The sequence below is a fragment of the bacterium genome (assembly GCA_030648955.1).
GTDB lineage: Bacteria > Patescibacteriota > Minisyncoccia > Phycocordibacterales > JAUSHB01 > JAUSHB01.
Genome location: JAUSHB010000010.1, coordinates 1 through 57,671, shown reverse-complemented (window position 1 = coordinate 57,671; position 57,671 = coordinate 1). Strand labels below are relative to the sequence as shown.

Below are 57,671 nucleotides of genomic sequence, written 5' to 3'. Positions count from 1 at the left end.
CTTTATTCCACTACCTAAAATCGATATTGTGCGATATGATACAAGGAACATATGTTTGAACAGCTTTTTCAACTATTCGGGCAAGTTTTAAGTATCTACGAAGCAGCCTTTCGCTATCTTGTTTTTTGGGGTCCTTTCGTACTTCTCATTGTGTTGTGGCGCATTTGGCTCTATTATATTCGCGCGGTATATCTTTCAAAGATTGAGTGGGTCATCCTTGAGGTAAGACTTCCAAGAGAAATTACAAAACCACCCCTTGCGATGGAGCTTTTACTTAATGTATTTTTTCAAACAAGCAAGGGGACGTGGTATGACTGGTATTTCAAGGGTCGTGTGCGAGATTGGTTTTCTCTTGAAATGGTGTCACTCGGTGGCGCGGTGAAGTTTTTCATTCGTACCAATAAAGTGTACAAAAATCTTATTGAGTCGCAGATTTACGCACAATACCCTCAAGTAGAAATTTATGAAGTTCCCGACTATACTCGTTATGTAAAATATGTCGGCAAAGAATCTTCGTGGGAAATTTTCGGAACCGAGTTTGTTCTTTCAAAAGAAGATGCATATCCGATCAAAACGTATGTCGATTATGGTCTTGATAGAGAATCAACCAAGGAAGAATTCAAAACTGACCCCATGACAGCAACGCTTGAATTTTTGGGTACAATGGAGAAGGATGAACAATTTTGGATTCAGATATTAATTCGTGCTGCCGAAGATCGTCACCGGGACCCGGATAGTTTTATGGGGTGGGGAATGCGAAGTTGGAAAGATGAGGGCAAAGATTTGATAAGTAAAATTACCGAAAAATCACAACCGAAAGGAGAGGGTAAAACGGGGAGATTTCTTACCACGGCAGAACAAGATTTAATCAAAGCACTGAATCGCAGTATTTCCAAATTAGGATTTGATTGTGGAATTCGCGCGATGTATCTTGCAAAAAAAGACTCATTTAATGGTACGCACATCAAAGGACTTATGGGGATTTTACGACAATATACGACCAATGATCTCAATGGCTTTAAGCCTACACGAGTTACGTCATTTGATTTTCCATGGCAGGATTACAACAAGTATCGCGTAACAAAGAAAAAAATTGATTTATTTAAGGCATATAAAAGTCGGGGATATTTTTACAAGCCGTTTCAATGGAAACCGTTTATATTAAACACCGAAGAATTGGCTACCATCTACCATTTCCCCGGCGGTGTTCTTCAGACTCCGACTTTCGGACGTATTGAGTCGCGTAAAGCCGAACCCCCTCCAAACCTTCCTGTGTAAATAAATTGATTAATGATGTTTGCCATGAAGAACATTGCCTTGAGTAATCGAATAATAATATTTTTAAAAAAAAGTTGGTGTGATTTTCGTATCCGAGCAGTTCTCTTTGCGCTCTTGCTTTTCACGCTATTCATTTGGTACACACTGTGTCCGCCCGCAGATTTCCCCGTGCGGACTATTATATCCATACCAGTGGGGATACCTCTTGTCGATATATCACACACTCTTAAGGCGCAACATCTAATCCGGTCAGAACTTCTCTTTGAAATCTCAGTCACTCTTCGAGGGGGGGAACGGCGCGTACAAGCAGGTGATTATTTTTTTACAAGACCACTTTCATCGGAATCCGTTGCTCGAAGATTTACGCGCGGAGAATTTGGCTTGACTCCTATTCGCGTGACTATTCTTGAAGGTGCGATGGCGAGCGAAATCGCACATATTTTCAAGCAGAAAATTTTGAATTTCAATGAATCAATGTTTCTTGCACAAGCCCAAGAAAAAGAAGGATATCTATTCCCCGACACATATTTTTTACATCCTAATATTTCACCCGATGAAAGTATAAAGATCATGAGTGAGAATTTTAATAAAAAAATCGCCGGGATTAAAGATAAGATAAATGCTTTTGGAGAACCCCTTCACGATATAATCATCATGGCTTCTATTATAGAACGAGAAGCTATGACCCCGGAAGATCGTCGCTTTGTTTCTGGAATATTGTGGAATCGTATGAAAATCGGCATGCCCCTGCAAGTTGATGCGGCATTTTTGTATGTAAATGGTGAAACAACTGCAGGATTGTCTCTCGAAGATTTAAAAATCGACTCTCCCTATAATACATATCGTTACAAAGGCCTTCCTAAGGGGCCAATTGGAAATCCGGGACTGGATGCAATCATGGCTACGATAGAACCGCAAACGTCTTCGTATTTATACTATCTTTCAGACAAGCAAGGAATGATGCACTACAGTAAAACATTTGAGGAACATAAGAAAAATAAAGCGAAGTACCTTTGAGCTGCAGAGTGATATTACGGAAGGTTATTATGGGTACAAAAAACCACCGCCCAACAGCAGTGGTTTTATAAAGAAATTTGGAAATAAACTTTTATTTTTTTTCAGCTTTAATAAATCGCTGCGCCCTTCCTTCCCAGTCAATAATTGCCCAACTTCCCACGAAAATCAATAGTGCAACAATAATGGCAATGATCGAAAGTAGTAAGTTGAAAGAAGGGGTTATAAATAAAATAGTTTTGAATACTTGCAAATTTCTCTATCGAATACTACAGTATTTCTATGAATAAAAGCAAGGGTACGGTTTTTGTGGGACTTTCAGGGGGAGTTGATTCTTCTGTTTCCGCGGCGCTTCTTAAAAAGGAGGGATATGATGTCACCGGGGTTTTTATTAAGGTCTGGCAGCCGGACTTCTTGCCCTGTACATGGAAAGAAGATCGTTTTGATGCGATGCGCGTAGCGGCGCATCTTGATATTCCATTCATTACCCTTGATCTTGAAAAGGAATATAAAAAAGAGGTGGTTGATTATATGATCGCCGAATACAAAAAAGGAAGAACCCCCAATCCGGATGTGATGTGTAATCAGTACGTTAAATTTGGTGCGTTTTTTAAGAAAGCCATTGCTGCAGGTGCGGATTTTGTCGCAACGGGGCATTACGCGCGTGTCGCCCGTGGCGACCGTAGATTCTTGCAGACTAAACGCAGACCTACGCAGAAAAAATCTACGGTTGGATATACATTACTCGCCGGCGTTGATACAGAAAAAGACCAGTCATATTTTTTATGGACGCTCACACAAAAAGAACTTTCAAAAACATTATTTCCTGTCGGCGGATATGAAAAACCTGAAGTGCGAAAACTTGCGAAGAAATTTGGCTTGCCAACTGCCGAAAAAAAAGACAGTCAAGGGCTCTGCTTTATGGGGAAACTTGACATGAAAGATTTTCTAAAACATTTCATAAAGGAAAAAGTTGGTGACGTGCTTGATGTAAAAGGGGTAATTATAGGCGAACACAAGGGTGCTGTATTTTTTACATTGGGCGAGCGACATGGATTTACGATAACCCAAAAGGGGACTCATGATGTGCCGTATTATGTTGTAGAAAAAGATATTATTAAAAATACAATTACGGTATCGCACGGTCCGATTAGCGGAGTTGATGTATCGCATGAGCCATTTGAGATTGCAGGTGGAGGAGAACGTAAACGAGTCAACATTTCACACATAAATTGGATAAGGGGTGTTTCTCCAAAAAAAGGAGATCGGTATACAGCGCGTGTGCGGTACCGTCAACCACTCGAAACGTGCACTATTGTTCACGTTGATATAAAAAACGCTGAAATCATTTTCGCTAATTCCCAGATTGCTTCTCCTGGGCAATCACTGGTTCTTTATGATGGAGATGAGTGTCTTGGTGGAGGGGTTGTTGATTAGAAGAGACATGGTATGAGATAATCAGAGTATGAAAAATAAAACTATTATTTCAATAACCATATTGCTTGTTACGGGCTTAATAATTTTATGGGGAGGGGTCTGGTATTATAGTAGGGAGAGAATTAAATTAGCTTCAGACAATCGAATATTTACCACAGAAGATATTCTGCAAACCCAATCTACTTCTTCATTATTTATGGATAATGACCCAGCGATATCTAGCTGGAAGACATATTCTTCCACAAAATACAACATATCGTTTAAATATCCTGCAGAAAATAGTGTTCAAGTTAATAAAGATGATTCGATAACTATTTCTTTTCCGAACTGCGGTGAAAATGAATTTTCCTGTCATGAAATCTATATGGCTCCTTTCGATACTAAATTCTCAATTGCAGCGGCAAGTGAGAAATTACATTATGATCGGAATACAAATCGCTGGATTCATGACGGCAACCCTAGTTGTGAACGCACCCTCCCCTTAGGGATACAGAGCATACCTTCTTATTTTGTAGGAGATGGTAGAGCCAATCCAGGAAGACCCGAAGTATACGCAATTATTTTACAAGGGGGACTTCTCATTTTCTCTGGCACAAATGATTATCCAGAAACTAAATTTAGTGATATTCTTGAGACAGTAATGTTTGATAATCCAGAAATAATTAAACAAGCAACGTGTAATTAAAATTATGTCCCCACGATGGATTACAAAAGCATCAGGAGAACGCGAGGAATTTTCGGCAAACAAACTTCGCATGTCTCTTAAAAGTGCTGGTGCGCCATCAGCTCTTACGGAGGAAATCATCGCACACGTTGAAAGTGAGCTCGGTGATGATGTAAAAACTTCTGACATTTATCACCATGCATTTACGCTTCTACGACGCCACCGTCCGCCTGTTGCGGCACGGTATAGTTTGAGGCAAGCCATAATGCAACTCGGGCCATCAGGGTTTCCTTTTGAACGTTTTGTCGGTGAGATTTTGAAAGCGCAAGGGTATTCTGTAAAGGTAGGAGGTATTTTGCCCGGATATTGCGTTGAACACGAAGTTGATATTCTTGCCGAAAAAGGAGATAAGCATATTTTTGTAGAATGCAAATTTCACAACAGTCATGGGATTAAAAGTGATGTGAAGGTGGCGCTTTACGTAAAGGCTCGCTTTGATGATATCACCAAGGCTCACGAAGCGCGTGCGGAAAAAGAGGGAAGAAGTCCGCGAGTACATGAGGGGTGGCTTATGACAAATACAAAACTAACTTCGCAAGCAATTGACTATGGAACATGCGCCGGACTCACGCTTATTGGCTGGAATTATCCCCAAAAGGGGAATCTCCAGGATCTTATTTTAAATACTGGTGTTCATCCGCTCACCTGCCTGTCTACGCTTCCCAGTAATTCAAAAAATCACCTACTTCAAAACAATGTCGTGCTGTGTCGCGATGTGGAACGTAATCAGAATATTTTACGAGAACATGGAATGACTGAAAACGAAATTAAAAATGTTTTGGATGAAGCAGGAGAGTTGTGTTTACCTGTTCAGGATTAATGCTTCCTGTACAGATAAGATACTATAAAGGTAATGATTAAAAAAATCTACATATCGATATGTCATGCAATGCGGGGAATACGATTTGCATATCAATCCGATAAAAGTTTTCACATGGAAGTTTGGGGTTGTTTTCCATTTATCGCAATAGCATTTTTATTGTGGCCCCTCACAGAGACGGAATTCCTATTTCTTATTCTTGCCTACGCACTTATTCTCGTTACAGAACTTACCAATACTGCATTGGAAACTGCATTTAAAAAACTTCACCCTGAACATCATGAATTAATCGGAGCAAGTAAAGATATCGCTTCTGGTGCCGTTCTCGTTTCATTTATATTTGCTGGGATTGTTGTTGCCATCATTACCTTTGCTCATAGTTCACTGCTGGTATAAGTGTTTCCATGAAATACTCAAAAATTACAGGCGTTGCAGTTGTTCTCATATTTATTGCAGTCGCGCTTTGGTTTGGAATGAACAGGGGTTACGATATAAAAAACTATCCATCGTCGGGTGAAGCAGTCATTGTTTTTGGAGATAGTCTCGCGCGCGGTGTGGGATCCACAGAAGGGAATGATTTCGTGTCGCTTCTTTCAGAACGCATCAATACGCCAATTGAAAATTTTGGATATGCAGGCGATACGACTGCAATGGCATTAACGCGCATTGAGAGTGTACTTTCAAAAAATCCCAAGGTGGTCATGGTGCTTTTGGGAGGAAATGATTTTCTCAGGCGTGTTCCCAAAACAGAAACACTTAAGAATCTTGAACAAATAATTATCACCATACAAGATGCGGGTGCCGTGGTCATTCTCCTTGGTGTGCGTGGCGGACTGATTACTGATGGATATGAATCTGACTTGCAGTCGCTTGCGGAAAAAACAGGCAGTGCGTATGTCCCCAATGTGCTCAAGGGATTACTGGGGAATACTAACTATATGAGTGATTCTGTGCATCCAAATAATTCCGGGTATGCCATTATTGCAGATCGTATTTATCCTATATTGCAGAAGGTGCTTAAATAACTCGTGTGGCGATACTCACCACACCCCCCTTATTTGCACGTCCCCATCCTTTCTAGTACTATTAATTAAAGGAATGGAATTCTGTTACAACAAATTAAAAAATCAAAGTTTAAAATCACAAATGAAAATTCAAAAAGAAAAACAGCACAATCCTTCCTTGTCTTTAAATTTTAAACTGTAATTTTACATTTTGATATTTACATTTTGAATTATCATCATGGATCAACACATTCTCATTTCAAACATAGATCTCATTGCGCGTCTTCTTATTGCGATGGTTCTTGGGGTTTTGCTTGGTATTGAGCGCGCTGTTGCGGGAAAGACCGCCGGCGTGCGAACGTATGCACTCGTTTCCATCGGTGCGGCATTATTTGTAATTATTTCTTTGATCGTTTCCGGTTGGTATCTTGGGCAAGTGTCATTTGATCCACTTCGTATGGCATCACAAATCGTTGTAGGGATAGGTTTTCTTGGTGCAGGACTCATTGTCTTCAAAGAATCTCACCTAAGTGGTCTTACTACTGCCGCGGGGTTGTGGGTTGCTGCGGGAATCGGCATGGCGTCTGGTTTCGGTCTTTTTCTTCTTGCGCTTATCGCGACCCTCATCACTCTCTTTATTTTTACGGTAATGTGGTTTGTTGAAGAGCGGTATATTGAACAGGGAACGTTTAAGGGGCTGTATAGTGGATCGAATCAGGAAAACAAACACCACAACGAATAATTATTTTACACATACATGGACACCTTCTTTGAATATTTTATTTTATTGTTATCTCTTGCCGCTGGTATTTTACTTGGGCGATCTCTGGCACTTCACCGAAGAAAAAAGAAACACCAGGAACATCTTGCAATTGATAATGGAGATTCTAATATATAACTATTGTTTATATGCACGAACCATCAATAGAAGAACAATGGAGAAGAAAACTTCTTGATGAAGGATTTGAAAACATCTATCTTTGGCACGATGGTCCCAACGCTGAATATCGCGATCACTCACATGTATTTACTTCCGCACACATTGTATTAGAAGGAGAAATGAAAGTTATTTCTGAACACACGGGCCGAATTTTAAAACGTGGCGATCGCATAGACGTGATTGCGGGAACGGTCCATTCTGTCAAAATGGGAAGCGAAGGATGTCGATACATTGTTGCAGAAAAACATGGTAACTAACATCTTGCGCACCGGGTGTTTTTATAACTTTTACGGAGTTTTAAATTTAATATATACTATAACGCATGCGTAAACAGTATTTCTACCTTCTCATTTTCTTTGTCTTGTTCGGTGTTTCATCCGCCTCCGTATTGGAGATCTATCAACAGGGGGACATTTCACAAGGCCAACTCGCAAGCACTCTTGATACATCACTCGATGCTTCACCATTAAAGCTTTCCGAAGAAGAATTGGTGAGTATGGTAAAGCCAGCAGTCGTACGCATCGTTGTACACGTTGAAGGCGATGTTTCAATCGCACCGTTCAAAATCAATCTGAAAGATTTTACCGTGCGTTCAATTCCCGGGGAAAAACCACTTAAGATGCCCGTCAATCTTGATTTTGCGGGGAGCGGTTTTGTCGTTAATCCGGATGGATATATCCTCACGAATTCACATGTGGTTTCTGATGCCACAGCAAAGATTCAAGTTGTGGAGCCCATTATTAACCTTCTTCTTGCTGGGGAGCTATCTTCTCTCAGTGATGTCGAGGCTACAAAAATGAATAGTAGCAGAACAAAAGAAGAGGGGGTAGCCTTTGGGCGCCAGATCCTTGATTATGTAGTGGAACAGAGCACCTTTAATCTCACAAAAAAGATTGTTGTTCTTGATCCGACTTCAAAAGAAGTTACGCTTAAAAAACTTACTGAAACAGGATTTCCTGTCGAGATTATGAGTGTGAATGACAATTGGTATAAAGACGATAAGGATGTCGCCGTATTAAAAATATTAGAAAAAAATCTTCCGTCGCTTCGATTGGGAGGGGGGAATAAGTTATCAATAGGAAGTCCGGTATATGTATTTAGCTTTCCTTCAAATGCCGAGTTGAATGGCAACAATCTACTCGAATCAATGTTCACAAAAGGAGTAGTCAGTGCATTTAAAAATTCACAAAATACTGATTTTAAAATATTCCAAACCGACGCAAAAATTTCTACTGGTTCCAGCGGGGGACCCTTGTTTGACACTGATGGACAAGTAGCCGGGCTTGTCACCATGCAAACAAGCTCTCAAAGTCAATCAAATGGTCTGTCTGTTGTGTCAACGGAACAGGCGGGCGATAATTTTGCATTTGCCGTTCCTGCAGATATTGCAAAGGCAATTCTTTCCAATTCATTTATTATCAACGATGAGGGTAACTATGGCGGGCATCTAAAATCCGGATTGATTCTTCTTCACGACAATCACTGCAAATTGGCTATCGATGAATTTGAACTTGCAAAAAGTGTCAACGAGAAATTTGGCGTTGAAAAATACGTCGAACCGTATATTGAACAGTGCAATGCCCTTATTGCTTCGGGGGTTTCAATTGATTCAAAGTGGGATGAGTTTATGAATAAGATTCGTTCGATGGGGATGCTTGCATGGGCACTCGTAGCTTCAGGCATCTTTCTTCTCATCGGTCTTGGTATCGGCATCGCAATTCTTTTTAAGCATTTTAAAAAAGATCACCTAGACGTGGACCATCTTAAACACGTGATAGGGCATCAAAACACAACAAGCGAAGCAGTTTCCCCACAAAGTCCATTCGCCACTGCAGTAGAACAAGTAGGTACATTAAAAAATCTACGTGCTGAAAAAGAAACTACCGAAGAAGGAGGTATGCCCGACACTGCTTCTGGTATTAGTCAAGTAAGTAATGTAAACAACATTGAGAGTAAAACTCTCAATCATGGAGAACTAAAGCCACCAAACAAGTCGCTTCTCGATTACATTAAACAAGCACGAGAGGCGGGGCTTACATTTCAAGCAATCGAGAAGGCGCTTAAGGATGCCGGATGGAGCGATGATGAAATTTCCCGCGCGCTTGCGGTGCCACAATCCTAATAATATGGCTTACGATAGGGCGTATCGTTCTTTTGCTGGCAACTTTCTGCTATAGTAATGGGTATTATGGACTCAAAAGAGATTAGGGGAAAATTCCTCAAATTTTTTGAAAAACGAGGGCATGCAATCATCCCCTCGGCTTCTCTTGTGCCCGAGAACGACCCCTCGGTGCTTTTTACGACTGCGGGCATGCAACCGCTCGTACCGTATCTTCTTGGCGCGCCACACCCGGCAGGGAAACGTCTCGTAAATGCTCAAAAATGCGTTCGTACGCAGGATATAGATGAAGTAGGGGACAACACTCACGACACGTTTTTTGAAATGCTTGGCAATTGGTCGCTCGGGGGCTACTTTAAAGAGGATGCAATCAAGTGGAGCTATGAATTTCTTACGTCAAAAGAAGAGGGGCTCGGGCTTGATCCAAATCGGCTCTACGTGACTGTGTTTGAGGGAAATGATGATGCGCCGCGCGACAATGAATCAGCGGAAATTTGGAAAAAGATTTTTGAAGAGAAGGGCATCAAAGGCGAAAGAATCTATTTCTTGCCTGCAAGTAAAAATTGGTGGAGCGCGGGAGACAATGGCCCATGCGGTCCCGATACGGAGATGTTCTACGATGTAACAGGTAAAATTGATAAAGGAATGAGTAAAGAAGAATATTTGGTAGCTGATGAGCGGCAAGATGTGGTTGAAATTTGGAATGACGTGTTTATGGAATATGAAAAAAAGGATGGCAAAGTGATTGGAAAGCTTAAAAATAAAAATGTTGATACGGGCGCGGGACTTGAGCGGCTTACGATGGTGATGCAGGAGACGAATAATGTGTTTGATACGGATTTATTTGCTCCGCTTATGAAACAAATCCGATCTTCTGCGGGGGAATACGACGAACGTGCGGCACGTATCATCGCAGACCATATTCGAACAGCAGTCTTTATGATTGCTGATGGGGTAGTTCCGTCCAATACTGATCAAGGATATATTTTACGCCGCCTTCTTCGCCGCGCAGTGCGTTACGCAGACGTGCTTGGCATTTCACACAATATGCTTTCTCAATTTGTGCCGACTGTTGCTCAAAAATATAAAGGGGTATACAACAACATCACTCAAAAAGCAGAACATATTGCAACTGAGATTAGGGCTGAAGAGGATAAGTTTAGAAAGACGCTTGGATTAGGACTCATCCGTTTTGAAAAGGTGCGTAACCTTGGTGATGGTGAGGTTATTTCGAGTAATCAATTATCTGCAAAAAAGGCGTTCGATCTTTTCCAAACTTACGGTTTTCCTGTTGAAATGACTAAAGAGATTGTGCAAGAGAAGAAAATGAGTTTAGAAGATAGGTTCGAGGAAAAATATGCTGAAATATTAATAAAACACCAAGACCTCTCTCGCGCTGGTGCAGAACAAAAATTCAAAGGAGGACTCGCTGACACAGGCGAGAAAACCACCATGCTTCACACTTCCACACATTTGATGCTCGCAGGGTTGCGTAAATATTTGGGTAACCATGTGCATCAAGCAGGTTCCAATATCACCCAAGAACGCACGCGTTTTGATTTTACTCATCCGGAAAAAGTATCTCCAGAGATTCTCAAAAAAGTGGAAGACTATGTTAACGAAGCGATTATTAAGGAATGCACGGTGGTCATTGAACAGATGCCAAAAGATGAAGCACAAAAAGTGGGCGTTGAGGGAAGTTTTTGGGAAAAGTATCCGAATACGGTCAATGTGTATGTGGTTAAAGCGTCTGATGGCGTGGTCTATTCTCGCGAATTATGCGGGGGTCCTCACGTAGGAAACACACAAGAAATCGGTAAATTTAAAATAATAAAAGAAGAGGCGGTTGCGGCTGGAGTAAGGCGCATTAAGGCAGTTGTGGAATAATGTTTCCTATGGAAATTCACCACGGTTGTTATGGCTAGACGTTTCAGTGCTCTAACGATTCAATTTTCCACATAGCTTATTTTCTATTGTGCTATACTGAACATGTATGTTCTCTTTTTTAAAAAAATCCGACAAAAAGACTACCATTGCAGTCTTTGATATTGGTTCAGCGAGTATTGGTGGAGCGCTTATTTCCTTTGAGGCTGGTTCTACCCCAAAAATACTTTGGAGTGCTCGGGAAAGTATGGTATTTCAAAGTGATCTTAATTTCGGGAGATTTCTTTCTTCTATGCTCGAGACGCTTGAAAAGGTGTTGGTAAGGATGCAGAAGTCAGGAATGCAAAATCCACGAAGTTTTTTATGCGTTTTTTCATCTCCATGGTATGTATCTCAGACTCGTGTGATAAAGATGAAACAAGGTAAAGAATTTGCAGTAAGTAGACATGGTATTGATGATCTTGTTGAGAGTGAAATCGAAAGTTTTAAGGCACACAATATTGGCAAGTATAAACGTATGGGGGAGGAAGAAGTAGAAATTATGGAAACGCATACCATTCAAATGAAGTTGAATGGATATGTTACAGATAATCCGTACGGCATGCGTGCAAAAAATCTTGAGATATCACTCTACATCAGCATGGTCCCCAAAAGAGTATTGAGTTCAGTGAAATCTCGCGTATCTAAAATTTTTGGTTCACGAAATATTAAATTTAGTTCATTTTCACTTACCGCATTTAGCACGATACGCGATATTTTCTCACACAAGAGCGACTTCTTATTTATGGATATCAGTGGCGAAGTTGCGGACATATCATTGGTGAAAAGCAATGTTCTTCTCGAGACGGCGTCATTTCCCTTGGGGAAGAATTATTTACTACGACGACTATCAAGTGGATTAAATACGATACCGGAAGAAGTTGCCTCACTCTACACCATGTATCGTGAAGGGAAGACGAACGATAGTACTAAGGTAAAGATTCAAAAAATTCTTAATGAATCAAAGGGGGAATGGACCTATTCGCTCAAAGAGGGACTCCGAAGTCTTTCTGATGATATTTCACTTCCGAATACAGTTTTCTTCACTTCGGACGCTGATGTTGCTCCATGGTTTTTTGATTGTCTCACATCCCCAAGTCTAGGAGAATTTACCGGAACAGGATCACCATTTGAAGTCACGTTGCTCGATAATGCAACCATGGGAAAATTCTCCATTTTCAGTCCGCAGACCGAAAAAGACCCGTTCATTGTTGTTGAAGCATTGTTTGCTGATCGTATTGTCGAGCTCGGACATATATAATTTTTTTTATTTGATACAATACTAAGAAATTTATGGCAAGAAGAATTATTCAGGATGTCGTGTTTCCCTCCAAGAGGATGAAAGAAGGGTTCAAAAATGTTTCAGGTGAGATTCCTGGTGCATCGTCCAATAGTGCCCCAACACAATCACGTGATTTACACGATACTGTCGAGAAACCACCAATGATTTTACAAAGTGGTCAGCCAGAAAATTTTCTTCCTCGCTTGATAAAGAAGTCGTACCACACAGAATCGAACGTGTCTGATTTCGAGCATTCTCGCAGCGGTATGTCTTCACGGATAAGCAATTCAAATAATGTCAAAAAAAAATCTTCTCATTTTGTACTTTGGATTCTTGCCGTAGTGGTCATTGTTGGCACGCTTGGTGTTGCATTTTCCACTATTTTTTTTGGAGCAACAATTAAAATAATACCACTTAATAAATCTGTTTCCCTTGAGTTGGATATTGTTGCGCGAGAAAATACAACCGAAGAAGGGTTCGTTCCTTACCAAAAGATTCCTCTCCCCAATGAAGAAATGTCGGAAGATATTCCCGCAACACTTGAGAAAGAGATAACAAAAAAAGCTTCGGGAACAATAAAAATTTACAACGAATATAGTACAGCAAGTCAGCGATTGATTAAAAATACACGGTTTGAATCAAAGAGCGGAAAAATTTATCGTATTGATAACTCAATCGTAGTGCCCGGAATGTCTGTTGCGGGAGGTAAAACCACCCCGGGAAGCGTTGAAGCGAAAGTTTATGGAGACGCTCCGGGCGAAGAATACAACAGTGGTCCATCAGATTTTACCATTCCTGGTTTTAAGGGTGATCCCCGTTATACAAAATTTTATGCTCGATCCCAGACTCCTTTGATGGGAGGGTTTTCTGGCAAGGTAAAAGTCCCTTCGGAAGAGGATCAAAATAAAGCAGTTGCTCGCTTAAAAGAATCATTGCGAGGTGAACTCATTAAAAAAGCGCGAGCACAGATTCCGGAGGGTTTTATCCTCTACGATAGCACCATATTCATAATATTTAATGACCTTGAGGCAATAAATCCTCAAAATCCGACTCATATCACGGTAAAAGGCTCACTGTACGGTGTTATGTTCAATAGAAGCATTCTTAGTGGGTTTATCGTCAAAAAAATAGATGACTCATATGACGGAAGTCCTTTGCTAATTCGTAATATTGAGGAACTTGATGTGGAGCCCAAACACGAGATTCTTGATCCAGGAAATCTAAAAGACATTTCTCTGGTGATATCGGGTCAAGCTTCTATTGTGTGGGATGTTGACCAAGAAAAACTTAAGGGGGAACTTACGGGTGTTTCTAAAAAAGATGGATTTAAGAATGTTATTAGTCAATATGCTTCAATTTGGAAAGCAGAAGCAGTTATACAGCCATTTTGGATGACAAATTTTCCTAAAAATCCTAAGAACATTACCATCGTTGAAGCACTTGAATAAAAGTAGATTTCTATCGCGATATCCCAGGGTGATATAAAGTATATATATTTTAACATTTATACTGGAAAGGCGAGACATACAACTACCTACTATTTAAATAGGGGAGGTATTGTTAATAGTTTTAATATTACCCCGCCAGGATATTATTAAAACGGGAGGGGGATAGTGCTTTAGATAACCACATCTGGCGCAGATTGATTAGTTGATAATCTGTACCGAACTCGCTTTATTTCCTTGACGCTTTTGTTTATATTTGATAATATCTTTACATCAAAAAATGGTTGATATAAAAGACGATAAGGACCTTCACGTTAACGGGGTTGTCACCGAGGCATTACCGGATACAATGTTTCGTGTTGAGCTTCCTGATAAAAGTGTTATACTCGCGTACCTTTCAGGGAAAATGCGGTTTAATCGCATTCGGGTTCTTATTGGCGATAAAGTTATGATTAAGCTTGACCCCTATGGTGGGAAAGGAAGGGTTGTCAAAAGATTATAAATAATATATAATCGCACTCTGGTCTTCCTGTGCAAAAATACTCGCATTTTTACGTCTCCGGGCATTGTAGTGCAGGCAGTCGGAATTTTAGCCATTGTTTTGGTTTTGAGAATTATTACTGATGGTTTGTATGGCAAACCATTGGTTTCATTTTTGTGTATATGTGCTACGAATCCCGCAGTACTCGTCTGTCCTATCTACTGGCAGGCAGGGGAAACAGTATTGGAGGAAGAGCATAATTTTATGAGTAAGTACTGTGTCGAAATATAATTAATAACAAAATAATATGGCACATCTGCTCCGTCAATTAAGAGCGATGCCGTTTTCATTATAGGATGAAGGTTAGATCATCGGTAAAAAAAATCTGCGTAAAATGCAAAATGGTCAGACGAAAACGACTTTTGTATGTTATTTGTGTTAACCCAAAACACAAGCAGAAGCAAGGATAACCAAGTAGAAAGTTATAAAGTCCATAAAGTTCATAAAGTCAGACAACAACAAAGAGATTCACTTTATAAACTTTTAACTTTATAAACTTTAAAAACTTCATTTTATGCGTATTTCAGGAATTACCATACCAGACAATAAAAGATTAGAGATAGGATTAAGCGCAATCTTTGGTATTGGACGTGCTCGTGCACAAAAAATACTTAATGAGGCGGGGGTAAGTTTTGATACAAAGGGGAAAGAGGTGTCTCCTGCAGATGAAAATAAGATCAGAAAGATTATTGAAACATTTAAGACTGAAGGAGATCTTAAGCGCGAGATCTCTATGAATATTAAGCGATTGAAGGACATTAAAAGTTATCGTGGTAGTCGTCATATGCGCGGATTGCCGGTACGCGGACAAAGAACAAAGACAAATTCTCGCACTGTTCGCGGAAACGTGAGAAAAACCATGGGTTCTGGTCGTCGCAAGGTTGAGAAGACATAGAAACAAGGTTCCAGCTTCACGAGCTTCAAAAGCTTCCGAAGCTTAAGAAGCTAGAAGCTAACGAAGCTATAAAATAAACATGGGAAAAAAACGAATTGTAAAAAAGGGAGGAGACAAAGAAGATGGGCAAATATCTCAATCGGCGGCGCGCGTACCCAAGAAACGTGTTACGGCAGGTGTTTTATATGTTCAATCAACATATAACAACACTAAACTCCTTGTGACCGACAAAGAAGGAAACTCGCTTATATTTTCATCATGCGGAGCGCTTGGATTTTCTGGAGCTAAAAAGGGGACACCGTTTGCAGCTGCAAAAGTTGGAGAACTAATTGGCGAGAAAGCAGTACTCATGGGAATCAAGGAAGTTGATGTGGTGGTGAAGGGTGTTGGTTCTGGTCGTGAATCATCGATTAGAGCGTTTGCTTCAAAAGGGATTGATATTACGGGGATTAGCGACAAAACACCTGTTCCACACAATGGACCAAGGCCAAAGAAACCCCGAAGAGTATAATTATTTTAACTGATATGAGAATAAGTTGTAAAACATGTAGAAGATTAGGAGAAAGTATTTGTGGGCGTGGCGATAAATGCGCCTCGGTAAAAAAGCCGTACCCTCCTGGTATTCGGGATAGCGATCGCAAGCATCGTGGAAGTGTTTCCGAGTTTGGTACTCAGCTTCGTGAAAAGCAGAAGGTGCGCAATACGTATGGACTTCGTGAAAAACAATTTTCAAACTATGTGAAAGAAGCTTCTTCGAAATCAGGAACAAATCCCGTTGAGCGACTCTATGAGAATCTTGAGTCACGTCTTGATAATGTCGCATACCGCTTGGGGTTTGCTACTGCTCGATCGACTGCTCGCCAAATGGTGTCACATGGGCACATTACCGTGAATGGAAAAAGAATGAATGTTCCATCGTATCGTGTCAAAACGGGAGACGTTCTTGCAATACGTGAGGGAAGCAAATCAAAAGTACTTTTTTCAGGATTAGCTGAGCGCCTCGAAAAGCATAAAACTCCATACTGGGCGACAATGGACCCGGTGCAACTTAAGGGGACTCTTGCTTCGAGCCCTAAACTTGCAGAAGGAGAGATGACGTTTAACCTAGCTTCAGTTATTGAATTTTACAGCAGATAAATTTTATTATTGGAATTTATTATTTATTAATTATTTCGAAATTTATGCCTGAATACAATGTCATTCTTCCCTCAAAACCTCGTGTAATCTCCGAAGATGCAATCTCCGGTGTTTACGAGATTGACGGTTTGTACCCGGGATATGGTCACACACTTGGTAATTCATTACGAAGGATCATTCTCTCGTCTCTTCCGGGAGCGGCGATTACGTCTGTAAAGATCAGTGGCGTGTCACATGAGTTTTCAACCATTCAAGGCGTGAAAGAAGATGTTATCACCATATTGCTTAATTTAAAAAAAGTACGGTTCAAGATGTTGACTGATGAACCGCAAACCGTAACATTGACGGTGAAGGGTGTAAAAAATGTTTCGGCGGCAGACATCAAAGTTCCCGGTCAAGTTGAAGTATTATCAAAAGATGCTCCGATCGCTACTATTACTGACAAGGGAACAACGCTTGATATAGAATTGAGAGTCGAGAAAGGTCTCGGGTATATTGCAAAAGATGTACATCAAAAAGAAAAAGTGGACATTGGAACTATTGCGGTAGATGCTATATTTACTCCAATTCGTCGCGTGAATTACGAAGTAGAAAACATGCGCGTAGGTGATAGGACAGACCACAACAGGCTCAAAATTTCCATTGAGACAGATGGAACACTTACTCCACGTGAAGCACTCGAGAAATCAATCGAGATAATGATCAATCAACTTAAGTCGATTGTTGGATTTAAGGAAGAAGAGTTTGTTTCAAGTGGAGTTGATATTAGCGAAGGAAACGCAATCAAAACCACCGACGAAGAAGAAGTTTCAAAAATGAAAGTCGAAAGTCTCGATCTCTCGACGCGTACTGCGAATGCTCTTGCAAGCGCAAACATCAGAACCGTAGGGGGACTTTCCAAGAAAAGTGAAGAAGATCTTCTTGAGCTCGAGGGACTTGGCGAAAAGGGAATTCAGGAAATCAGGCGGGCGCTTGGGAATCTTGGCCTAGTTCTTAGGGAAAAATAAAAATGCAAATATCAAAATGAAAAATCATGGTATTCGTCGCTGGCCTGCCTGTGCGATGCACGCAGACAGGCGAATACAAAAATTTTAAACTTTGATTTTTTAACTTTAATATTGGTTTAACCATGAAACACCACAACGCAATTAGAAAATTTGGAAGAACGGCCGACCAACGCCAAGCGCTGATTCGTTCTCTTGCTTGCTCTCTTATAATAAAAGAGAAGATTAGAACAACGGAAGCAAAAGCAAAAGAACTTAGACCATATATTGAAAAAATGGTAACACGTGGGCGCAAGGGAGATGTTTTTTCTCGCAGGCTATTGGTGTCTCGGTTGGGTAATGAAAGTGCCACTAAAAAGCTTGTAGAGAAAATAGCACCTCGATACAAAGAGCGTACGGGTGGTTATACACGAATTGTGAAGCTCACTCCGCGTCAAGGAGATGCAAGTAAAATGGCGATCATTGAATTTGTTTAGATACTATAATTATGACAACAACAAAAACACATACTATTGATGCGACAGGAAGAACGATTGGCAGGGTTGCGACCGAAGCGGCGGCCTCATTACGTGGTAAGAATTCTCCTTCATTTGAACGACATACCATCCCTACTTCAAAAGTAGAGATTATTAATGCATCAAAACTTTCCATTTCATTAAAGAAAACAAAGCAAAAAATATATCAATCATATTCCGGATATCCGGGCGGTCTTAAAGAGCAGACGCTTGAAAGCATGATCGCAAAAAAGGGATATGAAGAGGTTCTTATCAAGGCGATTACTCGAATGTTGGCGCGCAACAGTATCCGTCCGTTAATGATGAAGAATCTTAAAATTAGTCTGTAGTAATGTAAATATAATTTGAATAATTATTTATGGAAAACGATACAAAAACCACAAGCACCCCTGTTGAGTCGCTCGCAGTCAAAGGGGTAAAAACAAAAACCAAGCCAACCGCTAAAAAAGTTGCGACTACGTCAGCGCGTGCAATTTCTACACCACAGGAAGAAGATCACGCACTTGTGCGGGATGTTGAAAAACCAACCACAAAAACAACGGGGCGATATATTTCTGCTATTGGAAGAAGGAAAACATCTGTTGCTCGTGTGAGAATTACAGAAAGCTCAAAGAATACCTTTACTATCAACCACAAAGACCTCGCCACATATTTCCCAACCAAAGAACTTCAGATGATTGTCGCCGATGCAGGTCTCAAATCAAAAGTTTTAACAAAGTTTCATGTTGAAGGACGTCTCTACGGCGGAGGGATTCATTCCCAAGCGGAAGCGCTTCGCCATGGCATTTCTCGTGCGCTTGTAAAATATGATTTGGAACTTCGTAAGCGTTTGAAGAAACTTGGTTTTCTCAAGCGAGATCCAAGAATGAAAGAACGCCGAAAATTCGGTCTTAAAAAAGCCCGCAAAGCTCCGCAGTGGTCTAAACGCTAAGCGATGGCTAGTGTCGCCCGTGCCCCTAAGGCGCATTAGGGAGTAAATGTTAGTTTACAGAATTGCGGGAGAAAAGGGCTAGAAACTTGCCTGTTGACCCCCTGAACAACTCTGCTAGGGTGTAGATGTTATGAATATATCGAACCTAAAATCACAGTTTTTCTTTGCGCCCCATCTTGTACTTGCGGCGGTTTTTGTCGCAGGGGTATTCTTATTCGCTGATCGCGCAAGAGCTCAAGAGTTGCCATCGTTTGAACCATCGACACGATCAGGCGTCGTAGAAGGTACGAGCGCAAACTTTTCTATCACCGACAGCGCATATTTAAATATCAGTTTAGACAGCACAGAAGTAATCAAACTTAGAATGGAGTCGGTTCCCAACATGGTAACAATGACGATTGAGTCGCCCGCTCTTTTAATTGCAACCTCAACCCAGATCACCCTTTATGGTTTTACTACCTCAACCACTTACTATAAATATGAAGACAATTATCACAACCTGACTCAATTTACCACTGACGAAAACGGCGCATATTCATACACGCAAGACATTTCAACTCCCCACATTGTCTTTATCCAAACCCACAAAAGCACCAAGTTCATTCGTGATGATGCCACTGGCGGCGATTGCACTTTGATTGGCAACTGGGATTCCGCTATTAAAACCTGCACACTGAATGTGGATTTAACCGAGACCATTCAGATCGACAGCAATGGCATAACGCTTGACGGCAACAGCCACATGTTAACCGGGAGCAATACGGGAAACGGTGTCTATCTTTCCGGATTTTCTGGAAGGACTGGCGTTACTATCAAGAATTTAAATGTTAAGAAATTTTTGAATGGAATCTTACTCCGTGGATCCAACAACACTTTAACCAACAACACTACGACCTCAAATAGTTACGGAATCTTTCTTGGATATCTTAGTAACAACAACACTTTAACCAACAATACCGCGAGTTCAAATGGTTTTGGAATCTACCTCTACTTTTCCAGTAATAATATTCTGATGAACAATGTTGCGCAGGAAAACTCTTCCGACGACCTTCATGTTCAAGTATCGTCAGATAGCCATTGTGACAACAGTATTACCAACACTATTGGTTCCGGCGGGAGACCAATCAGATACTTCAACAGCGCGGTTACCTTAAGTAATGAAACTTTTTCTGAATTGATACTGTGCAACGCCGGCGGTTCAAATATAAACAATATCACAATTGACGGTTCGATAACGAAGAAAAACAACGGCTTATTTCTCATACAAACAAGCTCATCCACAATTGCGAACGTAAATTCCTCAAACAATAACTCTGGAATCTATCTCGACTCTTCCAGTAGCAATAACGTTCTGACAAACAATATCGCATCAAACAACAACTCCGGAATTCTCCTCTATGGTTCCTCAAACAATAACACACTGACAAACAACACTGTGTTAGGGAACAACTTTTATGGAATCTTATTTTCCTTATCCAGTAACAACATTCTGACAAACAACACTGCATCAAACAATAACGTTTACGGAATCTATCTATTCTCTTCCAACAACAACCAAGTTTACAACAACAATCTTATCGGCAACTTTACGCAGGCTCGTGTCAATGGTGGCAACGGTAATGTTTTTAATCTCACCCCATCAATCGGTGGCAACTACTGGAGTAACTTTGATACGACAGCAGAGGGTTGTAGTGATTCAAATAACGACAACTTCTGCGATTCGCCATATATTTTTTATGGCGGGCAGGATAATCTTCCGTGGACAACACAAGATGGGTGGAACAATATACCCCCTCCCTGCACCGCCGACTGTTATTCCAACGTTCTGTTTTTGCCGGGGATGATGGGATCAAGACTGTTTGAAAAAAGCAGCGATTGTGGAGTATTTAACAATGAAAAAGAACGCTGGGTTTCAATACTGGACTGCAATCACCAACGCCTCGTACTCAATGGAGCAGGGAAGAGCATTAACTCGTTATACACAAAAGAAGGCACCGCTGGTGTTATTGATGAAGTATATGCTTCCAATATTTACCAATCGTTTATAAACGACCTCAAGAAGTGGAAAGAAGCCGATCACATCATCAACGATTACTCTATGATCGCATACGATTGGCGGCTCTCACTCGAGGATATTCTTCAGAATGGCGCAACATCAACTGACGGGATTTCATACAGTACCCCGCAAGGGTTCACAAATAGTTACCTATACAAGCAGTTGAAAATACTCGCGGATTCGTCGAAGACCCAAAAGGTCACCATCGTTGCGCATTCAAACGGTGGACTCGTCACCAAGGCGCTCATTCAAAAACTGAAGGAGGCCAACGACCCCCTCTACGACAGAATCGACAATGTTATTTTTGTCGCCGTTCCCCAAGCAGGAACGCCTGACACTGTCGGCCAGCTTCTTCATGGCGGAAGTCTTGGTCCATTAGGTTTTCTCATGGATGCGGAGCGCGTTCGTGACCTTTTGCACAATATGCCAACGGGATACAATCTCCTTCCATCGCGTGCATACATCGGCTCCTCAACGCCGCTCATTGAGTTTGGAGGAAACGCAGTGAGTCCCGTAATCTCAGCACGTTATGGCGATACCATCGACACCTATGATGAGCTTGCAGATTATCTCACGGGCGGTGACGGACGGGCTGTACCTGCCTATGACGATCTTTCTTCTCCTGCGATTGGAAATTCAACCCTGCTTTCAAACGCCGAAACAATCCACGCGACGCTCGACCAATGGACTCCTGCCACATCGACTATGGTTTATGAAATCGCAGGGTGGGGGATATATACTCCCGCGGTGATTCGTTACGAAAAGAATAAAGTATGTATCCCCAGAGATCCCCCATCGACACCGCAAACAATCGGCGCACCACAACCAATTATTTGTGAGAGATATGTTGATGTCATTAAAATTCAAGATAAGGTAACGTTAAACGGCGACAAAACAGTGGTGGAAGAAAGCGCGCATCTCATGCCGACTTCTTCAATGACGCAAAAGTGGTGGGTGGATTTGGGAAAGTATAACAATTTAACATCAACAATTGACCGTGAGCACAAAAATATTCTTGAAGTTGATCCCCTTCGCTCCTTCATCCATTCGATTGTCATAAGCAGTTCGACCCCTGAACAATATATTACCAATGATTCTTCATTACTTGTCTCCACAAAACCATATATCAAGTATCAACTTCATTCACCCCTCAACCTCAACATCTATGACCAAGCAGGCAACCATACTGGTATCTCGACGACCACGGGATTGATTGAAGAAGGCATCAAGGGTAGTACTTACTACACTCTTGGTGATACCAAAATTATCATTGTTTCTGCCGATACTTTGCATACCGTAAAACTTGATGCCTACGCTTCAGGTTCGTTCACTCTTGACCTTGAAGAGCTTCGTGGCGACATTGTCATGGCTTCCACCACCTACGAAGCTATTCCCACTGCTACAACCACACAAGTGACTCTTACATGGACAGGAGTACTTTCAACTACGACTACACTCGCGATTGATTTCAACAACGATAACACAATCGATTCCACACTTAAACCAACTCTTGGCGGTACCACTATCTATGATGCAACCCCACCAGAAGCACGTTTTACTTTTGACCCCGCTGCCAACAAATTTTTTATCACGGGCATCGATAATCTCTCATCCACTACGGTAAACACCACCGCAACCAGCACCACGATTACCGACGAAGCAGGCAACACAACCAACATCCCTTTCCTTGAGTACGAAGAAGAACCCACGGAAATTAAGGTTGTTTTTAATACGATCATCTACAATGGCATTGCCACAGCAACACCAAAAACAACACTCGAATATGAATGGAAATTCAAAAATGATATACTAAAGTCACTCTCTCAAGAAATTCATCTTAAGGATATGCGCAAAATTGAAACGAAATATAAACAAGCAATCAACGAAACCAAGATTGTGGATGAGGTTGAAGAGGGAAAAAGTAAAAAAATAAAAATATCAAAGCCGGGAATTGCGGTGGTTACGGTGATGACAGACAAAGGACAGTTACTGGTCGGGTATTAGGAGTTTAAAAGTTAATGCATACAAATATGAAGTATTTAAAAATAGTTTTTACCTGTTTGATTGCCTTCGCTATTCTCGGTTTTATGGGGAGCGATGATCTTGGTGATTTATGGATTTATGCAATTACAATGCTAGTTCTTGCGATAATCCTCTCGTTTTCAAAAGAAGAAGTGTTTCGTCTGTGGTGGAAATTTTGTGTCGCATTTTTCGTTATTTCTTTAGGCGTCATCTATTTTGCGGTAACGGCGCCAGTAACTGATCCACTTACTGTCATAGGTAGACATGAATTTGATTCAAGTGAAGCACAAATTTTAATATACCTCTTTATTCTTCCTTCCTTTTTCCTTCTCTCCTTGGTTGTCATCGGCATAAAATCCTGGAAGTTGCGAAAAGAAAATCAAAAAATTTAACCATTCCCCATCATCACTTCCTTAGTAAAAATCGTGCGCACCTATCTTAAGTTGAAGCGGGGAAATAAATAATTTCCCATCCTCAAAAAACTGCTAAAATAGCCCCTTCAATTTTCCCATAATTTTGTATATACTTTACATAACGCACCACGTTTTTTTCTATGAATAAAAACAATAACAATCATCAAGACGAAACCCCTCTTGACAAGGGTGAAAATAATGAGTATGATGATGTCATCTTTGATAAGGAAATTGATGATGAGGTAGGAGAAACGCTTTCGCGTGATGCCATGAAAAAGTTACGGCAAAAACTCGAGGTGTGCGTCAAAGAAAAACAGGAATATCTTCTCGGATGGCAGCGCTCAAAAGCCGATTTCGTAAACGCAAGAAAATCTGACGAAGAAAGCAGAAATAATTTCATTAAGTTTGCGAACGAAGGTCTTATTGAAGAACTTTTGCCCGTCATTGAAAGTTTTGAAATGGCATTTGGGAACAAAGAAGCATGGGAGAAGGTGGATAAAAATTGGCGGACAGGCGTTGAGTATATTCACAGTAAGCTTATGGGCACGCTCATACAACACGGGCTAAAAGAACTAAATCCCGTTGGAGAAAAATTTGATCCTACGCACCATGCTTCGTTTGAAAATGTACCAACAGATAATCCGGAGGAAGATCATATAATTGTCGCGGTGGTTCAGAAGGGATATGCGCTCAATGGAAAAATAATTAAACCGCCCAATGTTAAGGTTGCAGTGTTTGAAGAAAAATTATAAATCATAAACTTAACATTAATTAATATCATTTTAAAATAAAATTATGGCAAAAATAATAGGTATAGATTTGGGAACTACAAACTCAGCAATGGCGGTTATGGAAGGCGGAGAGCCGAAGATTATTGAGAATGCCGAAGGGGTACGCACTACACCCTCGGTGATCGCTCAATCAAAAGCAGGGGAACGTCTCGTCGGTCTTTTAGCTAAGCGACAGGCAGTGACCAATCCAAAGAACACACTTTTTGGTATCAAGCGTTTGATTGGTCATCGTTTTGATGATGAGGGGGTAATTCGCGATAAAAAAAATGTTTCATTTACGATAGAACGCGCCGATAATGACGGGGTTAAGGTTGATATGGGTGGGAAATGGTACCGCCCCGAAGAGATTTCAGCGATGGTGCTTCAAAAACTGAAAGTCGACGCAGAAGCAAAACTTGGAGAAAAAATTACTGAAGCAGTGATTACCGTTCCCGCGTACTTTAATGACAGTCAGCGACAGGCAACCAAAGATGCCGGAAAGATAGCTGGTTTTGACGTAAAGCGCATTATCAATGAACCAACCGCGGCGGCGCTTGCATATGGTTTTAATAAAAAGAAAGATGAAAAAATCGTTGTCTATGACTTCGGTGGTGGTACGTTTGACGTTTCCGTGCTTGAAGTTGCCGATGATGTCATCGAAGTGAAGTCAACCGATGGCGATGTGCACATGGGCGGGGAAGACATTGATCAAAAAATCATTCGCTGGATTGCCGATGAATACAAAAAAGAAAGTGGCATTGATGTGACCAAAGATGTTTTAGCGCTTCAGAGGCTCAAGGAAGCGGCAGAAAAGTCGAAGCATGAACTCTCAACAACAACTGAAGCAGAAATCAATATTCCATTCATTACCTCCGACGCTTCTGGTCCAAAACACTTGCTTCTGAAGTTTTCCCGCGCAACTCTTGAAGAGCTTGCACGCGAATACATTGATCGTTCAATTGAGATCACGAAAAAAGCGATCGGCGCATCACCATTTAAAATAGGGGAAATTCAAGAAGTGATCTTAGTGGGAGGTCAGACGAGAATGCCTGCCATTATCGATGCGGTGAAAAAGCTTTTTGGAAAAGAGCCGAATCGCTCGATCAACCCTGACGAAGTTGTTGCTCTTGGTGCCGCGCTTCAGGCGGGAATTTTGCAGGGTGATGTGAAAGACGTTTTGCTTCTTGATGTTATTCCGCTTTCGCTTGGCATCGAAACACTCGGCGGAGTCGCGACAAAATTAATTGAACGCAATACCACAATTCCAGCATCAAAATCTCAAGTGTTTTCAACTGCCGCTGATAATCAGACATCGGTGGAGATTCATATCGTGCAAGGAGAGCGCGCTATGGCGGCAGATAACAAGAGTCTTGGTCGCTTCATTCTCGACGGAGTTCCGCCGTCACCTCGCGGTATGCCACAAGTCGAAGTGACCTTTGATATTGACGCAAACGGCATTCTCAATGTGAAAGCGCGCGAGAAAACTTCCGGCAAAGAACAATCAATTCGCATTGAGGCGCGTTCGGGACTTTCAGAACAAGATATTGAACGTATGCGTAAAGAGGCGGAAGCAAATGCAGAAACGGACCGTCAGAAAAAGGATTCTGTCGATGCGCGCAACATTGCCGAGCAGACCATCTATACTGCGGAAAAATCACTTCGCGACGCAGGCGACAAGGTGCCTGCTCCAGTAAAATCAGCTGTTGAAGCAAAGGTTACGGCACTCAAAGGCGTTAAGGACGGCAATGACTCAACAGTCATCAAGAAAGCGACTGAAGAACTTTCGCTTGAAATGCAAAAGATTGGTGAAGCGATGGCAAAAGCGCAAGCCAGTACTACATCCTCTGATAAAAAAGATGATAAAAAAGGTGGCGACCCCTCGACAAGTTCAGGGCAAGACGGAAATGTCCGCGACGCGGATTTCAAAGAGGGGGATAGCGGAGAAGCGCCCCAAAAATAGCGTTCATTTAAAAAAACAAGCACATGTTTGTTTTTTTAAACAACCGCTGTGATATAATATGGCAATAAACAACATTTTATGGCAAAAGACTATTACCAAATTTTAGGGATTCCCAAAAGCGCCTCAAAAGAAGAGATTAAAAAGGCGTTCAGGAAGCTTGCACATAAATTTCACCCCGACAAAGGAGGGGGCGATGAGTCAAAATTCAAAGAAGTAAATGAAGCGTATCAGATACTCTCGGATGACCGAAAGCGCGCGGAATATGATTCGTACGGGGAAACGTTTGCCGGGGGTGGACCACAGGGCGGACAAGGTTTTGGCGGCTTCGATTTTTCTGGATTTGGGGGACAGCAAGGATTTGAAGGTGTTGATCTTGATGAAATTTTCGGTGATTTTTTTGGTGGTGCAAAGGGGGGAAGAAGTAAGGTAAAGAGGGGGAGAGATATTTCCATTGACCTTCAGATTTCATTCACTGAATCGATCTTGGGTACCGAGCGAAGCGTTCTTCTCAATAAAGTTTCTGCGTGTCAGACGTGCAACGGGTCAGGCGGCAAGCCGGGATCTTCGATGAAGAAATGTTCTGCGTGTAATGGACAAGGAAAAGTTCATGAAACGCGTAAATCATTCTTCGGCGTATTTACGAGCGTTGTGGATTGTAGCGCTTGCCATGGACGAGGGCAGATTCCTGAAGAAAAATGTCCTACCTGCAAAGGTGTTGGTGTAGAAAAACGTGAAGAAAGTATCACCATAAAAATTCCAGCAGGAATTTCGGCTGGCGAAATGATTAGATTATCAGGGATGGGAGAAGCAGTTTCAGGGGGAGTGGCAGGTGATCTCTATGTCAAGATTCATGTCACATCGCATCCAGTATTCAAGCGCGAGGGCAACAACATTGTGATGGATCTTAGTATTAAACTTTCAGACGCACTTTTGGGTGGAGAGTATACAATCAACACCCTTGAAGGGAGTACGCTATCTCTCAAAATCCCTCCCGGAGTTTCATTCGGAGAAATTTTACGTGTCCGAGAAAGGGGAGTGCCCATTGACCACAAGCGTCGGGGTGACTTATTGGTCAAACTTAATATAAAAATGCCGGGCAAGCTCTCGAAGCGAGTTGAAGGCATCATAGAAAATCTTAAAAAAGAGGGAATATAATTAAGATTATGCCAATGGAAAGCAAGCAGATATTAGCAAATGTCCTCAGTCCCCTAGCGAGCTTTTCACTCGATACCATTGCCATTTTAGTAATCATCGTTTCACTATCCGCGTTTGCGTTTTATGCGGGGAAGCGGAGCGCTATTTCATTTTTAATCGCACTCATTGGCGCGCATTCGATGTATGTCGCTTTTTCTTTTCGGGAAAAAATTATCGCATCGCTTTTTCCCCATAGCGCATTTTTGGTCAATGTCATTTCGTTCTTCATATTTTTTTTAATAGTACATGTGATTTTAAGAAGCATAATCCACGGCGACTATCCATCGGGGACAATGAAGTTTTTCCAATCTATATCCCTCGGACTTGCCTCATCAGGGCTCATTCTTGCGTATTATTATCAGTTACTTCACGGGGAAGTACTTATATATAATTTTTCTCCCAGTATTGATAAGTTATTCATAGCGCCTATGGCGTTATTTTTTTGGATAGCAGGTTCTTTGGGGCTAGTGTTTTTTATTGAACGAAAATAATAACAATGAGGTATTTTTCACCATTCATATTACAGACACTCGTTTGGATTCCGACATGGCTAGTGCTTGGTTTTTTTGCACGCTTCAAAGTTTTTGGGAAGGAAAATCTTAAGGGGCTTTCCCACGGAGTAATTTTTGCGGCTAATCACGGAAGTGAGCTTGATCCCATTTTGGTGCCTGCGAGTCTTAATCCCTTCTCTCCCATAACGCCGATATTTTATGTTGCTCGCGAGCGGGAATTTTACGAAAAAGACGGTTTCAGTAAATATATTTATGGTGGATTTTGGTTTAAATTGTGGGGAGCGTATCCTGCACATACAGGAAAGAAAGATTACACACTCTCGCTTCAAGAACACATCAATATCCTTAATGCGGGCAAAAGCATTCTTATGTTTCCCGAAGGAGGGAAAACAGAGAACGGGGAAGTGGGAAATGGGAAAGGAGGTGTTGCATTTCTTTCTCATATAACAGGAGTGCCTATTGTTCCCGTCGCAATGAACGGTCATTTCAAAATGAGTCCTATTGATTTTGTGTTGCGCAGAAGGAAAATCAGTATTAAATATGGGAAACCACTGTATCCCAAAGATATTTTTCCTGATGTTGCAACAGTAACCATTGAGGACTATAAACACGCGGCACAATTAATAATGTTGCAAGTTGCAAAATTACACAATTCATCCGCTCGCGAACATGTACGTATCTCGAATTTTAACAAAGTACCTGTTGCACGATAATAGAGGATTCATGCTCCCCACCTTTTATTACTTTTGATTGGTGGCAAGTTCCTTGAAATGCTATAAATAGAGGGATATGCAGAAAAAAGCAACACTTAATCTTACAGAAGGCTGGAAAATACTTTTCCAGTATCTCGGGGAATATAAAAAAGAAATTACCTTTCTTTCTCTTTTGGGGGTATTTTCTGCGTTTGCAAATGCATCAGTGCCTTTTATTGTTGGAAAGTTTTTAGATTCCTTACTCAATCCATCACTTATGTTTAACTATCCTGTTGTTATGCCCCAGTGGACGGGATTTATTGCATTTTGGGTAATTGTACAACTGGTCGCAAATATTTCTGATTGGATCAACGATAAGGAACGTCGACGGATAGGAACATTTATCCATGCGGAATATCCCGCACGTGCAACCGCCCACCTTTTAAGACTCCCGCTCTCGTTTCATAAGGAATATAAAACGGGAATTATTTGGGATCGTTTTATGAGAGCAGGGAATGCGCTCTCGAATATTATTGAACAGGTAGTGATCAATCTCGCCCCGCAATTTCTTAGTGTCGCAGTCGGCGTTACTATTGCTTTTTTAATTCATCCACTTCTCGCTTCTGTTATTGTTGTTGGAATCATAGTCTATGTGATACTTCTTGCAATCATTGTTCCTCCGATTGTGAAATATCAACGAAAGGGGAACAAGGCGTGGAATGAAGCATATGGGGATGCATATGACGCATTTGCCAATACGCAAACGATCAAGCAATCAACAGGGGAAGAATATGAATCAGAAAAAGTAAGGAGAAAATTTATCAACAAAGCGGCAACATTTTGGTATAAGGTCGAGAAAATTTGGAGTGGCATTGGATTTTATCAGCGTATGGTGATTGCGGCGACACAGCTTACTATTTTTATTTTGTCGGTACATTTTATTCAAGCAGGGGAACTTACGATTGGAGGACTCATCGCGCTCAATGGATATGCGGCTATGGTCTTTGGTCCATTTGTAACACTGGGACACATTTGTAACACTGGGACACAATTGGCAGATCATCCAAAACGGCATTATTGCGATTGAACGTGCGGAAAAAATACTCGCGGTGCCTATAGAGCGATATCGGTTTGGAAAAAAGAAGAACTTATCTCCACTGCAGGGGAATATCGAGTTTTCGAATGTTGTATTTTCCTATAAACGCGGGGATTCTGTGCTCAAAAATGTGAATTTTTCTGTAACTGCGGGGGAAGTAGTTGCACTCGTTGGAGAATCCGGTGCGGGTAAAAGCACGCTCGTCGACCTTATTTCCGGTTATTATTTTCCTAAAAGTGGCAATGTGTTGGTTGATGGGCATAAAACCAGTGATCTTGATTTGGAATTTTTGCGAAAGTATATTGCCGTGGTGCCACAGGAAGTAGTGCTCTTCAATGACACAATAAAAATGAATATTCGTCATGGGAATCAAGGCGCATCTGATGAGGAGATTTATAGTGCCGCTAAAGAAGCATATGCGAGCGAGTTCATTGAAGGTTTTCGGAAGAAGTACGAACAGTTGGTAGGTGAGCGGGGGGTGAAGCTCTCTGTAGGACAAAAGCAGCGTATTGCGATCGCTCGCGCCATTTTACGCAATCCCAAAATTCTTATTCTCGATGAGCCGACAAGCGCGCTTGATCCCAAGACCGAAAGGAGTATTACTGAATCTCTTGAGCGGTTAATGAAAGGACGTACCACATTTATTATTGCTCACCGCTTAAGTACGGTACGCAAGGCAAACAGAATTTTAGTGTTGGCCGGTGGTAATATTATCGAGCAAGGCAGTCACGATGAACTTATGAAAATTCCTAATGGTTCCTATCGCCACATTTATGAGCTTCATATTGGGTTACGGTAGATTATTTTTTCTATTTCCACAAAGCCTTCAAAATACTAAGAATTTATTACCACTTGCCACTATTGACATATTTTATCTAGAATGTATTCTGCCTTACAGAGCTATTAACATTCGTTAGTGGCCATTTGAACCCCAGGAGGGTACTTAAATGCAGAACATTTCACAAACCAATCCACTCCCTGACCTTAGTCAGGTTCCTCTCTTCTCTGTAAGTGACGAGAAATGTCTTGCGGATGTTGCGGAAGTACTGAAGAAGCACAGGTGCCTTGACCGTTTCGGGGTGAACTTGCTCCACCAGCATTTTTCTGTTGGTGATGATGAAGTGATGCTTGAAACCAATAACCCAGACGACCGTACACTGCGTATGCGGCCAGTTAAGGTTGCGGAAATCGAAGCTACGCATGCCAGAATCACAAGCTGGCGGCTCGATACGGGGAAACCCCAAATGGCTTGTATTTGCATTCAAGCCCCTAATGGTCACGAACACCATTCTCGTGGCTAACTACATTCGATAGTCCCTTTTAACCGCCCCGAATTTATTTTCGGGGCGGTTTTCTCCTCCTCATTCACTCAAAGAAATTTTATATTTAAGAAGGGGGATTTCTTTGTTAGGCATAGGTATCTCCGCGATAAATTGACCACCGCTTGTTTGAATAATTTTTTGAGACGGAATATTATTCTTATCACAGGTAATAATTATCTCTTGCAACCCGAGCCCTTTTGCCTCAATAAGTCCTTGTCGAAGAATCTCAACACCATAACCTTTTCCACGCTCTAATGGACGTATTTCATAATAAATATGGCTCGCTGCTTCAGGAATTCGACCACTTGGTTTATGTCTAATCTGTATCATTCCGATGTATTTTTCTTTATCAATGAGCCAAAATTCACTTCGAGTCACTTCACCACTAACTAAATTTTTTCCTTGCGCAGCATCATTTTTGTGGTTTATAGAATCTAGTACATTTCTAATTTCTGATTCAATATGTTCTGGAGATTGAGACTCAGTAAGAAATTCACAAAGAGCTTCAGTATAGCTTTTTTGGTACGTTGTATTTGGTTTTACTAACTTGGGTGACATACATTTAATATTATATGTTTTTACGAACTCATGCTACTAACCATCTCGTTATAAAACGCTTCTGGTTCGGCGGGGGACGAGCGCATGGTTTTGAGTTTCTTTTTGTCGATGATAAGCGCGGTGTCTATACCGATACGTTTAAGAAAATGTATGTTGTGAGAGATTATCACCAATGCGCCCGCGAAATCTTTCAAAGCATCCGCGATAATATCAAGTGTTTCAATATCAAGGTTGTTGGTTGGTTCATCAAGCACCAGAAGATCGACTGATCCCGCCGTGACCATCGCAAACACAAGACGTGCCGCCTCGCCTCCACTCAAGACTCCCGCCTTCTTGCGCGCGTCTTCTTCTTTATAGAAAAGAAAACGACCAAGTTGTCTCCGCACTTCTTCATGAGTAAGTTTCGGATTATATTTTTCCACATTCTCGATAAGCGTAAGGTTGGGGGCGATGATTTGGTATTTCTGGTCCACATACACCACACCTGCGTCGGGGGAGCGTTTGACGTACCCTCCGAGTTCCACCACAGCATCTTCTCCTGCAATAGATTTTGCAAGCGTACTTTTTCCACTGCCATTTTTGCCGACTAACACAAGGCGGTCGCCATAAACAATGCGAAGGTCGATATTTTCGATAAGAGTTTTTTCTGCAACCCCAAGCACTCCGTCATTAATGGCAATTAACGTTTTTCGCGCGCCGGAAGTGTCGTGGTCGATCACAAACCGCAGCGGACGTTGTTTCTCCTTTTTTAATGTACTGGCTTTCTCATCTCGTTGCGCCATGATTTTTCTTAGTTTTTTTCCCTGCTTGCCCGCGGTACCGGATGCTTGGTTTGCGTAAAATCCTTTCAGTACCGGCGGCATGTTGTTTGCGAACACTTCTTTTCTTCCCACGCGCTTTGAGCGGTCTGCGCGTTTTTGTTCTGCTTCAATGGATTTTTTGACCTTCTTTAATTTTTTCTTGGTTGCCGTATAATCCCGTTCTCGCGCATCTTTCTTAAACTGCTTCTGGTCGGCATAATGTGTATAATTCCCTCCATACTCGGCGACAGCTCCTTCCTCAAGTTCCCAAATATGATTTACCACAAGATTAAGAAAGAATGGATCGTGAGAAACAATAATGAATGCCCCCGGGAATGTTGTGAGAAATTTCTTTAAAATATCAATACCTTCTGCATCGAGGTGGTTTGTTGGCTCATCAAGGAGCAAGAGATTGGGATTGTGTGCTTCGGCGATCGCGAGATTGAGTTTCATCAACTCACCTCCGCTGAGTGTTTGAAGTTTTTGGTCAGGCTTGATTTCGTTTTCTTTAAACCATTTGCGAAGCTTTGCATTAAGGGCGGACCAATTTACTCCTTGGCGAAAAACATATTCTTCTATTTTGTCGGTGCTTCCAAAAAGCGAGAAGTCTAACTGGGGGAGATAGTACGAGGAACCCTTGTTTTCTATCACGCCTCTTGTTGTTTCGATTTGTCCCGCAAGCAATTTTAAAAGCGTGCTTTTTCCACTGCCGTTTTTCCCAACCAATCCGATCCGATCGCCCTCTTTTATCGTCAGATTAAGCTCTTTAAAAAGAGTTTTATGTTGGAGCTCAAACGATGTATCTTTTGCCGAGAGTATTACTTTGGCCATTACAGAGTAAAATACCACACCTGTGGGAAACTTGATAGGCGGTATCCCGCGGAAGCATTGAAAAATCTGGGGATTTTTGGTATCTCCAGAGAACCACTTTTATTGACTTGCAATTACTATAATATAGTACTAAGATATAGTATATGACTACCATTACCATACCCATCAATAAAGACCTCGAGAATTTTATTGAGGAGGAGCTTGCACAGGGAACAAGTGAGAGCAAGGCGCATCTCGTGCGGTTTGCTCTCGAGCGTCTTCGCGAAGAACGGATACTTTTGCGGATACAGGAGGCGGAAAACGATATTAAAACAGGACGTGTCTATAAGGGCGATCTCAAAAAATTAGCGGGACGAAGTAAGTAATAATGGAATATCTTTATACCGCCAGATTCTTGCGTTCCTTTCGAAAATTATCTCCCGCGGTCCAAGATGATTGTTATCGCACTGTTGCGTTGTTTAAAAATAAAAAGAACGAGGGGGAAATAAAACTCCATAAATTGCACGGAAAATTAAAAAAATACCATGCTTTTTCTGTGAATTTTGCTTATCGAATTATTATAAAACTACACAAGAAAAAAGTATATTTTATGGATGTCGGTTCTCATACGTTGTATGCGTAAGTAATAATCTGCCCAGTGTGGACTACCACGGGGTTGAAAAACGAGTGGATTTTTGGTATTTTTAGGGTGTACATGCAACATATTTTGCTTGCAGTTTCTAGTATTGCGGATCTTTTTATCCGCTATCGTTCATGGAGATCAAAATCTCCCTCTAGTTTCGTAATTTGCAATTTTGCTTGACCGAATTAAAACGGTGATGTATTCTAACAACAGAGCTATTAACGGTCGTTAGTAGCATTTGATCTTGAAAATTTAAGGAGATTCATTATGGCGAAAACTCGTGATCGTTTCATGGACAAATTACAGCGTGCAGCAAAAGGCCTGAAGGATTCAGATTTCGTTGCTCCCCAGGGTACCGTTATCTGTTGGGGGATTAAAACCTGTGTTGGTGTCGCACAGCGGCATGATGTTATCGTGGTGCGTAATACAAACGATTCCCAAAAGATCACAGCACTTTTTTCTCCCAAGGAATGGGATCTTTTCATCAAGGGAGTAAAAAACGGCGATTTCAATCTAAAGTGAACCTTCTGATTAAGGGCTGTAATAATTACAGCCCTTAATTTTTGATATTTTTAAGTAAATAGAATTAATGAAAAATCAGGAATATTATTTGAAAACTACAAACAATAATCAACGACTGATTATTATCTTGCCCGGGTTGATGACGAATGCGTTGAGTGAAATTATTACCCCCTTAAGTAGAATTAAGTATAAATGCGACATTGTTTCGTTGACGCTTTATGATGGCAAAACGAAGTTGCATCAAGACATAAAGAGAATTATAGAAAGAGTTAATCATTTTCTTGCGCATTATGCACGCAGAAAACAATATAAGCACGTGTATATAATCGGCCATAGTTTTGGGTCGAGCATTCTCATGCTATCAAGACTCCCTAAAAGTATCGAAAAAATTGTCTTTTGGTCGCCATCGCCATGGATACCAAAAGACGGGCACAGGACACTCAAAAGCGCCGGAAAATATTTATATAAATTAAATAAATTTCATATCAGTAAAACCCTAGCGCGAGACCTCGCTAAATTGGATATCAGAAAAATGGTAAAAAATATACGAGGATATAAATTATTTATTTATTTTTCCAAAGGTGATGATAAGGCAGTATGGGTGGAATTATTCAAAAATGATATTTTGGCAAAAAACGTGAAAATCGTTAATACAAAATACCCCCATATGTACAACAAAAAACAATTAACTGCACTATATCAAAAAACCGAACAAGCGCTACTCGATATTGATTAGACGATTTAACGTGCTTAATTACCTATCCCCACGGAAGCATTGAAAAATCGGGGGATTTTTGGTATTTTGGGGGTATATAATTTTTCGCTATGAAAACTTTTGCTTTTATTGATGCGTCAAATCTCTTTTATGGTGGAGAAAAAAGTTTAGGGTGGAAGATAGATTACGAAAAACTACTAGAGTATCTACAAGAAAAATATGATGTCAAGAAAACACTCTACTTCGGAGGTGTTGAAGTTCATAATTTTAAATATAATTATCAAACAAATGAAACCGTTCCGCTAAAATCCCTCGAAAAACATCTTCTTGGATTATTGCAGAACAGCGGAAAAGAACTTAATGAGGCTGACATTCTTTTGATCGGTAGACACCTACAAAGAACAAGATTTTACCTGAGACTTGAACAGTTCGGGTATCAATTATTCCTTAAGCCAGTGAAGTTGTATGACCAGGAAGATGGAACAACAAAACGAAAAGCGAACTGTGATGTAGATATGGCATTTTATCTTATGAAGGAACGAGATAAATTTGATCGCATCGTCGTACTTTCTGGTGATGGTGATTTCTTGCCCGTGCTTAAGTATCTTAGAGAAATAAAAAAGGAGGTTATTGTTCTAGCGAGGGGGCCGAGAACTGCAAAAGAAATTCGTCAATTCGCCGGGAGTAATTTTAGGGATTTTGAATATCTTCGTGAACGATTAAAAAGGAGATAACAAGAACGGCACCCATATAGGATGCCGTTCACGTTTAGTGCTTTAAGTATATAGTATGCGGACTATTACTGTCAAGTAAAATTTCAGTATATGTAGCTACTCCAATATCCCCACAAAGTCATTGAAAAACCGGGGAATTTTTGGTATTTGGAACGTATAGAGATAATACATCTTGACAGTATCTGCTTACGAAGGTAGTATTATATTGTAATACAAATTATTACAAAATAATACACAATCATGCGTACCATCATTAATATTTCTGTTCCCGAAATAACCGCCAAAGAAATCCGAAAAGAGGTGAGGATAGGGGGGTTTTCTTCCACGAGTGAATTTTTTCGCCATCTTTTGCGTGAGCAAAAAGCACGAAATTTTACTGCGTCTCTAAAAAGAGACCGAGAGCAATTTGAACACGGAAAAGGGAAGAAGCTTTCTTCGCTTAAGGACCTGCGCTAAACAATGAAAATTCCACAAACTAAAAAAGATAACATCATTGATTCTATTAATGGCATTTCAATATCTGATCCATACCGTTGGCTTGAAGATGCAAAAAGTTCTGAAACAAAGGAATGGGTTGAATCTCAAAATTCCTATACTGATTCCTTCCTACGAAATGAAAATTTTGAAATATTCTCTAACGAACTCGTTAAGAATTTTAAGGTTGTTAATTTTTCAAATCCTATTCCTGTTAGGGGAAAGTATTTTTATAGCGAGCGCCAACCGGACGAGGACCAATCCGCACTTTATGTGAGAACTGGAATAAATGGCAACCCCGTTAAACTTGTAGATCCTAATGGGATGAGGGATGACAATACGATCAATATCGCTTTTTGGTCGGTATCTCGAACTGGTAAATATCTCGCATATGGTCTTTCGCAGGGAGGTGATGAGATGGCAATAATGTACATAAAGGGAGTGGATACTGGTATAAATCTATCAGAACAAATTCCTCGGTGCAGACATTCCCAAATAAGTTGGCTTCCTGATGACTCCGGTTTTTTCTATACGAAGAACCCCGAACCTGGTACTGTTCCTAAAAACGAGGAACATCTTCATACAAAAATCTATTTTCATAAAATTGGTGATAATCCAAATAACGATGAACTTATTTTCGGTAAAGATCGTCCAAAAGATGATATGCTCGGTATTACTATTTCAATGGATGGACGATATTTGGCAATTTCATCAGCGGTAACATGGACTGAAAACGATATTTATATTTACGATAGGGATACTAAGCAAACAAAACCTTTTGTAGTTGGTATGCCTGCGAAATTTTCACTCAAGTTTTTAGAAGATAAAGTAATTGTAGGTACTAATTATAATGCAAATAATTTTAGAATCCTTTCGGTTCCTATCATAAATCTATTTACTCCGACTGAAGACTGGGAAGAATTAATTCCAGAGCGGAAATATCTTTTGCAGTCAGAAACTACTACAAAAACTAAAATAATCGTAACTTATCTTGTTGATGCTTGTTCAAAGGTGGTAATGTTTGACCATAGTGGTAAAGAAATCGGCGAAATACCACTTCCTCCGTATTCGAGTCTCGCCGGAATTTCTAGGAACATTGAAGAAGATGAGTTTTTTTATGGCGTTGATTCGTTTACTTTTCCTAAAATAACATATCGATATTCTCCAATTGAAAATAAGTTTGAGGTATACCGAAAAACAGATAACCCAATAAACCCAAATGATTATGTTACCAAGCAGGAATGGTATCAGTCCAAAGACGGAACTAGAGTACCCCTTTTTATTTTTCACAAGAAAAATATATCTGTTGATGGAGTTAATCCTACTATCCTCTATGGGTACGGTGGTTTTGCAGACCTCAACACACCAGGGTTTATGAGAGGCTTCGTGTCATGGATGGAGCGTGGAGGCATTTATGTTATTGCGAATATTCGAGGTGGCGGTGAATTTGGTGAAAAATGGCACAAAGATGGCATGAAAGAAAATAAACAAAATTCTTTTGATGATTTTATTGCCGCCGCCGAATATCTTATTCAAGAAAAGTATACCGACCGAGATCATCTTGGTATTTTGGGAGGAAGTAACGGCGGTTTATTGGTTTCTGCGGTTGCCGTTCAGCGACCAGAATTATTTAAAGCAGTTTGTTCTCGAGTTCCATTAATTGATATGGTTAGATTTCCCTTGTTTGGTATTGCATCTCGTTGGGTCCATGAATACGGTAACCCCGAAGTAAAAGAAGATCTGCAAAGAATTTTAAAGTGGAGTCCATACCACAACGTGAAAGAGGGAGTTGAATATCCTTCCTTCCTTTTTACAACAGCAAGTAAGGATACTCGTGTCGATCCACTTCATGCACGAAAAATGACCGCCATGCTACAATCCGTTAATAAAAAGAACACAGTGCTGATTTTTACAGAAATGGAAACCGGGCATGGTCCAGGTAAGCCAATAAAGAAAATTGTTGAAAGTCAGACTCTTTTGCTTACGTTTTTTGCTCAAAATTTAGATCTAAAAATTTAAATTCAGACACAGCTCTAAATAAGTAACATATCCCCACAAACCCATTGAAAAATCGGGGGATTTTTGGTATTCTGGGGGTAAGATTCTTTGTTAAAATTTTTATGTAAAACGCTGTAAGGAGGTGAAACCTCTCTTGCTGACCTCCTTATCCTTTGTTATTTTCTTGCAATCAAAAATGACACCAAATTTTTCATCTGAGTTCCATCCGCATTCTTTATTGCCATAGCCCGATTTTCTTCAAACGACGATAATACTGTCCACCCCTCTTTCTCATATTTTTTTGCAAGATTCCCCGGTTCAAGATAAAAATTCTTCTTTTGGGTTTCCTTAGCAAAAAAATCTCCTTCCGTAGTAATAACAGCCAGCGCGTGAATAGTCCCCGTGTTAGCCTGTTTTTGGGCAGTAGCAATCAATTCTTCTCCTCTCTCCTTAGAAATATAATGGAGTATAAACGTAAATAAAATTATGTTGTAATTTGAAAAATCAGGTGTATTTGTGGCAAGATTATACACGAAAGTTTTCAATGACAAACCTTCACGCGCAGAGTATTGAGTAAGTTCATCCACAGATTGTCCAGATAAATCAAGTGCAACAACCTTAAATCCTTTTTTCGCAAGGAATATTGCATTTCTCCCTGTTCCAGCACCTAGATCTAAAGCATTTCCTGTATCACAAAAACTAAGAACTTTCTCAATAAATTCAAGCGGTTTAATATTTGGATTTTGAGAATGTAAAAATGTATTCATATCATATACTAATAATTTTTTAAAAAAGTCCCTCAAGCTTTTAACTACTTGAGTGAATTTGGAAGCAGGACTTCCAAATTCAGGTTGCCTAAAACACAAAAACCACGAAGAAGAGTTCAAGAGTCAGCTTGAATCAATCATCATCTTCAGTTTTGCACGCCTACTCGCCAACGGGGACATTACCCTCAAGGACGCTGAAAAGGCACTCCAAGTAGCTGCTTAATCCTTGCGCCGAACACCACCTTGGTGTTTAAAGCGACGAATAATCATTGCGTTCCATCTTATCATGCCGGCTTTCTCATAGAAGCCGGCTTTTTCTTCATCGCAAACAAGGTCGGTCATGTATAATTCACCTAATTCTTCGAGCATTTTTTTAAATAGAGCACTACCTATACCTTGTTTTTGGTAGCGCTTATCAACTTCAAGAAAGGGGATATAAGAACTTAGTACGCCATCTGAAATAGCGGTTATGTAGCCAATGATCATATTTTTTTCTGTGTCGATGGCACAAATAACCTTATATGAATTTTTCAATGAATCCCGAAATACTTGATCTGAAGGTTTAATTTCCCATCCTTCAAAAAAAATTCCTAATTTACATCCTTGGAGTTCTTTGATATCCGTCGAGTATTTTATATTTTCTAATTTCATAGGTTTAATTATAACATATTGATTATGTGGGGTCTGAAATATAAAAAGCAAGGGCTTAAACTCAATATCCCCACAAACCCATTGAAAAATCGGGGGATTTTTGGTATTCTGGGGGTGTAGTAGACTCATTTTGACTGTTTTAATATAGTCCAAAAAGTATATGAAACGTATCGAAGATATTATGCAGTATGTGGAGGAGCACCATCTCTATCCCGATTTGCATGTAATTGATGGGGCTGCGGAACCAGAAGTTATCATAAATGGAAAAAAGGTACTGATGTTTTCTTCAAATAACTATCTTGGACTAGCTACGCACCCAAAAGTTGTTGCAGCCGCAATTGAAGCTACAAAGAAATACGGAGTCGGGTCAGGAGGTTCTAGGATGTTGTCAGGAAATTTACAGGTACACAGAGAGTATGAACTAGCTATAGCTAAATTTAAAGGGGGAGAAGACGCAATTGTTTTTTCTACGGGGTATCAAACGAATCTTGGTGTTATTTCCGCCGTCATGAATCCCTTCAAGGTTGGACCATATGATTTTTTTAGGAGAAGAAGCGTCATACTAAGCGATGATTTGAATCATGCAAGTATCGTTGATGGTGCAAAAGCGAGCGGACAAAAAGTCGTCGTCTATAAGCATTGTGATATGAATGATTTAGAAAAGAAGCTCAAAAAATTTAAACACAGAAGAAAATTAGTTGTAACTGACGGTGTATTTAGTATGGAGGGTGATATAGCACCCTTAGATAAAATAGTAACTTTATGCAAAAAATATAATTCTTTATTGATGGTAGATGAAGCGCATGCCACCGGAGTGATTGGAAAAAATGGCCACGGCACACTTGAGCACTTTAACTTAAAACCAACTACTGATGTTGATATTGTAATGGGAACACATAGCAAGGCACTATCTTCAGTTGGCGGATTTGTAGTGGGAAGTAAAAATTTAATCAAATATTTAAGAATAGCAAGCAGACCATATATATTTTCAGCAGCTCTACCGCCCGCTGTGTCAGCTTCACTCATTACTTCTCTAGAGGTTATAGAATCAGAACCTAATCTGAGGGTTTTATTAAATAAAAAATCAGATGATTTAAGGGCAAAATTAAATACACTTGGTTTTGATACATTGGGGAGTCAAACTCAAATTGTTCCTGTGTTAATAGGAGAAGACGAACAAGCAATTGAGTTTTCGAGAATGTTGCTTGATAAAGGTATCTACGCTCCTTGTGTAAGATGGCCCGCGGTTCCTAAACATCGAGCAAGACTTAGATTAACAGTTATGTCAACACATTCAAATGATCAAATCGCGTATCTTATAAAGTGTTGTGAATTAATTGGAAAGGAATTAAAAATTTTGTCGTAACGACGATAGATTTTTATTGTATCCACAAGTCTCGCCTCCTTCTTTACGACCGAAAGTATTTCTACGGCTATCCTTTTTAAATTGTTTTTTCCATACGTACGCCCATTTTCCATTGCCTGTTGACATAATTTTTTCATGCTGTACATTAAAAATAGGGTTGCTGGGATTGTCCTGGTAACAGATCAAAGCGAGGTTCTTTATATGAATAGCAAAGAAAAGCAACTTGTCATGACCTTATGTGGTGATAAGTGCGATGGTTGCCCACAGATTTTCACGGACAACACTGCAGAGTCTACAAAGCAAGTGGTTGTCACCGACGACTTCGGCAATACGATCGCAATGTCAAAAGACCAATTCCGGGTTCTCGTCAAGGGATCTAAGGAGGGCAAGCTGGACATCTAACCGATGACCAGCAGTGTGAAAAGGGGACTACAAACGTAGTCCCCTTTATTTAATATTATCTGGCAACTCTTTTTTAATTGCTGAAATAATAAGTTTTTTAGAATTATGTGAGAAATGAGAATTATCAAAATCACTCCACATGCCCACGACACGTAATCCACTCTCAGTTAATATTTTTTTTATCTCATTGGGCGTAAAAAGATGCATCGTTGACATTAGCACATGTATCTTCCCGCCTTCTTTCCACGTGCTCTCAACCACTTGTTTCATTGACACAATATCAACTACTTCTTTTGTGGTAGTTACTATTCCATCGCCTAATATTTTTTTTGAGATATTTGTAATTAAGCTAGTCTTTTTATTTTTTATCCAATTCTTTCTTGCGTTTTTAATTTTTAATAAAGAATTTCCTGTTGCTAGTATTAGCCTTCCTCCCTTTTTCAGTGAACGGGCAAGCTTTCCCACTGCAATTTTATGATTGTCTCTTTTAGTAAGAAAACCAAATGAAAATATACTTATAACTGCGTCAAATTCTTCAATAAAGGGAAGTGACAGCATATCTTTTTGGGTAAATTTAATAGTTAGTTTTTCTTTTCGGGCATTCCTCTTTGCAAGCACAATCAAATCTTTCGAAGAATCAATTCCTGTCACTGAGTATCCTTCCCGTGCAAACTCTAAAGAGTGTCTACCATTACCGCATCCAACATCAAGAATTTTCATACCTTTCTTTAACTTAAATTTTTTGATTATGAAAGAAACTTGCTGGTCGGCAAGTTTCTGGGGAAGTGTTGAATAGACGAGTTTAATATAGTCCTTATTAAATCCGTCTTTTTTTAATGTTTTTTTTATAGGCACGAGTCCCAGATGTTTAACATGAGATTTTAATGCACTTAGTGTACAAGAACTTGACATTTTATGCAATATTTGGAAATATAATAATGAAGTTGTTAAGATTGTCTTGACAACACCCAGCTCTTTAATGGAGGCCATTTATGAGCAAAAAGCACCTTATAACATTATGCCCACACGAAGATCCGGAATGTCCGGAAGTCTATCTTGATGACGCAGCTGATCCGGGTAAGCAAGTGGTTGTCACCGACGACTTCGGCAATACGATCGCAATGTCAAAAGACCAATTCCGGGTTCTCGTCAAGGGATCTAAGGAGGGCAAACTGGACATCTAACCGATGACCAGCAGTGTGAAAAGGGGACTACAAACGTAGTCCCCTTTATTTTTTTACCATCTCTCATACTCAGTGGTATACTTATATATACCCATCAAGCATACTATGATGATGAAAATCAACCAGATTTTTATAATGTTGTAAGTCAATCGGAAGAAAGTTAAAAATTTTGTCGTAATTTAACAAATATGAGTTTTACAGATAAGCAGGGTTTAATATTGAGGAGACCAAAAATCAGTAAATTATATTCTGTAAATGTTTCTGGTGTAGAGATAGACGTACCCGCCGTCTACGGAAAAGTTTCCGCAACCATGTCTTTTTTCCCTGCATCCTACACTAAGGTAGAACAACTTATCGGGAATAAAAGAATCTTTCCGATGAAAATCTTTCCGGGTGTGGCCATACTTGCGGTGACGGTTTTTGACTACATGGACGCTCCGGTCGGACCTTACAGAGAAATTGCATTATCAGTTCCATCCACAATAGATAAGAAAATACCTATCTTGCCATTGCTTTTTGATTCTTTGTTTTCTAACTTTGGTTTTTATACATTACTTTTAATTATGAACACTGATCTCGGCATACAACATTCCAAAGATGTTTTTGGATACCCTACGTTTAATAAGAAAGTTACCATCGATATTGAAAACGATAAATCGTTTGTAAAAATAAATGCGTATAGTGCAGAAGAACAGATATTTTCAATGAAAATGGAGGGGTTCAAAACATATCATCCAATGCAGGATAAAAAATATAATACCTTTTTTGCTAACAATAATGAGCTACATAAAGTTGAGATGGTTGTTGATGCCTATGTTGCCGAACGAAATTTAGGTGCAAAAAATAACGAATATAATTTTGGTAATCATGAAATATCGAATACGTATTTTAAGAACTTAATGCTAAGTGACAAGCCTCTTAAACATATGCACTATCGTCAGGCAACAGAAGTCCTATCACAACCTTATAAAATTTGAGCATGTTGTTTTACTATCAGACCAGTTTTCTCCTCGGAGCAATTTCTTCTGCGCTTATTGCGCTTGCGATTATTTTTAAGGGGCAAGATAAAATCATAAGAAAGAGATTTGCCTTTTTATCACTCTGCGGATCAATTTGGAGTATTGGCTTTTATTTCTTAACTCTTTCTTCCACAGAAGAGTCCGCATTATTTTGGCGTTGGTTTATGGAAAGCGGCTCCGTTTTGCTCCCTGCTTTTTGGTTGCATTTTGTGTATGCTTTTTTGGATATAAAGAATAGCAAAACTAAAATAATTATTTTAGTTACCTATTTTTTCAGTGCTGTTGTGTGGGTGCTTAACTTGCTTGGCTGGCTGTATTTCCCGGGGATTTTTGAAAGTGCGATGGTTGAGAAATATGTTTTCAAATATTATGCAATAGCAGGATTCGGATATTATTTATTTTTTTCGTATTTTAGTTTAGTTATTTTATATTCCTTATTTATTTTATATAAGGAATTAAAAAATAGTGATGGTGTTAAGGCTATTCAAATTAAATATATTCTTGTATCTGCAATTTTAGGATTCGCGGGCGGCGGCATGACATTTCTTCCAACAATAGGAATTTCCATTCAGCCATATGGGGTGATACTTTTTGCAATTTATCCTATCATTATCGCAGCTGCGATAACGCGATATCATCTTTTTGATATTAAAGTTATCACAGTTGAAACTCTTACATTTTTTATCTGGCTCCTCATACTTTTTCAAGTACTCACAACAGAAAGCTTTACGGATAAGATAATCAATGGCTTCCTTCTTCTTTTTGCAATTATTTTCGGTGTGTTACTTATTCGTACCATTATTAAAGAAGTGCAAACTCGCGAGCGGATTGAGGGACTGGTGAAAGATTTGGCGAAAGCCAACGACCATTTACGGCAGATGGAACAACAGAAGTCAGAATTCGTGTCCATCGCATCGCACCAACTCCGCACGCCACTTACCGCCATCAAAGGATATGCATCAATGATTCTTGAAGGGTCGTTTGGAGCACTCAATCAGCAGGCGCGGGAGGCTGTTGAAAAATTATTCAGATCGAGCCAACGACTCGTTTCTCTTGTCGAGGATTTTCTTACCGTCTCGCGTATTGAACGGGGTAAAATGCAGTTTGATTTTAGCTCTGTTGATCTAAGAGTTCTTGTCGGGGGGGTAGTTAAAGAACTTGAGATTGATGCGCATGATAAGGGTCCCATGATATCATTTCAAGTTGAAAGTGAAAATTCATACGTTGTTCGGGGAGATATTTTAAAACTGAAGCAAGTGTTTATCAATGTTATAGATAACGCAATCAAGTTTACCAACTATGGTTTTATTCGCATACTTCTTTCACGCAATGAAGAAACAAAAAAAATACGTATTGCTGTATCTGATACCGGAGTGGGAATGGATTTCAACACGATCCTCCATTTGTTTAAACGCTTTGATGAGGAAATAAGCTCAAACAGAAAAGGAAAAATCGGGATGAGTCCGGGCGGACTCGGACTTTATGTTTCCCATCAAATCGTGAAGGCGCACAATGGAAATATTTGGGCGCAATCTCAAGGAGTGGGCAAGGGTTCAACGTTTTTTGTCGAACTTCCGGAATGGAGGGTTGATATTAAATAAATAATTCGTATGAACTTGGGTAGTGTGCAATGTCGAGCGTAGAATTATTGTGGTATCAATGGAACAAAAACACCTTGAGATAGCTGCAAATATTTCTTCGGTAGCAGATGTTCTTAAGGTCAAGGTCGGAGATATTGTTTTTATATAAAGATAAACATGAGAAAGCATTTAGTAATAGCAACTTACGATGGTATTGGTACGCATTATTCAGGGGTTGGTACTATCGCAAAAAATATCGTAGACGCACTTGATGAATCATCGAATGATCTAAAACTTAAGGTTAGTATTGCATATATAAATGTTGATAAACAATCCAGAGTATTTAATAAACAGTGCTTTGATATGGCTTCAACATTGGTTACAAAAACTGGCGGACACATGATTCCATTATGTAATACCACTAAGGGACAAAGTGAGTGGGATATGTGGAGAAGTTTTAATGAGTGGAATTATGCTTGTGTTTCCTTGGTTACTGCTCTCAATCTAATTTTGAATCCAAATGAAGAAAATCATATTCTTTTAAATGACACACCTTTTTTGTTTTTTGCTAAATATAAAGATTTGGTAAACGATAAGAATATTAAGTGTTTTTACTTTCCTCTAAGTACTGGTAAAAATCATGCTTTTGGAGATCAAGAATGGAGGAGTAACCGCATAAGAGTAGAGCAAAAATGTTTCGACCTGATTTCAAAAGATAAAAACTCAAAAGTTGTTGCTTTGGGTAAAAGGTTTGCAGAGAGAATGTCTGAAGATTACGGCTTATCTTTTAGGGAGGAGGATTTCTTACAGAACGGTTTATTTTTTGATAGATATTTGGATTATTTGGGCAAGAAATTTGTAAATCAAGATCTGAAAAAGTTTGGTATAGAGATTGGAAAAGATAACAAATTGATTTTTGCTTGGGGTCGCTGCTCTGTTGCTAAAGGTTTTAAGGAACTCGCAAGAGCATGGGTGAAGGTATACAAACAACTGCCTAGTCATTATTTAATTTTGCAAATACCCAACAACTCCGGTGAGCCGAATTATTTTTCTGAAGTTCAAGAAATCTTATCTGAAACATCAAGATATGTGGTAATAGACGATTTTAATCCCGAAATATGGAAAACCGTATTGAGAACAGAGAATACTGATTTGGTATGCATACCCTCAATTATGGATCCATTCCCACATACTTCAATAGAAGCGAAACTTTTTTCAAACGGAATGAATTACATCACTATTATTAGCGATGTAGATGGTGCTGTCGATGCGTTTGCTCGTAGCGAATCTATGTATGTTGATCCTAGAAATACAGAGTTGTTTGCACAAAAAATAATTGAAGCTATCACCATGGATTATAAAAGTAGAAGAGAAATTATAAATAGGAACAAAGAAACAATTAATAAATTTGATTTCCCTAAAATTTTAGAAAAGTTTATTAAAAATAATATCGTAGACATATGATTTTTCGCTGGTCAATTTGGGGAAATTATATAGCTAGGAATGTCGAATTACTTCGTTATAGCGTTCTCACCTTTAAAAAACAATTTGGGAATAATCATAAATACATAATTTATACTGATAATAAGGAGTATGTTTCCAAGTACTTTGATGAAAACATAGATATTAGGCAATTTCCGACAGACGAATACTCGTTATTTTGTGTAACCTCTAAAGCTACATGGATGAAGTGGTGTCCATCATCGAGACTTGATATTAATCAGACGGAATTTTATATAGACTCAGATGTCTTTTTATTAAAATATCCCAAAGAGATAGATTCTTTCTTATCTAATCCAAAAGAGAAATTTGCCATCACAGATGAGTTTCTCGGTCAATCATGGCAACACGGGGCGATGAGTAAAAGGGCGACACCTGAAACACCTTTTGTAAACGCGGGGTTTTTTGTACAAAAAGCGGGGCATGATATATCGAACGATTTAAAAAAAGAGTTCGAATGGTGGAAGGAGAATATAAAAGAGGTCGAACAAACTCACCACGATGAGCAGGGTGCACTAGCGATTGCATTAACGAACAATTTTGTTAGGGGAGAATTGTATGTGTTACCAAAAGACACGTATATGCTTATCGGAGAAAACGAGAACACGGATGTTGAAGATCTTGAGAATGTAACCTTATTCCACGCAGTCTATCCAGACCATCCGGCGTTCTATAAATTCAAAAACTTCCTCGATAAGTTAATCAAATGATCAGTTTCAAAATCAGACTATAAATGCTATTATTGTCACATGCAAAATGGTAAAACGGTTGCGATTCTTATGTCTGTTAGGGATGAGGAGTCATATATTGATTTAAATATTTCATATCATCTTGATCTTGGTTTTGACTACATATTTGTAGCTGATCATTATTCAATAGATAATACGAAAGAAATACTTAATTCATATAAAGATAATCCTAAGGTTATCGTGATCGAAGAAAAAGATCCGATTTTTGACCATGCAAAAATTGCTAATAAACTTCTTAATCATGCGAAGTTCAATTACAAAATTGATTGGTTTATTTTCTTGGATGTTGATGAGTTTCTTTCTATAAACGATGATACTGTTCACGATTTTGTGGAACGTCTGGAAAATAATAATATTCCGTATGCAACTATTGGTTGGGCTAATGCATTATTTGATTACACTTTTTCTGATTATACATCTTCGCCAACTAATCCTATTGATACAACAAAATATTATTATCCATGGCCAGAAAAAGATTGGCAAGAGTACGGCCATTTTAGAAAGGCTATCGTTAAAAACCACGATAATATGGAGATTGTTGTCGGAGGTCACTACGTGGAAACGGGAAATAACAGAGAATTTTTCGGTATATACCATCGGAATCCTTTCATTGTTCCAGTGGATGAGGCAAAATTATTGCACTTTGAGTTCAGGGGGAAAGCTGAAGATATTTATAAAAAATGGGAAAAGTTGGCAACCTTTGAAAGTGATTCAACCTCTGACCCGGGTTCTCCTTGGATGGAACGAATTCAAACAATCAGAGGGTACGTTGAAGAGTTTAAGAATAATATAAACGAAATTAACAAAAGATGGTTTTCTGAGCACAGAACGTTTTGGGGAACAGTTATACCTGATGAAAGAATTATTTATGATACCACACTAGCGATCTGGTATGGAAAGTATTTTCGAAAAAAGGTGAAGAGTGGAAAAATTAAGTCAGTTTGTTTGGTGCGAAGCGGTCATTTGGGGGATGTTGTCATGTCTGAACCTGTTGCAAGGTTTCTTTCTAAGTATATTGATAAAGTATGTTTAGCTACGGAAATAAAAGATGCGGATTTGATATTTAGCACCTACCATAAGTTTTATGGGTACGATAAAGTTGTTTCAGGGGATATTGATTGTGATGTGACACTAAAATTAGTGTATGAACTTAGTGATAACAGTAAAACATATATACAAGGATATATGGAGTCAGTTGGCTTTGGAGATGTGACCATCACAGACATTCCTGCCTTGAATCAGGAATGGAAGAACATCATTGAAGACAAATATATTCTACTATCCCCCTTTTCTAGTTCGTGGGAAGAGAAGAAAAGGGGTTGGGGGTACGAAAAATTTATCGAGCTATCAAAATTGCTTGAGACTGAATACGGTATTAGGTGTGTGATGCTCGAGAACCATTACTTGTTTGACGAAATGGTGTCTCTTATCAGGCATTGCGAGTTTATTGTTGGAAATGATTCTGGGCCAATAGTAGTTGCCCAAAGTTTTTATAAGAAATCATTTATTATTTTTGGAGCAACACGTCCCGAATACTTACGTTTATCTGAATATGCAGTGCCAATTTATGATAAAAATAGACATAAGCTCTGCAAACATAATTCAAGAAAAGAAGAAATAGATTGCTGTGAGGAATTTTGCATGGACAGAATAAAGGTCGCTGATGTTTTTGGTAAAATTAAATCAAACGTATGAATGCATTAGAACCACAAATAAAATTAGCTTACATCATGGGTTTGAGAGATGTGGTACTGGGTGAAATAAAAAAGAATTCTAATTTTCATATTATCAAAGAAGATATTGACTCGATATATCTCGAGTTTGCTAAAGATTATTTAGTAGATATTAAGCAACTGAGAAGTGTTACTCGGGCATATATTACAGTACAAGATAGTAAGTGTCACCCCTCTTACATTTCTAACCATAAATCAATCTTGGGTAATCTTATAGAAATTGTTCTCAGTGGAAACAATGAACAGTTTAAAAGTTTCAAGATAACTTGTGCAGGGTCAGATTCCTCTGAAGTTAGAAGTATCGCTAGATATATACAAGAAACATACGGACTTTTTGAGAAAGAAGAAGCTGATATGAAAATACATATTGTGAAGCCAGATGTCATATGGGAAATAGGTATTCAAATTACTCCACGCCCGTTGTCTGTCAGAGACTATAAGGTACGAAATATGAGCGGGGGAATGGATCCTACGATTGCCTATGCAGTAAATTCTTTCTGTGTATTAGATAAGGCAAAAAAATATTTAAATGTTTTTTCTGGTAGCGCAACACTGCTTATTGAAGCCGCTCAATGTTATCCATATCTAGGACAGCTAGTTGGTTTTGATAATAATAAAAAGCACCTTTCTTTGGCTATACAGAATATAAAAAAAGCAGGATTGATTAAAAAGATACAAATCAAGGAAATGGATATTTTCGATAAACCTGATTTGGGAAAATTTGATGCGATTACGTCTGATTTGCCTTTCGGGATGTCTGTATCAAAAGGTGAGGATCTTGAAAATTTATATCAAAGTTTTATTGAGTATAGTCAAGAAATATTAAATCCTGACGGAAGATTGGTGATATATACAAGCGAGCATGAAATTTTAGAAAAAATTATCTCAGAATCAAAGTTTAAAATAATAAAGACATTAGAATTAAAGTTTATAACGGCAGTGGATGCGTATCTTCGTCCAAAAATTTTTGTGTGTAGATTTTAATAAGAGTTAGAAATTCAGTAAGGACTCGGTTACTGTATGTTGCCGTTATATAGCATGAGTTTTGGTCCTTTAATTTTATCATATATACCCAGAGTATCCTCGATACTATTTGCTACGGGATCCCCTTTTAGATTTAAGGATGTATTTAATAATACGTAAATTCCCGTTTTGTCCCCAAAACTTTTTATTAGGTCATAAAGAAAAGGGTTTGTTTTTCTATTGATGGTCTGAACCCTGGCGCTGCCATCGTGGTGGATTCCACCTTTTATTTTTTCTTGCGCAGACTTAACGATATCATATTTATACAACATAAAAGGTGAAATTGCTGGCCCCATGAAATACTCATGTACTTTTTCCTCAAGCACAACAGGTGCTACCGGCCGATAACTTTCTCTTTGTTTTATTTTTTCACTTAATTTTTGTTTTACAGCAATCTTATCTGGACGGGTAATAAGCGACCTATTTCCTAATGCCCTTGGACCGACTTCAGCTTGGCCATTGTGCAAAATCACCACACCGTCTTTCAAAAGTATATCTACAGCTTTATCAATAGAATCAGAAGTATATGTGAATTGTTTTTCTCCCGTACCTAGATATGGAAGGTTAACAAATGGACGTACTTTAAGCACTTCATTTATTAAGATGCATATAGCTCCTAATGATTGGCCTGTGTCGTCGCAACAAGATGCGATAAAATGACGCATGTTCGGAAAATTTTTTAAAATCTCGCTATTTACATCTAAATTTAAACACGCCCCACCAGCCATTACTAAATTGTTGCTTTCTTTGCCTATATGCTTAAGAACACCGGCTACATCTTTGACTCTATGCTCAGAAAAAAATTTTTGGACCGAAGCACTAAAATCAACAACACTTTTATTATAAATAGAAACATTCCCTCCTTCTATGTCGGGGAAAAGTTTTTTTAGAATCTCAACACTGTCCTGATAAAAAGCCTCCCCTAATTCAGACATAACGCTTTCAAGTTTGTCGGTCATTTCTGTTTTAGGAGTGCCATAAGCAGCTAGAGCCATCATTTTACCTTCGCAATGAACCTCATTGTATAAAAAATATGAACAGGCACCATAAAATTTTCCATTTATCATACTACCTATATCGATATTCGTTCTTTTTATTTGATTCTCTTTGCCCAAATAGGCCCCAACGCATTCTCCTTTTTTGTTTAATTCATTATAATCACCACCACCATCACACGTAACAATAACCGCATCTTTAAAATCAGACATTAAATACGTTGCCGCGTGAGCTAGATGATGATTTACAATGAGCACGTCTCTCTTTTTACCCAGTATCTTAACTTTTTTCCAATGAGGGTCTCTTGGTAATCCTGTTTGTAAATTAAAAACATCCTCTTTTTCTAAGAGGGGGTTTTGAAGTGTGGTCATTGACCAGTAAGTGATATCTTTCACACCCTTTTTTAGATAGGATAATCCGTACTGGATTAAATATTCCACCTCTTTTTTATTATTGAATCCTTTTTTCTTTATTCTAAAAATCCTTTCCGCCTCTAAAACAAGTACAACACGATCATTAACCGCAAAGGAAACGGAGGAGTCGTGTACATTGTATGCTATAGCACAAAATAGCTGTTCATTCATATATTCTGGTATAATATATCAGAATAATTAATTATGAAAGAGTTTGATTTAAAGAAATACCTAAGTAGGTATGAATATACTGATGTCGACTTCTTTCGATTTCCTGGTAATTATGGCGATTCTCTTATCTGGCATGGAACAAAGGGGTTGATTTCTTCGCTTAACATTTCAGAGCACTATGTAGATATTACTTCGCCTAAGTATAATGACGTACTGTTTATAGATGGTGGAGGTAATCTTGTTGATTATTATTCTGACATTAGAGACTTCCTGCTTAAAAAGCCTGATTTATACAATGAAATTGTTATTCTTCCACACACAATATTTGGCGAGAAGCAGATCGAGGTTTTGAATAATATTACCAGCAAGCTGGTAATATTTTGCCGAGAAAAAATTTCTACAAAATTCTTAGAAGATAAACTAACTGACGGCGAAATATATCTATGGCACGATTGCGCATTTTATAATGAGTTTACTCAGATCCCCGCAGGAAGGGGTGTTTTAAATGCATTCCGTTCAGATCTGGAATCAGGATTGAATAGGCACCCAGAGATAAATAATGATGTATCATCTAACGGATACTCAACTAAACCACTGGATGAGTTGATTGGAATTTTACAGAAATACGAACAAGTAAATACTGATAGATTGCACATAGCTATTGGTGCTACATTATTAGGGAAAAAGGTAAAGTTGTTTTCGAACTCGTACTATAAAAACAAAGCAGTATTTGATTACTCACTTAAAGAATTTCCAAACATTTCTTTTGAAGAAAAACTTAATGATAAATAAAAATGTTTAATTTTAAAATAATAGCAAAGATATTTTCTAATTTTGTAAAGAACCCTTGTGGGGAGTTTAAGTATAAAGAAAAAATAGAATATCTTGTCTGGTTGAGTATAAAAACAAATCACACCCTTTGGGATCTGGAAGACTTAGCGAGGTTGCCTGAATTAGGGGATAAACATGTCTCTGGTACTAAAAAAGAAATAGACAGGAATAATCAGATTAGAAACGATCTAATTAAGGACATCGACATGGAAATTATAAAGGAGTTTGATGTTTCTACTGGTCCACAAGAAAAATTTTATAGTGAAAGTCCAGGAATGATTATAGATAGGCTCGCCATTATTTTTATTAAATTATCGGTCATTAAAAAATTAATATCAGTTATTAAGGAAGAAGATCTAAAGCAAGATTATATAAATAAGGGAAAATTGATTTCAGGACAAATGGAGAATCTTGGCAATTTTTTGGATTTATACTTGATAAGAATAAAAAATGGAAAAGCAATTTTTGAAATACAACAACCTATTAAGATTTATAATGACGAAAGGGTTAAAAAATATATCAGAATTATAAAGCAAGATCATCGTTAATAAAAAGAAGGTCTCTTTCACAATAAGGACTCAAAAATGCACGTTCTTTTAAATCACGACAGTAATCTTCACCGAATTTCTTATCGTGGTATGATTGAGGTATGAGTAAATACTGTCTAAATAGCACGCGACCTCTCTTCAGGTAGGAGTCGAAATATTGATGCGTGAGACCCCGGGTTGGGGTCTCTATGTTTCCCATCAAATCGTGAAGGCGCACAATGGAAATATCTGGGCGCAATCTCAAGGAGTGGGCAAAGGTGAGGAAGCGAGTGTGCGTAGCTTCCGCAAGGGCGGAGCACGACAGTGCGAGCCGGGGTCGCGTAAATTTTCAGCCCGCCTGCCGTGCGCATCTCTCTGCGGCGCGGGCAGGCAGAAAATTATGTGTGACCGACGTTTTTTGTCGAACTTCCGGAATGGAGAGGGATGTGAGATTGGGGGATTAACAATTGACCATTAGCTCTTGGCTATAACGTATATAATTAATTATTTGCTCTCCATTACGCGCTATGTTAGGATAAAAGTATGGAAATACTTGATAAAAAACTACAAAAACAAATTCGTATCGCTTCAAAAAAACTCGGCGTGACAGAAAATGAGGTTCTTAAGCGTGCTATTTCAAGTTACATGGGCAACTTTGAAGATTTAGTAAATTTACAAAGCGAACTTCATGCATGGGATATATTATCTGCCAAGGCGATGCGAAAGTATAATTTCTAAATTTTTATGAACCCCGGCGATGTAAAGAAATTTATCGTAGCCGGGGGCGCACTTGTCGTCCTTGTTCTTGTTTCCTGCGGACTTACGGGGTGTAAAACACCTTGGAGTAAAGACGGGAATCAAAGCGATTCTTCAACAAGCAACACAAATACCACGGAAATTCCAGGTCTCGTTCCTGATCCAGGTGAAGCTGGTAAGGCGACAATTCCGGGTATCATTACAAACTCCAAAGGTATACGCGACGACATCTATAATTACATCCTGATCAATCATCAAGATTCTGAAAAGACGCGGGAGGCGTTGTTTCAAGAAGCAAGAGTACTGCAGAATGCTTTGCTTGACGCAAATGACAAAGTAAAATCAATCAACCACGGGGATGAGATTACACGTGCGGGTGATTGTTTGCGCTATATCAGCCCACAAGATGCTTCAAAGGTGGAAAATTCATTCGTATCAATGTTCATTAATACCGATGCACGACATAAGGCATTCGAAGCGTTTGATCGTCAAATTGGTGGACAATCGTTTGCTGGTACTCCGTACGACCAACGAAAAACTGCTTGTACATTTACCCCTGATTCTCTCCCCAACTAGTCATAACGATGGAGGTATGACCCATGAAATTCTTTGCGAGGCTGTTCCTTGTTGTACTTTTCTGCGTTCACCTGCAATATCCCACATATGCACAAAATCTTTTCTGCGCGAACCAATCGCAGAAAAAGATTCTTGTGGTGTTTGGCAACGGTGTATTAAGTAATCTGTACAACGCTAATCAATCACGGGGAGAAATCGAGGACAGATTAAAGGTAATTCTTTCTCCGGATCAATTTGCATTACTGGAGTTTAAGATTGCCTATAACACCTCAGTAGGCGGACTTGTTGATGTCTATGAGGCGGTGAAGCAAAAGATTGCTAACGACAGTTATGTCACGCAGTTCTGGCGGTGGATGAGCAATTTAGATCCATTACCTGATTGGCTTCAGGAAACAATGAAAGAGCACCTTGTGGCAATCGACCCAGTAAGCTATCTTGATGCCCATGATATAAGCGATCACCTTCAGGTATATCGCACCGCAATTCTTGAAGGAAGAATTGTCGTTGTCGTTGCGCATTCCCAGGGAAACTTCGGGGCAAATAAAGTGAGTGATATTCTCTACAACGGCCCCAGTCCAATCCAAACAAGAAGTTTTGGAATTGTCTCAGTGGCTAATCCTGCAAGTTTTGTTGGCGGCAGAGGTCCTTACTCAACCCTTGCGGAGGATGCAGTAATCAATGCGGTTCGGTTGGTGTCGGTTATTGGCGCGGCTCAACCGCTTCCGGCAAACGTGACCAACTTCCCGTTTCCGATTGTTGACCCGCTACGGCATTTCTTTGTGGAGACTTATCTCTATCCGGATAGTCCAAGTGAGACAAAAATCCTCAACGATATCGTCGCAATATTGCAGGAGTTGGTACAACCCCCAGAACTCGCCCAACCAGGCGCAATCACCGCAACACTCACGTGGGGAACTCAACCCGATGTGGACCTCCATGCATTTGAAGACCTCGGTGTCATCGGCGCTCATGTGTTTTATTGGAATATGGTGGGCATTGCGGGAAAACTGGATGTGGATGATAGGGAGCAGTATGGTCCAGAGCATTATACAGTTTCATGCGGGACTCTTCAGGCAGGAATTTATCGCATCGGGGTAAACTATTTCGACGGAATTTCCCCTGAAACTGCACAGATACAAGTGAAAGCAGGACTTTCTGTCCGCACTTTCACACGGGAATTACCCACTGCACTCGGCAGTTCGGGGAATAACAGTCCTGTCCCCGTCGCCGATATTATTGTTATGGGGGATCAGCAGAATGGGTTCACGTTTGATATTCGGGAAGTTGTTCCCAGTCAAACACCAAACATAACGTTCGGTCAATTCTAATTTCTTTTGTGTTATTTTATTCCACACCCCCTCGGGCTTTCACGAGGGGGTGTTTTTTTTGCATGGCAAGGATTTATCGTACTTTTTGCGTTTCCCAGGCAAGTGTGTTTTGATGGATTGATTTTTACTGTACAATATATATACATAAAACAAAATAGCTCGTTCATGTCAAGTGGTCAATAATTATTATGCAACTGGAAATTATATCAAACACGGGAAGTACGGTAACGTTTATCGCGGGTTTTGTCATGTTGATTACGGGGGTCATTGTTTTCACGCGCGATAGAGAGAAAAAAAGTAACTACTTATTTTTTCTTCTGTCCCTATCTGCATCCCTATGGAGTGTTACGCTCGGTTTTTTTGAAATTACCCATAATCAATTTTTGGAAAAATATCTTCTGATACTCGTGTATATTACCGCTGCAATTATCCCCCTCGCACTCCTATTTTTTTCAATCGCACTCGCCACAGAACGCATAAAACTTTCACGTTTCAAGAAAATTCTTGTTTGGGCACCATTTATTTTTATTGTTACCGGTCTTCTTATTCCTGATTTTATCCTCAAGAATAAGGATGGATTTGATGGTGTGGCAAAAACAATTGCATTTGGAAAATGGTTCCCACTCTACGTTGCGTATATCATCGGGTATCTTATCGCGAGCATTGGAGTCATGATAAAGCGATATCATGAAGGCGCGGGTATTTTTAAAGTTGAGCTCCGGGATATTCTTTTAAGTACCGTTACCGCAATTATATTTACGCTTTCGACAAATCTCTTTTTGCCCAATGCGGGTATTTTTAAATATTTTTGGATTGGTCCCATCATCTTGGTTTTTACATTTCTTATGGTGGGGTATCTCATTATAAAATACAATTTTTGGAATTTGAAACTGATTGCGACGGAGCTGTTTGCGTCTCTCATTATTATGACGCTTGTCATTGAGATCCTTATTACGACTTCGATAGCGGACTTTATTACTAAGCTTGGCATCACACTCTTTGTGGTGTTTTCAAGCGTTTTTCTCATACGAAGTGTGCGTAATGAGGTCGAAGCAAAAGAAGAGGTCGAAAGACTTCTCAATGATCTTGCATACGCAAATCAAGAGCTTCAATCACTTGATAGACGCAAATCAGAATTTCTCTCCATTGCGTCTCATCACCTTCGTGACCCGCTCACTGCTATCAAAGGGTATGCTTCGATGTTGCTTGAAGGATCATTTGGCGGTGAGCTTGGCAAGGATGTGAAAGAAGCTATGGAAAAAATATTTGAATCCAGTAAGCGACTCGTCACCATCATCGAAGATTTTCTTAACATAACGCAGATCGAGCAAGGGGAGATGGCGTATCAATTTACCGCAGTCAATTTGAAGAAACTCTTGAGCGATGTCGTTGAAGAATTATCTCCTTCGGCCTTGCGTTCTGGTCTCGAACTTCATTTTATAGGGGATGGCGTAAGTCCCGAAGGAAGCGTCATTGCTGGAGATACAGGGAAACTTCGGCAGGTCATTACCAATCTCATTGACAACTCTATTAAATATACCCCCAAAGGCAGTGTTCGCGTCATGATTGTACACACTGAACACAAAGGACAGACCTATCTTCAGTTGTCTGTTAATGATACCGGTATTGGAATGGATACTGAAACACAGGAAAAAATATTTAATAAATTTAGCCGAGCAGAAGGGGTTAGTAAACTTTATACCGACGGATCGGGTCTTGGTTTGTATGTTGCAAAAGAAATACTCAAAAAACACAATGGCCGAATCTGGGCAGAGTCAGAAGGACTCGGAAAGGGCTCG

63 protein-coding genes are annotated in these 57,671 nt (G+C 39.6%); 56 read left to right on the top strand and 7 right to left on the bottom strand.

What is annotated here, in order from left to right; genetic code table 11:
- Nucleotides 1–51 precede the first annotated feature (51 nt).
- The 32 genes from Q7S11_02055 to Q7S11_01900 all read left to right on the top strand — a co-directional run bounded on the left by Q7S11_02055 (nucleotide 52) and on the right by Q7S11_01900 (nucleotide 30,523).
- Nucleotides 52–1,278, top strand: coding sequence for a hypothetical protein (locus tag Q7S11_02055; protein MDO8572537.1), 1,227 nt, complete (start codon nucleotides 52–54; stop codon nucleotides 1,276–1,278).
- A gap of 24 nt (nucleotides 1,279–1,302) precedes the next feature.
- Nucleotides 1,303–2,295 carry an endolytic transglycosylase MltG gene (gene mltG / locus Q7S11_02050; protein ID MDO8572536.1) on the top strand — a complete coding sequence of 331 codons (993 nt, stop codon included), beginning with the start codon at nucleotides 1,303–1,305 and terminating at the stop codon, nucleotides 2,293–2,295.
- 279 nt (nucleotides 2,296–2,574) lie between these two features.
- Complete coding sequence (gene mnmA / locus Q7S11_02045; protein ID MDO8572535.1) at nucleotides 2,575–3,729, top strand: tRNA 2-thiouridine(34) synthase MnmA; 1,155 nt, start codon at nucleotides 2,575–2,577, stop codon at nucleotides 3,727–3,729.
- Between the two features lie 28 nt (nucleotides 3,730–3,757).
- Nucleotides 3,758–4,414, top strand: a complete 657-nt coding sequence (locus Q7S11_02040; GenBank protein MDO8572534.1) for a hypothetical protein — start codon at nucleotides 3,758–3,760, stop codon at nucleotides 4,412–4,414.
- 4 nt (nucleotides 4,415–4,418) lie between these two features.
- Nucleotides 4,419–5,273, top strand: coding sequence for a restriction endonuclease (locus tag Q7S11_02035; GenBank protein MDO8572533.1), 855 nt, complete (start codon nucleotides 4,419–4,421; stop codon nucleotides 5,271–5,273).
- A gap of 33 nt (nucleotides 5,274–5,306) precedes the next feature.
- Entirely contained in the window at nucleotides 5,307–5,669 is a 363-nt protein-coding gene (locus tag Q7S11_02030) for a diacylglycerol kinase (protein ID MDO8572532.1), read from the top strand.
- An 8-nt stretch (nucleotides 5,670–5,677) separates the two neighbouring features.
- On the top strand, nucleotides 5,678–6,298 hold the full coding sequence (locus Q7S11_02025) for a GDSL-type esterase/lipase family protein (GenBank protein MDO8572531.1): 621 nt from the start codon (nucleotides 5,678–5,680) through the stop codon (nucleotides 6,296–6,298).
- Between the two features lie 217 nt (nucleotides 6,299–6,515).
- Nucleotides 6,516–7,019 carry an MgtC/SapB family protein gene (locus Q7S11_02020; protein ID MDO8572530.1) on the top strand — a complete coding sequence of 168 codons (504 nt, stop codon included), beginning with the start codon at nucleotides 6,516–6,518 and terminating at the stop codon, nucleotides 7,017–7,019.
- A gap of 15 nt (nucleotides 7,020–7,034) precedes the next feature.
- Nucleotides 7,035–7,175 carry a hypothetical protein gene (locus Q7S11_02015; protein ID MDO8572529.1) on the top strand — a complete coding sequence of 47 codons (141 nt, stop codon included), beginning with the start codon at nucleotides 7,035–7,037 and terminating at the stop codon, nucleotides 7,173–7,175.
- Between the two features lie 11 nt (nucleotides 7,176–7,186).
- Nucleotides 7,187–7,474: a cupin domain-containing protein gene (locus Q7S11_02010; GenBank protein MDO8572528.1), complete on the top strand. Its 288-nt coding sequence runs from the start codon at nucleotides 7,187–7,189 to the stop codon at nucleotides 7,472–7,474.
- 65 nt (nucleotides 7,475–7,539) lie between these two features.
- Nucleotides 7,540–9,339 carry a trypsin-like peptidase domain-containing protein gene (locus Q7S11_02005; GenBank protein MDO8572527.1) on the top strand — a complete coding sequence of 600 codons (1,800 nt, stop codon included), beginning with the start codon at nucleotides 7,540–7,542 and terminating at the stop codon, nucleotides 9,337–9,339.
- Nucleotides 9,340–9,405: 66 nt separating this feature from the next.
- Complete coding sequence (locus Q7S11_02000) at nucleotides 9,406–11,223, top strand: alanine--tRNA ligase (GenBank protein ID MDO8572526.1); 1,818 nt, start codon at nucleotides 9,406–9,408, stop codon at nucleotides 11,221–11,223.
- Nucleotides 11,224–11,329: 106 nt separating this feature from the next.
- Nucleotides 11,330–12,520, top strand: coding sequence for a hypothetical protein (locus Q7S11_01995; GenBank protein ID MDO8572525.1), 1,191 nt, complete (start codon nucleotides 11,330–11,332; stop codon nucleotides 12,518–12,520).
- A gap of 32 nt (nucleotides 12,521–12,552) precedes the next feature.
- Entirely contained in the window at nucleotides 12,553–13,989 is a 1,437-nt protein-coding gene (locus Q7S11_01990) for a hypothetical protein (protein MDO8572524.1), read from the top strand.
- 277 nt (nucleotides 13,990–14,266) lie between these two features.
- Nucleotides 14,267–14,488 (top strand): translation initiation factor IF-1, encoded by a 222-nt coding sequence (gene infA / locus Q7S11_01985; GenBank protein ID MDO8572523.1) that lies wholly within the window; start codon nucleotides 14,267–14,269, stop codon nucleotides 14,486–14,488.
- Between the two features lie 335 nt (nucleotides 14,489–14,823).
- Complete coding sequence (gene rpmJ / locus Q7S11_01980) at nucleotides 14,824–14,937, top strand: 50S ribosomal protein L36 (GenBank protein MDO8572522.1); 114 nt, start codon at nucleotides 14,824–14,826, stop codon at nucleotides 14,935–14,937.
- 104 nt (nucleotides 14,938–15,041) lie between these two features.
- The gene (gene rpsM, locus Q7S11_01975) at nucleotides 15,042–15,422 is read left to right on the top strand and encodes a 30S ribosomal protein S13 (GenBank protein MDO8572521.1); all 381 of its coding nucleotides are present in this window, start codon (nucleotides 15,042–15,044) and stop codon (nucleotides 15,420–15,422) included.
- 79 nt (nucleotides 15,423–15,501) lie between these two features.
- Complete coding sequence (rpsK, locus tag Q7S11_01970; GenBank protein MDO8572520.1) at nucleotides 15,502–15,933, top strand: 30S ribosomal protein S11; 432 nt, start codon at nucleotides 15,502–15,504, stop codon at nucleotides 15,931–15,933.
- Nucleotides 15,934–15,947: 14 nt separating this feature from the next.
- A complete protein-coding gene (gene rpsD, locus Q7S11_01965) occupies nucleotides 15,948–16,559 on the top strand; it encodes a 30S ribosomal protein S4 (GenBank protein ID MDO8572519.1) in 612 nt (203 codons plus the stop codon).
- A gap of 44 nt (nucleotides 16,560–16,603) precedes the next feature.
- On the top strand, nucleotides 16,604–17,566 hold the full coding sequence (locus tag Q7S11_01960; protein MDO8572518.1) for a DNA-directed RNA polymerase subunit alpha: 963 nt from the start codon (nucleotides 16,604–16,606) through the stop codon (nucleotides 17,564–17,566).
- A gap of 122 nt (nucleotides 17,567–17,688) precedes the next feature.
- On the top strand, nucleotides 17,689–18,039 hold the full coding sequence (gene rplQ / locus Q7S11_01955; GenBank protein ID MDO8572517.1) for a 50S ribosomal protein L17: 351 nt from the start codon (nucleotides 17,689–17,691) through the stop codon (nucleotides 18,037–18,039).
- A gap of 11 nt (nucleotides 18,040–18,050) precedes the next feature.
- Nucleotides 18,051–18,407, top strand: coding sequence for a 50S ribosomal protein L13 (rplM, locus tag Q7S11_01950; protein ID MDO8572516.1), 357 nt, complete (start codon nucleotides 18,051–18,053; stop codon nucleotides 18,405–18,407).
- Nucleotides 18,408–18,628: 221 nt separating this feature from the next.
- Entirely contained in the window at nucleotides 18,629–19,009 is a 381-nt protein-coding gene (rpsI, locus tag Q7S11_01945; GenBank protein ID MDO8572515.1) for a 30S ribosomal protein S9, read from the top strand.
- Nucleotides 19,010–19,139: 130 nt separating this feature from the next.
- Entirely contained in the window at nucleotides 19,140–23,069 is a 3,930-nt protein-coding gene (locus tag Q7S11_01940; protein ID MDO8572514.1) for a NosD domain-containing protein, read from the top strand.
- A 26-nt stretch (nucleotides 23,070–23,095) separates the two neighbouring features.
- Nucleotides 23,096–23,479 (top strand): hypothetical protein, encoded by a 384-nt coding sequence (locus Q7S11_01935; GenBank protein MDO8572513.1) that lies wholly within the window; start codon nucleotides 23,096–23,098, stop codon nucleotides 23,477–23,479.
- A gap of 161 nt (nucleotides 23,480–23,640) precedes the next feature.
- Nucleotides 23,641–24,252, top strand: a complete 612-nt coding sequence (locus tag Q7S11_01930; GenBank protein MDO8572512.1) for a nucleotide exchange factor GrpE — start codon at nucleotides 23,641–23,643, stop codon at nucleotides 24,250–24,252.
- Nucleotides 24,253–24,295: 43 nt separating this feature from the next.
- Nucleotides 24,296–26,230 carry a molecular chaperone DnaK gene (gene dnaK / locus Q7S11_01925; protein MDO8572511.1) on the top strand — a complete coding sequence of 645 codons (1,935 nt, stop codon included), beginning with the start codon at nucleotides 24,296–24,298 and terminating at the stop codon, nucleotides 26,228–26,230.
- A gap of 78 nt (nucleotides 26,231–26,308) precedes the next feature.
- Nucleotides 26,309–27,385, top strand: coding sequence for a molecular chaperone DnaJ (gene dnaJ / locus Q7S11_01920; protein ID MDO8572510.1), 1,077 nt, complete (start codon nucleotides 26,309–26,311; stop codon nucleotides 27,383–27,385).
- 8 nt (nucleotides 27,386–27,393) lie between these two features.
- Nucleotides 27,394–27,915, top strand: coding sequence for a hypothetical protein (locus Q7S11_01915; GenBank protein MDO8572509.1), 522 nt, complete (start codon nucleotides 27,394–27,396; stop codon nucleotides 27,913–27,915).
- Nucleotides 27,916–27,920: 5 nt separating this feature from the next.
- Nucleotides 27,921–28,649 carry a lysophospholipid acyltransferase family protein gene (locus Q7S11_01910; GenBank protein ID MDO8572508.1) on the top strand — a complete coding sequence of 243 codons (729 nt, stop codon included), beginning with the start codon at nucleotides 27,921–27,923 and terminating at the stop codon, nucleotides 28,647–28,649.
- Between the two features lie 76 nt (nucleotides 28,650–28,725).
- Complete coding sequence (locus tag Q7S11_01905) at nucleotides 28,726–29,715, top strand: ABC transporter ATP-binding protein (GenBank protein MDO8572507.1); 990 nt, start codon at nucleotides 28,726–28,728, stop codon at nucleotides 29,713–29,715.
- A gap of 22 nt (nucleotides 29,716–29,737) precedes the next feature.
- Nucleotides 29,738–30,523, top strand: a complete 786-nt coding sequence (locus tag Q7S11_01900; GenBank protein MDO8572506.1) for an ATP-binding cassette domain-containing protein — start codon at nucleotides 29,738–29,740, stop codon at nucleotides 30,521–30,523.
- A gap of 160 nt (nucleotides 30,524–30,683) precedes the next feature.
- Here Q7S11_01900 and Q7S11_01895 read toward each other — a convergent pair whose 3' ends face one another.
- The 3 genes from Q7S11_01895 to Q7S11_01885 form a co-directional block, all read right to left on the bottom strand.
- The gene (locus Q7S11_01895) at nucleotides 30,684–30,926 is read right to left on the bottom strand and encodes a hypothetical protein (protein ID MDO8572505.1); all 243 of its coding nucleotides are present in this window, start codon (nucleotides 30,924–30,926) and stop codon (nucleotides 30,684–30,686) included.
- A gap of 159 nt (nucleotides 30,927–31,085) precedes the next feature.
- A complete protein-coding gene (locus tag Q7S11_01890) occupies nucleotides 31,086–31,604 on the bottom strand; it encodes a GNAT family N-acetyltransferase (protein MDO8572504.1) in 519 nt (172 codons plus the stop codon).
- Between the two features lie 20 nt (nucleotides 31,605–31,624).
- A complete protein-coding gene (locus Q7S11_01885; GenBank protein MDO8572503.1) occupies nucleotides 31,625–33,235 on the bottom strand; it encodes an ABC-F family ATP-binding cassette domain-containing protein in 1,611 nt (536 codons plus the stop codon).
- 143 nt (nucleotides 33,236–33,378) lie between these two features.
- Here Q7S11_01885 and Q7S11_01880 point away from each other — a divergent pair, with 143 nt between their 5' ends.
- From Q7S11_01880 to Q7S11_01850, 7 genes are all read left to right on the top strand, one after another.
- On the top strand, nucleotides 33,379–33,600 hold the full coding sequence (locus Q7S11_01880) for a hypothetical protein (GenBank protein MDO8572502.1): 222 nt from the start codon (nucleotides 33,379–33,381) through the stop codon (nucleotides 33,598–33,600).
- Nucleotides 33,601–33,602: 2 nt separating this feature from the next.
- Nucleotides 33,603–33,857 carry a hypothetical protein gene (locus tag Q7S11_01875; protein MDO8572501.1) on the top strand — a complete coding sequence of 85 codons (255 nt, stop codon included), beginning with the start codon at nucleotides 33,603–33,605 and terminating at the stop codon, nucleotides 33,855–33,857.
- 267 nt (nucleotides 33,858–34,124) lie between these two features.
- Nucleotides 34,125–34,379 (top strand): DUF397 domain-containing protein, encoded by a 255-nt coding sequence (locus tag Q7S11_01870; protein MDO8572500.1) that lies wholly within the window; start codon nucleotides 34,125–34,127, stop codon nucleotides 34,377–34,379.
- 67 nt (nucleotides 34,380–34,446) lie between these two features.
- Complete coding sequence (locus Q7S11_01865) at nucleotides 34,447–35,115, top strand: hypothetical protein (GenBank protein ID MDO8572499.1); 669 nt, start codon at nucleotides 34,447–34,449, stop codon at nucleotides 35,113–35,115.
- Nucleotides 35,116–35,204: 89 nt separating this feature from the next.
- Nucleotides 35,205–35,828 carry an NYN domain-containing protein gene (locus Q7S11_01860; protein MDO8572498.1) on the top strand — a complete coding sequence of 208 codons (624 nt, stop codon included), beginning with the start codon at nucleotides 35,205–35,207 and terminating at the stop codon, nucleotides 35,826–35,828.
- Nucleotides 35,829–36,068: 240 nt separating this feature from the next.
- Nucleotides 36,069–36,284 (top strand): ribbon-helix-helix domain-containing protein, encoded by a 216-nt coding sequence (locus Q7S11_01855; protein MDO8572497.1) that lies wholly within the window; start codon nucleotides 36,069–36,071, stop codon nucleotides 36,282–36,284.
- A 3-nt stretch (nucleotides 36,285–36,287) separates the two neighbouring features.
- Entirely contained in the window at nucleotides 36,288–38,321 is a 2,034-nt protein-coding gene (locus Q7S11_01850) for a prolyl oligopeptidase family serine peptidase (protein MDO8572496.1), read from the top strand.
- 155 nt (nucleotides 38,322–38,476) lie between these two features.
- Here Q7S11_01850 and Q7S11_01845 read toward each other — a convergent pair whose 3' ends face one another.
- Complete coding sequence (locus Q7S11_01845) at nucleotides 38,477–39,067, bottom strand: methyltransferase domain-containing protein (GenBank protein ID MDO8572495.1); 591 nt, start codon at nucleotides 39,065–39,067, stop codon at nucleotides 38,477–38,479.
- A gap of 52 nt (nucleotides 39,068–39,119) precedes the next feature.
- Here Q7S11_01845 and Q7S11_01840 point away from each other — a divergent pair, with 52 nt between their 5' ends.
- Entirely contained in the window at nucleotides 39,120–39,290 is a 171-nt protein-coding gene (locus Q7S11_01840) for a hypothetical protein (protein MDO8572494.1), read from the top strand.
- Here Q7S11_01840 and Q7S11_01835 read toward each other — a convergent pair.
- Nucleotides 39,287–39,718, bottom strand: a complete 432-nt coding sequence (locus Q7S11_01835; protein MDO8572493.1) for a GNAT family N-acetyltransferase — start codon at nucleotides 39,716–39,718, stop codon at nucleotides 39,287–39,289. The two genes, Q7S11_01840 and Q7S11_01835, sit on opposite strands and share 4 nt — an antisense overlap.
- 160 nt (nucleotides 39,719–39,878) lie before the next feature.
- Between Q7S11_01835 and bioF the strand changes: the two genes are divergently transcribed.
- Nucleotides 39,879–41,084: an 8-amino-7-oxononanoate synthase gene (gene bioF / locus Q7S11_01830; GenBank protein ID MDO8572492.1), complete on the top strand. Its 1,206-nt coding sequence runs from the start codon at nucleotides 39,879–39,881 to the stop codon at nucleotides 41,082–41,084.
- A 135-nt stretch (nucleotides 41,085–41,219) separates the two neighbouring features.
- On the top strand, nucleotides 41,220–41,486 hold the full coding sequence (locus Q7S11_01825; GenBank protein MDO8572491.1) for a hypothetical protein: 267 nt from the start codon (nucleotides 41,220–41,222) through the stop codon (nucleotides 41,484–41,486).
- 45 nt (nucleotides 41,487–41,531) lie between these two features.
- On the opposite strand, the gene Q7S11_01820 is transcribed toward Q7S11_01825, so the two are convergent.
- Nucleotides 41,532–42,398 carry a methyltransferase domain-containing protein gene (locus Q7S11_01820; GenBank protein MDO8572490.1) on the bottom strand — a complete coding sequence of 289 codons (867 nt, stop codon included), beginning with the start codon at nucleotides 42,396–42,398 and terminating at the stop codon, nucleotides 41,532–41,534.
- Between the two features lie 80 nt (nucleotides 42,399–42,478).
- Between Q7S11_01820 and Q7S11_01815 the strand changes: the two genes are divergently transcribed.
- The 7 genes from Q7S11_01815 (at nucleotide 42,479) to Q7S11_01785 (ending at nucleotide 50,235) form a co-directional block, all read left to right on the top strand.
- Complete coding sequence (locus Q7S11_01815) at nucleotides 42,479–42,670, top strand: hypothetical protein (GenBank protein MDO8572489.1); 192 nt, start codon at nucleotides 42,479–42,481, stop codon at nucleotides 42,668–42,670.
- A gap of 188 nt (nucleotides 42,671–42,858) precedes the next feature.
- Complete coding sequence (locus Q7S11_01810) at nucleotides 42,859–43,647, top strand: hypothetical protein (protein MDO8572488.1); 789 nt, start codon at nucleotides 42,859–42,861, stop codon at nucleotides 43,645–43,647.
- A 2-nt stretch (nucleotides 43,648–43,649) separates the two neighbouring features.
- Nucleotides 43,650–45,290 (top strand): ATP-binding protein, encoded by a 1,641-nt coding sequence (locus Q7S11_01805; GenBank protein MDO8572487.1) that lies wholly within the window; start codon nucleotides 43,650–43,652, stop codon nucleotides 45,288–45,290.
- Between the two features lie 156 nt (nucleotides 45,291–45,446).
- Nucleotides 45,447–46,733 carry a glycosyltransferase gene (locus Q7S11_01800; GenBank protein MDO8572486.1) on the top strand — a complete coding sequence of 429 codons (1,287 nt, stop codon included), beginning with the start codon at nucleotides 45,447–45,449 and terminating at the stop codon, nucleotides 46,731–46,733.
- Complete coding sequence (locus Q7S11_01795) at nucleotides 46,730–47,479, top strand: hypothetical protein (protein MDO8572485.1); 750 nt, start codon at nucleotides 46,730–46,732, stop codon at nucleotides 47,477–47,479. The genes Q7S11_01800 and Q7S11_01795 overlap by 4 nt, the downstream gene beginning before the upstream one ends.
- A gap of 39 nt (nucleotides 47,480–47,518) precedes the next feature.
- The gene (locus Q7S11_01790; GenBank protein MDO8572484.1) at nucleotides 47,519–49,213 is read left to right on the top strand and encodes a glycosyltransferase family 2 protein; all 1,695 of its coding nucleotides are present in this window, start codon (nucleotides 47,519–47,521) and stop codon (nucleotides 49,211–49,213) included.
- Nucleotides 49,210–50,235: a methyltransferase domain-containing protein gene (locus Q7S11_01785; protein MDO8572483.1), complete on the top strand. Its 1,026-nt coding sequence runs from the start codon at nucleotides 49,210–49,212 to the stop codon at nucleotides 50,233–50,235. Before Q7S11_01790 ends, Q7S11_01785 begins: the two co-directional genes overlap by 4 nt.
- Nucleotides 50,236–50,264: 29 nt before the next feature.
- Here the strand turns inward: Q7S11_01785 and Q7S11_01780 are convergent, their stop codons facing one another.
- Nucleotides 50,265–51,854 (bottom strand): carbamoyltransferase C-terminal domain-containing protein, encoded by a 1,590-nt coding sequence (locus tag Q7S11_01780; protein ID MDO8572482.1) that lies wholly within the window; start codon nucleotides 51,852–51,854, stop codon nucleotides 50,265–50,267.
- A 33-nt stretch (nucleotides 51,855–51,887) separates the two neighbouring features.
- On the opposite strand from Q7S11_01780, the gene Q7S11_01775 reads away from it, so the two are divergent.
- From Q7S11_01775 to Q7S11_01745, 7 genes are all read left to right on the top strand, one after another.
- Nucleotides 51,888–52,646, top strand: a complete 759-nt coding sequence (locus Q7S11_01775) for a polysaccharide pyruvyl transferase family protein (protein ID MDO8572481.1) — start codon at nucleotides 51,888–51,890, stop codon at nucleotides 52,644–52,646.
- Between the two features lie 2 nt (nucleotides 52,647–52,648).
- Nucleotides 52,649–53,233, top strand: a complete 585-nt coding sequence (locus tag Q7S11_01770) for a DUF4254 domain-containing protein (protein ID MDO8572480.1) — start codon at nucleotides 52,649–52,651, stop codon at nucleotides 53,231–53,233.
- A gap of 218 nt (nucleotides 53,234–53,451) precedes the next feature.
- Nucleotides 53,452–53,676 carry a hypothetical protein gene (locus tag Q7S11_01765; GenBank protein MDO8572479.1) on the top strand — a complete coding sequence of 75 codons (225 nt, stop codon included), beginning with the start codon at nucleotides 53,452–53,454 and terminating at the stop codon, nucleotides 53,674–53,676.
- Nucleotides 53,677–53,755: 79 nt separating this feature from the next.
- On the top strand, nucleotides 53,756–53,950 hold the full coding sequence (locus Q7S11_01760; protein ID MDO8572478.1) for a hypothetical protein: 195 nt from the start codon (nucleotides 53,756–53,758) through the stop codon (nucleotides 53,948–53,950).
- Between the two features lie 6 nt (nucleotides 53,951–53,956).
- Nucleotides 53,957–54,544, top strand: coding sequence for a hypothetical protein (locus tag Q7S11_01755; protein MDO8572477.1), 588 nt, complete (start codon nucleotides 53,957–53,959; stop codon nucleotides 54,542–54,544).
- 23 nt (nucleotides 54,545–54,567) lie between these two features.
- Nucleotides 54,568–55,872 (top strand): hypothetical protein, encoded by a 1,305-nt coding sequence (locus Q7S11_01750; protein MDO8572476.1) that lies wholly within the window; start codon nucleotides 54,568–54,570, stop codon nucleotides 55,870–55,872.
- A gap of 188 nt (nucleotides 55,873–56,060) precedes the next feature.
- Nucleotides 56,061–57,671: ATP-binding protein (locus tag Q7S11_01745; protein MDO8572475.1), on the top strand; the 1,611-nt coding region annotated here is incomplete at its 3' end.

Coding starts and splice junctions, on each gene's coding strand:
- Q7S11_02035 (MDO8572533.1), top strand. CDS start 4,419: ATGTCCCCACGATGGATTACAAAAGCATCAGGAGAACGCGAGGAATTT.
- Q7S11_01765 (MDO8572479.1), top strand. CDS start 53,452: ATGGAAATATCTGGGCGCAATCTCAAGGAGTGGGCAAAGGTGAGGAAG.
- Q7S11_01875 (MDO8572501.1), top strand. CDS start 33,603: ATGGAATATCTTTATACCGCCAGATTCTTGCGTTCCTTTCGAAAATTA.
- Q7S11_01880 (MDO8572502.1), top strand. CDS start 33,379: ATGACTACCATTACCATACCCATCAATAAAGACCTCGAGAATTTTATT.
- rplQ (MDO8572517.1), top strand. CDS start 17,689: ATGAAACACCACAACGCAATTAGAAAATTTGGAAGAACGGCCGACCAA.
- Q7S11_01785 (MDO8572483.1), top strand. CDS start 49,210: ATGAATGCATTAGAACCACAAATAAAATTAGCTTACATCATGGGTTTG.
- rpsK (MDO8572520.1), top strand. CDS start 15,502: ATGGGAAAAAAACGAATTGTAAAAAAGGGAGGAGACAAAGAAGATGGG.
- Q7S11_01935 (MDO8572513.1), top strand. CDS start 23,096: ATGAAGTATTTAAAAATAGTTTTTACCTGTTTGATTGCCTTCGCTATT.
- Q7S11_01905 (MDO8572507.1), top strand. CDS start 28,726: ATGCAGAAAAAAGCAACACTTAATCTTACAGAAGGCTGGAAAATACTT.
- Q7S11_01790 (MDO8572484.1), top strand. CDS start 47,519: ATGCAAAATGGTAAAACGGTTGCGATTCTTATGTCTGTTAGGGATGAG.
- Q7S11_01750 (MDO8572476.1), top strand. CDS start 54,568: ATGAAATTCTTTGCGAGGCTGTTCCTTGTTGTACTTTTCTGCGTTCAC.
- Q7S11_01860 (MDO8572498.1), top strand. CDS start 35,205: ATGAAAACTTTTGCTTTTATTGATGCGTCAAATCTCTTTTATGGTGGA.
- Q7S11_01770 (MDO8572480.1), top strand. CDS start 52,649: ATGTTTAATTTTAAAATAATAGCAAAGATATTTTCTAATTTTGTAAAG.
- Q7S11_01820 (MDO8572490.1), bottom strand. CDS start 42,398: ATGTCAAGTTCTTGTACACTAAGTGCATTAAAATCTCATGTTAAACAT.
- mnmA (MDO8572535.1), top strand. CDS start 2,575: ATGAATAAAAGCAAGGGTACGGTTTTTGTGGGACTTTCAGGGGGAGTT.
- rplM (MDO8572516.1), top strand. CDS start 18,051: ATGACAACAACAAAAACACATACTATTGATGCGACAGGAAGAACGATT.
- Q7S11_01990 (MDO8572524.1), top strand. CDS start 12,553: ATGGCAAGAAGAATTATTCAGGATGTCGTGTTTCCCTCCAAGAGGATG.
- Q7S11_01890 (MDO8572504.1), bottom strand. CDS start 31,604: ATGTCACCCAAGTTAGTAAAACCAAATACAACGTACCAAAAAAGCTAT.
- Q7S11_02020 (MDO8572530.1), top strand. CDS start 6,516: ATGGATCAACACATTCTCATTTCAAACATAGATCTCATTGCGCGTCTT.
- Q7S11_01910 (MDO8572508.1), top strand. CDS start 27,921: ATGAGGTATTTTTCACCATTCATATTACAGACACTCGTTTGGATTCCG.
- Q7S11_02015 (MDO8572529.1), top strand. CDS start 7,035: ATGGACACCTTCTTTGAATATTTTATTTTATTGTTATCTCTTGCCGCT.
- Q7S11_01865 (MDO8572499.1), top strand. CDS start 34,447: ATGAAAAATCAGGAATATTATTTGAAAACTACAAACAATAATCAACGA.
- dnaJ (MDO8572510.1), top strand. CDS start 26,309: ATGGCAAAAGACTATTACCAAATTTTAGGGATTCCCAAAAGCGCCTCA.
- Q7S11_02010 (MDO8572528.1), top strand. CDS start 7,187: ATGCACGAACCATCAATAGAAGAACAATGGAGAAGAAAACTTCTTGAT.
- infA (MDO8572523.1), top strand. CDS start 14,267: ATGGTTGATATAAAAGACGATAAGGACCTTCACGTTAACGGGGTTGTC.
- rpsD (MDO8572519.1), top strand. CDS start 15,948: ATGAGAATAAGTTGTAAAACATGTAGAAGATTAGGAGAAAGTATTTGT.
- Q7S11_02055 (MDO8572537.1), top strand. CDS start 52: ATGTTTGAACAGCTTTTTCAACTATTCGGGCAAGTTTTAAGTATCTAC.
- Q7S11_01815 (MDO8572489.1), top strand. CDS start 42,479: ATGAGCAAAAAGCACCTTATAACATTATGCCCACACGAAGATCCGGAA.
- Q7S11_01755 (MDO8572477.1), top strand. CDS start 53,957: ATGAACCCCGGCGATGTAAAGAAATTTATCGTAGCCGGGGGCGCACTT.
- Q7S11_01800 (MDO8572486.1), top strand. CDS start 45,447: ATGAGAAAGCATTTAGTAATAGCAACTTACGATGGTATTGGTACGCAT.
- Q7S11_02030 (MDO8572532.1), top strand. CDS start 5,307: ATGATTAAAAAAATCTACATATCGATATGTCATGCAATGCGGGGAATA.
- Q7S11_01930 (MDO8572512.1), top strand. CDS start 23,641: ATGAATAAAAACAATAACAATCATCAAGACGAAACCCCTCTTGACAAG.
- Q7S11_01845 (MDO8572495.1), bottom strand. CDS start 39,067: ATGAATACATTTTTACATTCTCAAAATCCAAATATTAAACCGCTTGAA.
- Q7S11_01960 (MDO8572518.1), top strand. CDS start 16,604: ATGCCTGAATACAATGTCATTCTTCCCTCAAAACCTCGTGTAATCTCC.
- rpsM (MDO8572521.1), top strand. CDS start 15,042: ATGCGTATTTCAGGAATTACCATACCAGACAATAAAAGATTAGAGATA.
- rpmJ (MDO8572522.1), top strand. CDS start 14,824: ATGAAGGTTAGATCATCGGTAAAAAAAATCTGCGTAAAATGCAAAATG.
- Q7S11_01940 (MDO8572514.1), top strand. CDS start 19,140: ATGAATATATCGAACCTAAAATCACAGTTTTTCTTTGCGCCCCATCTT.
- Q7S11_01870 (MDO8572500.1), top strand. CDS start 34,125: ATGGCGAAAACTCGTGATCGTTTCATGGACAAATTACAGCGTGCAGCA.
- Q7S11_01895 (MDO8572505.1), bottom strand. CDS start 30,926: ATGCGTAGCTTCGATTTCCGCAACCTTAACTGGCCGCATACGCAGTGT.
- Q7S11_01760 (MDO8572478.1), top strand. CDS start 53,756: ATGGAAATACTTGATAAAAAACTACAAAAACAAATTCGTATCGCTTCA.
- mltG (MDO8572536.1), top strand. CDS start 1,303: ATGAAGAACATTGCCTTGAGTAATCGAATAATAATATTTTTAAAAAAA.
- Q7S11_01915 (MDO8572509.1), top strand. CDS start 27,394: ATGCCAATGGAAAGCAAGCAGATATTAGCAAATGTCCTCAGTCCCCTA.
- Q7S11_01995 (MDO8572525.1), top strand. CDS start 11,330: ATGTTCTCTTTTTTAAAAAAATCCGACAAAAAGACTACCATTGCAGTC.
- Q7S11_02000 (MDO8572526.1), top strand. CDS start 9,406: ATGGACTCAAAAGAGATTAGGGGAAAATTCCTCAAATTTTTTGAAAAA.
- Q7S11_01805 (MDO8572487.1), top strand. CDS start 43,650: ATGTTGTTTTACTATCAGACCAGTTTTCTCCTCGGAGCAATTTCTTCT.
- Q7S11_01825 (MDO8572491.1), top strand. CDS start 41,220: ATGCTGTACATTAAAAATAGGGTTGCTGGGATTGTCCTGGTAACAGAT.
- Q7S11_02005 (MDO8572527.1), top strand. CDS start 7,540: ATGCGTAAACAGTATTTCTACCTTCTCATTTTCTTTGTCTTGTTCGGT.
- Q7S11_01885 (MDO8572503.1), bottom strand. CDS start 33,235: ATGGCCAAAGTAATACTCTCGGCAAAAGATACATCGTTTGAGCTCCAA.
- Q7S11_01795 (MDO8572485.1), top strand. CDS start 46,730: ATGATTTTTCGCTGGTCAATTTGGGGAAATTATATAGCTAGGAATGTC.
- Q7S11_01850 (MDO8572496.1), top strand. CDS start 36,288: ATGAAAATTCCACAAACTAAAAAAGATAACATCATTGATTCTATTAAT.
- dnaK (MDO8572511.1), top strand. CDS start 24,296: ATGGCAAAAATAATAGGTATAGATTTGGGAACTACAAACTCAGCAATG.
- Q7S11_01855 (MDO8572497.1), top strand. CDS start 36,069: ATGCGTACCATCATTAATATTTCTGTTCCCGAAATAACCGCCAAAGAA.
- bioF (MDO8572492.1), top strand. CDS start 39,879: ATGAAACGTATCGAAGATATTATGCAGTATGTGGAGGAGCACCATCTC.
- Q7S11_01810 (MDO8572488.1), top strand. CDS start 42,859: ATGAGTTTTACAGATAAGCAGGGTTTAATATTGAGGAGACCAAAAATC.
- Q7S11_01835 (MDO8572493.1), bottom strand. CDS start 39,718: ATGAAATTAGAAAATATAAAATACTCGACGGATATCAAAGAACTCCAA.
- Q7S11_02025 (MDO8572531.1), top strand. CDS start 5,678: ATGAAATACTCAAAAATTACAGGCGTTGCAGTTGTTCTCATATTTATT.
- Q7S11_02040 (MDO8572534.1), top strand. CDS start 3,758: ATGAAAAATAAAACTATTATTTCAATAACCATATTGCTTGTTACGGGC.
- Q7S11_01775 (MDO8572481.1), top strand. CDS start 51,888: ATGAAAGAGTTTGATTTAAAGAAATACCTAAGTAGGTATGAATATACT.
- Q7S11_01780 (MDO8572482.1), bottom strand. CDS start 51,854: ATGAATGAACAGCTATTTTGTGCTATAGCATACAATGTACACGACTCC.